This window comes from Massilia sp. DD77, from assembly GCF_036961685.1.
Taxonomy (GTDB): domain Bacteria; phylum Pseudomonadota; class Gammaproteobacteria; order Burkholderiales; family Burkholderiaceae_D; genus Telluria.
The window spans coordinates 1-57671 of sequence record NZ_JBAMDH010000003.1; the positions used below are offsets into that span (position 1 = coordinate 1).

Annotated in this window: 33 protein-coding genes (1 of these 33 running past the window's edge); 14 read left to right on the top strand and 19 right to left on the bottom strand. The window is 61.3% G+C overall.

Annotated elements, in window-relative coordinates:
* Positions 1–20 precede the first annotated feature (20 nt).
* Positions 21–5060 carry a hypothetical protein gene (locus V7778_RS02005; protein ID WP_335551679.1) on the top strand — a complete coding sequence of 1680 codons (5040 nt, stop codon included), beginning with the start codon at positions 21–23 and terminating at the stop codon, positions 5058–5060.
* Between the two features lie 51 nt (positions 5061–5111).
* Complete coding sequence (locus V7778_RS02010; protein ID WP_335551680.1) at positions 5112–5567, top strand: hypothetical protein; 456 nt, start codon at positions 5112–5114, stop codon at positions 5565–5567.
* Between the two features lie 12 nt (positions 5568–5579).
* Here the strand turns inward: V7778_RS02010 and V7778_RS02015 are convergent, their stop codons facing one another.
* The 3 genes from V7778_RS02015 to V7778_RS02025 form a co-directional block, all read right to left on the bottom strand.
* Positions 5580–5921, bottom strand: coding sequence for a DUF2784 domain-containing protein (locus tag V7778_RS02015; protein ID WP_335551681.1), 342 nt, complete (start codon positions 5919–5921; stop codon positions 5580–5582).
* 707 nt (positions 5922–6628) lie between these two features.
* Positions 6629–7615, bottom strand: a complete 987-nt coding sequence (locus tag V7778_RS02020; protein ID WP_335551682.1) for a hypothetical protein — start codon at positions 7613–7615, stop codon at positions 6629–6631.
* Between the two features lie 6 nt (positions 7616–7621).
* On the bottom strand, positions 7622–8626 hold the full coding sequence (locus tag V7778_RS02025) for a hypothetical protein (RefSeq protein ID WP_335551683.1): 1005 nt from the start codon (positions 8624–8626) through the stop codon (positions 7622–7624).
* Positions 8627–8917: 291 nt separating this feature from the next.
* Here V7778_RS02025 and V7778_RS02030 point away from each other — a divergent pair, with 291 nt between their 5' ends.
* Positions 8918–11635, top strand: a complete 2718-nt coding sequence (locus V7778_RS02030) for a hypothetical protein (RefSeq protein ID WP_335551684.1) — start codon at positions 8918–8920, stop codon at positions 11633–11635.
* A gap of 456 nt (positions 11636–12091) precedes the next feature.
* Here the strand turns inward: V7778_RS02030 and V7778_RS02035 are convergent, their stop codons facing one another.
* The 6 genes from V7778_RS02035 to V7778_RS02060 all read right to left on the bottom strand — a co-directional run bounded on the left by V7778_RS02035 (position 12092) and on the right by V7778_RS02060 (position 22042).
* The gene (locus V7778_RS02035; RefSeq protein WP_335551685.1) at positions 12092–12724 is read right to left on the bottom strand and encodes a DUF2026 family protein; all 633 of its coding nucleotides are present in this window, start codon (positions 12722–12724) and stop codon (positions 12092–12094) included.
* Positions 12721–13521 carry a TIGR02391 family protein gene (locus tag V7778_RS02040; RefSeq protein WP_335551686.1) on the bottom strand — a complete coding sequence of 267 codons (801 nt, stop codon included), beginning with the start codon at positions 13519–13521 and terminating at the stop codon, positions 12721–12723. Before V7778_RS02040 ends, V7778_RS02035 begins: the two co-directional genes overlap by 4 nt.
* Before the next feature lie 155 nt (positions 13522–13676).
* Positions 13677–14372 carry a hypothetical protein gene (locus tag V7778_RS02045; RefSeq protein WP_335551687.1) on the bottom strand — a complete coding sequence of 232 codons (696 nt, stop codon included), beginning with the start codon at positions 14370–14372 and terminating at the stop codon, positions 13677–13679.
* A 168-nt stretch (positions 14373–14540) separates the two neighbouring features.
* Complete coding sequence (locus tag V7778_RS02050; RefSeq protein WP_335551688.1) at positions 14541–18863, bottom strand: DEAD/DEAH box helicase; 4323 nt, start codon at positions 18861–18863, stop codon at positions 14541–14543.
* Positions 18853–20844, bottom strand: coding sequence for a hypothetical protein (locus V7778_RS02055; RefSeq protein WP_335551689.1), 1992 nt, complete (start codon positions 20842–20844; stop codon positions 18853–18855). The genes V7778_RS02050 and V7778_RS02055 overlap by 11 nt, the downstream gene beginning before the upstream one ends.
* Before the next feature lie 10 nt (positions 20845–20854).
* Complete coding sequence (locus V7778_RS02060) at positions 20855–22042, bottom strand: hypothetical protein (RefSeq protein WP_335551690.1); 1188 nt, start codon at positions 22040–22042, stop codon at positions 20855–20857.
* A gap of 470 nt (positions 22043–22512) precedes the next feature.
* Between V7778_RS02060 and V7778_RS02065 the strand changes: the two genes are divergently transcribed.
* From V7778_RS02065 to V7778_RS02090, 6 genes are all read left to right on the top strand, one after another.
* The gene (locus tag V7778_RS02065; protein ID WP_335551691.1) at positions 22513–23394 is read left to right on the top strand and encodes an ATP-binding protein; all 882 of its coding nucleotides are present in this window, start codon (positions 22513–22515) and stop codon (positions 23392–23394) included.
* Positions 23395–23432: 38 nt separating this feature from the next.
* A complete protein-coding gene (locus V7778_RS02070) occupies positions 23433–24680 on the top strand; it encodes a hypothetical protein (RefSeq protein WP_335551692.1) in 1248 nt (415 codons plus the stop codon).
* Positions 24673–26403, top strand: a complete 1731-nt coding sequence (locus V7778_RS02075; RefSeq protein WP_335551693.1) for a hypothetical protein — start codon at positions 24673–24675, stop codon at positions 26401–26403. Before V7778_RS02070 ends, V7778_RS02075 begins: the two co-directional genes overlap by 8 nt.
* Positions 26400–27068, top strand: coding sequence for an OmpA/MotB family protein (locus V7778_RS02080; RefSeq protein WP_335551694.1), 669 nt, complete (start codon positions 26400–26402; stop codon positions 27066–27068). Before V7778_RS02075 ends, V7778_RS02080 begins: the two co-directional genes overlap by 4 nt.
* Positions 27069–27935 (top strand): hypothetical protein, encoded by an 867-nt coding sequence (locus V7778_RS02085; protein WP_335551695.1) that lies wholly within the window; start codon positions 27069–27071, stop codon positions 27933–27935. It abuts the gene before it with no gap.
* 215 nt (positions 27936–28150) lie between these two features.
* Positions 28151–29344: a hypothetical protein gene (locus tag V7778_RS02090; RefSeq protein ID WP_335551696.1), complete on the top strand. Its 1194-nt coding sequence runs from the start codon at positions 28151–28153 to the stop codon at positions 29342–29344.
* A gap of 173 nt (positions 29345–29517) precedes the next feature.
* Here V7778_RS02090 and V7778_RS02095 read toward each other — a convergent pair whose 3' ends face one another.
* The 9 genes from V7778_RS02095 to V7778_RS02135 all read right to left on the bottom strand — a co-directional run bounded on the left by V7778_RS02095 (position 29518) and on the right by V7778_RS02135 (position 51310).
* Entirely contained in the window at positions 29518–30252 is a 735-nt protein-coding gene (locus tag V7778_RS02095) for a hypothetical protein (protein ID WP_335551697.1), read from the bottom strand.
* Between the two features lie 138 nt (positions 30253–30390).
* Positions 30391–33081: a DEAD/DEAH box helicase gene (locus V7778_RS02100; RefSeq protein ID WP_335551698.1), complete on the bottom strand. Its 2691-nt coding sequence runs from the start codon at positions 33079–33081 to the stop codon at positions 30391–30393.
* Positions 33078–40604, bottom strand: coding sequence for a sacsin N-terminal ATP-binding-like domain-containing protein (locus tag V7778_RS02105; protein ID WP_335551699.1), 7527 nt, complete (start codon positions 40602–40604; stop codon positions 33078–33080). Before V7778_RS02105 ends, V7778_RS02100 begins: the two co-directional genes overlap by 4 nt.
* Positions 40605–40672: 68 nt before the next feature.
* Complete coding sequence (locus V7778_RS02110; RefSeq protein ID WP_335551700.1) at positions 40673–41002, bottom strand: hypothetical protein; 330 nt, start codon at positions 41000–41002, stop codon at positions 40673–40675.
* 263 nt (positions 41003–41265) lie between these two features.
* On the bottom strand, positions 41266–43101 hold the full coding sequence (locus tag V7778_RS02115; protein ID WP_335551701.1) for a hypothetical protein: 1836 nt from the start codon (positions 43099–43101) through the stop codon (positions 41266–41268).
* Positions 43101–44732, bottom strand: a complete 1632-nt coding sequence (locus V7778_RS02120; RefSeq protein ID WP_335551702.1) for a hypothetical protein — start codon at positions 44730–44732, stop codon at positions 43101–43103. The genes V7778_RS02115 and V7778_RS02120 overlap by 1 nt, the downstream gene beginning before the upstream one ends.
* Complete coding sequence (locus V7778_RS02125) at positions 44729–46525, bottom strand: DUF1998 domain-containing protein (RefSeq protein ID WP_335551703.1); 1797 nt, start codon at positions 46523–46525, stop codon at positions 44729–44731. The genes V7778_RS02120 and V7778_RS02125 overlap by 4 nt, the downstream gene beginning before the upstream one ends.
* A 1-nt stretch (position 46526) precedes the next feature.
* Positions 46527–49736 (bottom strand): helicase-related protein, encoded by a 3210-nt coding sequence (locus tag V7778_RS02130; RefSeq protein ID WP_335551704.1) that lies wholly within the window; start codon positions 49734–49736, stop codon positions 46527–46529.
* An 11-nt stretch (positions 49737–49747) separates the two neighbouring features.
* Positions 49748–51310, bottom strand: a complete 1563-nt coding sequence (locus tag V7778_RS02135) for a nuclease-related domain-containing DEAD/DEAH box helicase (protein ID WP_335551705.1) — start codon at positions 51308–51310, stop codon at positions 49748–49750.
* A 460-nt stretch (positions 51311–51770) separates the two neighbouring features.
* On the opposite strand from V7778_RS02135, the gene V7778_RS02140 reads away from it, so the two are divergent.
* Genes V7778_RS02140 through V7778_RS02160 form a run of 5 tightly spaced genes read left to right on the top strand, consistent with a single transcriptional unit; the run spans position 51771 to position 57328 of the window.
* A complete protein-coding gene (locus tag V7778_RS02140; RefSeq protein ID WP_335551706.1) occupies positions 51771–52022 on the top strand; it encodes a CopG family transcriptional regulator in 252 nt (83 codons plus the stop codon).
* Entirely contained in the window at positions 52023–53525 is a 1503-nt protein-coding gene (locus V7778_RS02145; RefSeq protein WP_335551707.1) for a DNA cytosine methyltransferase, read from the top strand.
* Positions 53491–55182, top strand: a complete 1692-nt coding sequence (locus V7778_RS02150; protein ID WP_335551708.1) for an McrB family protein — start codon at positions 53491–53493, stop codon at positions 55180–55182. The genes V7778_RS02145 and V7778_RS02150 overlap by 35 nt, the downstream gene beginning before the upstream one ends.
* 9 nt (positions 55183–55191) lie before the next feature.
* Positions 55192–56853: a DUF2357 domain-containing protein gene (locus V7778_RS02155; protein ID WP_335551709.1), complete on the top strand. Its 1662-nt coding sequence runs from the start codon at positions 55192–55194 to the stop codon at positions 56851–56853.
* Positions 56846–57328: a very short patch repair endonuclease gene (locus V7778_RS02160; RefSeq protein ID WP_442920682.1), complete on the top strand. Its 483-nt coding sequence runs from the start codon at positions 56846–56848 to the stop codon at positions 57326–57328. The genes V7778_RS02155 and V7778_RS02160 overlap by 8 nt, the downstream gene beginning before the upstream one ends.
* A 166-nt stretch (positions 57329–57494) precedes the next feature.
* On the opposite strand, the gene V7778_RS02165 is transcribed toward V7778_RS02160, so the two are convergent.
* A protein-coding gene (locus V7778_RS02165) for a DNA sulfur modification protein DndB (protein WP_335551710.1) crosses the window boundary here: on the bottom strand, positions 57495–57671 show its 3' end. Its footprint extends 1209 nt past the window's final position; the window shows 177 of its 1386 coding nt (coding positions 1210–1386); its start codon lies off the right edge, out of view; its stop codon occupies positions 57495–57497.

Here is a 57671-nt window from a genome sequence, read left to right on the forward strand (position 1 = left end):
GCGCGACCCTGCGCGCGCCTGTGCCCGTACGGACCGGCGCGGCGCAACTGGCGGGCGCATCGCGCCGCCTTTCCCTCTGGTTCTGCGATCTTCCGCTGGTCGAACCGGCCGCCCCGCTGCAGGATTTCGACGCCGCATTCAAGCAGGTACTGGCGTTCCGGCCCGCAGCCGAAGGCGCGCCATGCCGCCAGGAGCTGGCCGGCGGGCCGCTGCAGCAAGCCTTCGATGCCGACGTGCTCCCGGCCTCGACCTATGAGTGGCGCTTCGCGAACGATCCGGCGGCCGGCGGCGCGGGCCCGCTGTACGACATCGACCTGGGGGCCGTGCGCTTCCGGCCCCTGCGCCTGCTCGACCTCACGCTCGCCCGCGCCGACTTGCAGCAACCCCTGCGCATCGTGCGCGCGGTCGTGCTGGGAACACTGTCGCGCGACCTCGACGCCGGCAACGCACGCCCGGGCTTCGGTCCCGAGCGTGCCTATGACGGCGCCAACCCGGTCGCCGTGCAGCTGTTGCCCCATACACCCGGCAGTGAAGAGCTCAGTTTCGAGACCGCGACCTGGCATGCGGTCCACACCATCGCGGACACGCCCTACCCCTGGCGCTACCACGCAGCGCCCGGCAAGGTCCCGCTGCGTTTCCACCTGCCGGAACTGACGGTCGCGCTGGGCGGCTGCGTCGGCGCGCCCACGCCGGGCTTCAGCTCGAACACGACATCGGCCTGGCTCGAACTCGAGCTGTCGGGCAGGTCCGAGGCCGGCGGGCCCGCCCTGGCCGGCGCCAGCCTCTCGCTGATGCTGTTCGGCCAGCCCAGCCGCTTCACCGGCGGCGCGGCCACGGCCACCGCCACGGGCGACCTGCTGGTGCGCTTCTCCTTCCCCGGTGAGCTGCCCGGGTCGGGACTCGCGCTGCGCGAAGCGTTGCTGAGCCAGCTGGCGCTCACGACCCAGGGCGGCCTGGCCGCGCCCGTTCCGCTGCTGACGCTCAGTGGCGCCCTGCAGGCGATCTGGACCGGAGACGACAAGAAGGAGGCCGCGCCCGCTGAAACCCTGCGGCTGGCCCTGGTGGCGCTGGAATTCGGCGCGGCGAGCCTACTGCGCTGGCTGAACCACCGGCTGCCGGCGTTCACGGTCGACATCGACCACATGCAGGGGCTGGTGGCGATCGACCTGCCCGCGCCGCAGGGCGCGCCGGGACGGGTCGAGCCCATCGCCGGCCTGCAGATGACGGCGACTGCGCTCCAGGCGCGGCTGCGCATGGTCGTTGCGGACATCGCGCCCACCGACGTCAAGCGTGGAACCTTCGCCGCCGGGTCGGGACTGGGCGAGCTGCTCGCCACCGGAGACTTGGGCAAGGCCAAGTCGGATCCGCTCTCGGTGACCGCGTTTCGCCACCGGATCCAGATCGTGTCCGGCTCGGACCAAGCGAGGGTCGAATCCGCGATCACGCTGAGCCTGGCCGGCGAGGCGAGCAGCAGCATCAGCTGGCCAGTCGCTTCGCTGCCCAATGATCCCGCGACACTCGCGGGCCAGGTCGGGGGACGCGCCGTGACGGCCTTCATCGAGCCGGAAGGCGAGCATGCGCTGACCCATACCCAGCGCATCGTGCTGGTCGATGCGCCCCTGCCCACCTCCTGCCTGGCTCCGCTGGGCGGGCCGCGCGCGGGCGGTATGGCGCTCGAGCGGCCATGGGTCCTGCACGCCCTCGTGCGGCACCGCGTGGGTTCTGCCGCCACGCCTGGCGAATATCTGCAGTGGACCTGCCTCGACCATGTCGTCGTGGCCGGCGCGCGCGCGTTGGCGGAAGCGTGCCGGCGCGATCTGCAGACGCCGACCAGCGGCAAGGACCGCCGGCCCCACGCCTTCGCCGGCCGTTACCGCGACGAGCGCAAACAGCCGGGATCGCCGGAATTCGCGTCGCCGGTCTTCGTCAAGGCGGGCATCGGCCTGCGCGCCCATGCCCTTGCCGGTTTTCCGGTCGCCGCCATAGCCGAGCGCCTGATCGCGGGCCTCCAATTCGGTCCCGACCAGCGGATAGAGGGCGCCTGGAACGACAGCTGGATCGTTAATGGCGCCGGGCCGGCTGTCTTCCTGTCCAAAGACGCGCAGCATACGGGCGTGCAGTTGTCGCTGCCCTGGATCTGTGACCTCAGTCCGGTGGACGCCAACGGCAAGCGAAACGCCAGCATGCCCACGCCCGGCCCATTCCGCCAGGCCGGCGCCGTCAAGCGCGCCTGGACGGCTCCGGACATCGATTGGGTCGCGGGCCTGCCGATGAAGCTGTCCACCGAGCCGCCGCGGACCTTGAGCGTGAAAACCCATGACGCCGTCGAGTTGCGGCGCGCCCTCGATAACGCCCTCGGTGCGAGCCTGGCGCCGCCCGGACCTGACACCGACCTGCGCGCCTTGACGCCGGTCGAGCAGGTCTTCCTGCGCGGGCCGCAAGGCGGCGTGCCAATGGAAGAGACGCCGTTCTGGCTACGTTCGCTCCTGGCCCTGTCCACGCTGTGGCGCGACTACAAGCCCGCGGCGCCGCTCGACCTGCAGTCCCGCATGCGGGCGCTGCTCGTCTCTAGCCGGCCGGATGGCCGACATGCCACGGTGCGACTACAGCCCCCGGCGCAAGATGCGGCCGACGGCGCGCCGCCATCGCGCCTTGCAGCGCCGGGCGCGGCGCCCATGCTGTATGCGCTGGCTCGCACGGGTCAAAAGGATGAGGCGCTGCGGCCGGGCGACCTGCCCGATCTGGCGGCCGGCGCCAAGGGCGCCGGCGCGGCGCGCCTGCGCGGCATCGCCGACAGCATGCTGCTGGACCCGGTGACCGCAATTGCCGTGGTCCGCGGCCCGCGCTCGCTGGACTGGACCGACGTCTTCTTCCCGGCCGACCTCGACGACCCGGCGCTGCGCGTGCGCCCGCCTCGCGCCGCGGTGCAGGCAGGCCTGTTCGCGTCGCCTTCGCTGGGCTGGCCCACCGCCGCTGGCGCCGAGGAAGCGGCCGCCGCATCGCTCGGCATGGGCGAGGACCGGCCGTTCCAGGACCCGGTCCGCGTGCCACCCCAGGCGGGGGTACACTACCCGGGAGACAATGGCACGGGCTTTTCCGGCCGCGTCGCCAGCCTCTCGCTGCCGCACCAGGCCTGGGCCGCATCTGACGGTGAACACGCCGTCTTCTACGCATTGGGACGCAAGACCATCTTCGAGCGCCCTGGAGGCCTTCCGCTGAACTGCCCTCCCGCGCGCCACCTGAGCGCCTCGCACGCCCGCGCCCTGGCCCCGCGCGCGGATGAGCTGGCCTCGGCGCTACGCCGGGCCACCAGCGGCAGCGTCGCGCCGATCGTCCCCCCCTACCTCGAACGGAGCAGTTTGGGCTTGCGCCCGGGCGCGATGCAGGCGGAATTCGACGCGCTGATAATCACAGGCCCCGAGACCGTGGACGGATTCGATCCGCTCAGTCCCTGGCTGGGACGGGCCGCGCACGGCGGCCCGGCGCTGGTCCGGCAGCTGCGCCCCCCGCGCTCGGTGGCCCTGCCGCGCGTCGTGCTGTCCGCCGCCACGCCGGCGGAACTGGCTATCGCACCGCTGCCGCAGCGCTTCGAAACCCATGGCAGGCGCACCTTCGTCGCGCTCGACGACAACGATGGCCTGGGCCAGGAGCCGGTGCCGTTCCGCTGGTTCTCCGGGATCGCGACCGTGCTGCGGGTGCAGGCGAGCGCCGGGCTCGCGAGCATCCACCTGCGGCTGGGCTTCGAGGTGCTGCAGTCCGACCTGCGGCACAAGGGCGGATGGGCGAACTGGTCGATCCGCCTGCTTGCCAGCAGTCCGGGCCTGGACGGCCCGCAGCTGCTCAGGCACCTTACCGAGATGGGCCTGATCGTGGAATGCCCGGGCGGGCGCGACCTTCCCACCGCCAGCCTGGTGGCCGATCGTTTTCCGTACCGCTTCCAGGCTGCCAAGTGGAAGCTGCAAGGCGAGCGCGTGCAGCTGCGCCTGTACGGCATGTCCGACGACACTGCGCGGCAACTGCGCGAGCGCCTGCTGGCTGCGGATGGCGATACCCGGCTCAGCCTGAGCATCGTCTGCGCCCGCCATGCCGCCCCGCTGAACGTCCCGGCCTCGCACAGTTTCAACCTGGAGCCGGAAAGCTGGGGGGCGCTAGCGGGCATGCGCCCCGAAACGCGGCGCTCGATCGTGCTGCCGATTCCGCTGCGCCAGGCCGACGCGCCCAGCGTGCCGCTGCAGGCGGCCACCCTGGCGTTCGCCGATCCCTCGTACGACCGCGCGCTGTCGGGTCCCGGCGGCCAGGACGTTCAGCGCGACAAGGACGGACTCGCCTGGAAGCTGTCCACCGACCGTGTGGAATATGGCGTCGATACGCCGATCTACCTCGCGTTCGGGGCCCTGCTTGGCGGCGCGCCGGCGCCGGGCGCCAGGGCGGGCCGCTTCCGCGCCGGCACCACTGGCCAGGGCACGCTGAGGCTGACACACGCGTCGCGCGAGCCCGACGGCCAGACCGAGCCCGAACCGGTTGCCATCGCGGACTGCGCGCCGTCCGCAGCCGGGCCGGCGACCTACCTCATCGACTCCAGCCAGGCCTATTCCATTACCCTGGATCGCTTGCGCAAGGCGCCGCCGGGCGGGGACGAGGCGCCCCTGCGCTACAAGGATGGCGACGAGCTGGCGATCACGGTCTCCTTTGTCCCGGCGCCCGGCCACGACCCGCGTGACCTGTCGGTGCGGGTAAGGCTGGTGAACCGCCCGATCACCCCGCCGCCACCGGGCGTCTACTCGCTCGTGTGCACGGACGACACCCAGGGCGCGCCGGCCGCCGCCCACGTGCTCCTGCATGCATCGACCCCGCTGCCGCAGCAAATCGAGTTCGTCGATCTGCTCGACGACCTGGCGCTGGGCCACATCCGCCGCCGCGCGCTGTTCCTCTGGCACGTGGCGGCCACGCCGGACCGCTCGCTGCACCGGGCGACGCTGGTCAAACTCGACCGTTCCGGAGGCGGCCAGTTCCCCAATACTCCCGCGGATTTCCGGTCACTCGACCCGCTGCGGCCATGACACGGGCCTGTCCACCTGCAGCTCGTCCCCTACCAACCGAAAGGAATGCACATGAAACGACTGCTTGCCCTCTCCCTGGCCCTGGCAATGCCGGGCCTTGCGTTCGCGAACCCCACCTGCAACTGCGGTCCCGATTATTGCCTGGACACACCGGGCTACAAGAATGCGCTCGCCAACAAGAAGGCGGCGGCGCAAAAGGGCGGCGCCCCCGCCCGGCTCGTCGCCCTTTATGACAAGCTCGACCATTGCGAAGCCGCGATCCGCATGAGTCCTGACTCCTTCAATATCCTGCGGCAAAGTAAGGAAGGCGACATCACGATCGACGGCTGGACCAGTGAAAACGAGAAAAACGACGCGGCCGCCGTCAAGAATGGCGCGCTCAAGGCATGCTACGTCATCCTGGCGCGCACGGCCTTCGCCTGCTGCAACGCGCCCAAACCCGAGGACCGGCCCGACTATGACAGCACGCTCGAGATGAGCAAGTCCACGGCTCTCGCCTGTCAATAAGCGCGCCGCGCTTCAGCGCGTCGGCCCCATCGTCCGCCGGCGGTAGACCCGGAAGTACAAGGCCGCGTTGATGGCAAGCGCCCCTGCGGCCAGCACAAGCTGGACCGTGCGCGTCAGCGCGCCCGGATATATCAGCGGCAGCAAGTAGTGGTCGATGAAGCCGCCGCTGTAGCCCGCCCCGCCGGCCTGCATGCGCAGCCACACCTCCAGCGGGGTCAGGGGGCAGACCGCGCCCAGCAACTCGATCCCGGCGCCCCAGGCGACTGCAGCCAGGTGCACAAACAGCAGGCGCCGGTGACGCGCCACCAGCAACGCGCCGAACACCAGATATGCATTTTTACAACATGCGGTCATCAAGTTGATCGGCGCAAGCTTCTTCAGACCCAGTAATTTCTACGGGTCAGCGCCGCAAATGCGTGTGCTGCACTACTCGGAGGTCGATGCGCTCCCGTTTAGCAGCTTGCCCTTCTCGAGTTGTAGACGCCACCGCGCCGCTAGTTCCTAACGCGGCTTCCGCGAAGGCATCAGTCTGAAAGGCAGTTGCGTCAACGCCATGTGCATCTCAGGGCCTACGGGCGTTATGCTGCCTGCTGGGTGGAGTCCCACAAGGCGTTTTCGGGCTTTCAGTGCCACGTCTGAGAACGGCCATTTACTGGCCGCTTTTCGCTTTGAAATCAAAACCTTGGCACAAGCCGATACCATGATTAGTAGCGAGCGGCACGCTGGTATGCGCATACTCCAACGGCAGCGTCCCAGATTCTGTGCCATGTTTAATAATATTGAATCTTTTGCTTAGCACTGCTCGGACATGCACGTCCGACAAATAAAAGAGCTGTTGATCATTCACGCAGAATGATCAACAACACTTCAGTTTTCACTTCAAAATCAGTTACTTAGATACTCCCGTCACTCCCACTCGATGATCAACGGCTCAGCTAAACCAATGAATTCAAAAGAATCTCGCTATCAACTGCCTCATCAATACCATGGCTGATACCAGTTAACTAAACTAGCTCGCCTTTTGTTTTTTACGCTGGCCCTGTGGTCGCACCGGTCACTACTCATGGCGCGATGAAGATCGTTGCCGCACGTACCTGAGCATAGTCAGACGCCGCCGTGGGCAACGCTCCCGTTCCGACTAGCTGAATCATCATCGCCTCGCCTGTTTTAGACATCGTAAGGCAAGTTGCGGTCGCGGCAGCGCGTCGCATGCTCAAACTATCGTTGGCGATGCCGCCGCCGCGTTGGTCGGCCGACCCATGGATAAGTATTTGTCTAGCTCTGCGGCCAAACTCGGTGATTTTCAACCGAAGGCGCTTACAATCAGCGTGCACTACCTGATGGCTGCCGGTATCAAAATGAATTTGCATTACCGACGTCCATGATGCGTGGAGCGAGGAATCTTGCCTCGGGACCAGCGTCGCCACGTTTTTTGACATGGTTTCGACTTCGGCTCTCAGTCTTTTCACTTCATCGACAAGAATCTTGAATTCCGTGGGCGGTGGTGCTACGGGTGGCGCAGGAACCGAAGGAGGCGTCGCTAGGCAGGCGTCGGTGCCTTCGTCCGACACCTTGCTGCATTCTTTCTCGAGATCCCTCTCGACGAATTTTGTATCCTTCACCGCGTTGCCGTCGGCCCCCGCAGCCGTGATGGAGTCGTTCGTGCGCTCTGCCTGTTTTGTCAGGTTGACCGCCCTGAACAGCTCGTTTAGGACGCTGGCTTTCGTTGCCAACGTTTCTCTATACTCCGGAAATCCGATTGCACCACTCCAGAACTTTTCGCAGGCCCCGTAAGCCTCCCCGATCTTTTTCTTGACTAGAGGAGGAAAGTTTGCTGGCGTTACCGAGTAGCCCCCGACCAATGAGATACCAGATCTGAGGGGGACGCTCAGCAAGCGTTTGCAGCCATCGTGCAGGCCGGCGCGCAGGCCCTGGCAAACGTTCTCGGCAAGTGGGTACTTCGACGGCGTAATGGTGCAAGTATCATCCTGGTGCATGCCGTAGAGGGCAACCGCGACTGGGATGATTAGCTCGAGACTCAGGCTCATGAGGGGTCACCGCATTACCGTTTGAAGCGCAATCGCGAAAGGCACATTTGCTACTGTAGTCTTGTCAGCCTGTTTATCCTGTGTCTTCTTATCAGCGGGGGCGGTGACTTCGGGCTTCTTGTCGGCAGGCGGCTTGCCTTGATCATCTTTCGGCGCTGCGGGTCGCTTTGTCTCTTCCGCATGGTCGACGGTGCAGCTGACCGGAGCGATTTGCCGATCGCTGGCCTCCTTGGCGTCCAGCAGGCGAATCGTCCCAGCTTCGTAGACCGACATCACAATCATCTCGATACCCTCGGCCGCTGTCATTTTACCTCCGCCAATTGCGATCGCGGCCGTTCTGGTCTGGTCGAGGGCAGGCCGGATGGCAGTCGAGTATTCATTGCCTTTCAAGCAGATCTTTGCCGCAGACCCACCGATTTTCTGGCCCTTCAGCATGAATTTTTCGCCGGTTTTGACACTGACGTCGACCGTCACAATGTTGAGAAAATCCTGATAGGGCATGGCAGCATTTAACACTGAAAGCGGAATGGCTTCGCCCACTACGCTACCGCCATACTTCTTGCGAATCTCCGCAATATGCGCTTCCTTCGCCGATCGATAGGTGGTAATCAGTTGAGCGTAGTTCGCGGCATCGAACGTTGGCCAGTTCTCCGCCGCCTTGAACACCTCGTTTTTCGAGGCTTCCACTTCTTTAAACTGCGGATTGAGTCGCGCGAGCAAGCATGCTCGTTGGTACCACACGCCGGTGATAATATCCCTGTCGTTTAGGTCACCTTTGAATTTGATGGTTTTGTTAGTGTTAAATACTTCCCCGCCGTCGAGTACTGGCATGGCAGCCAACTGAAGTTCACCTCTGACAATCGCCAGCCGCGGGCATTGAGTTCGGGCATCGTAAATCGATTGCTTCTGACTCTCGGACAGGTTCCGCATATTGCGCCAGTCCTCAAGATGCGTGCAACCAGAAAGGAAGATCGTTAAACATAGAACTGTCCGTATCTTCAGCGATGCCATCTTTTCGGCCCCTTCTCACGATATAGCGGGATTATTTTGGAAACTCCTACGACTACATTAGCGAAAATTTTGCAAATTTGCAATGAAAGTGATGGGATCAGGATTCTCTCAACATCGACGTCGACGACCGCTTATTGATGGTCGTGTAGCTAACGCGCTCGTCTGATGCAGGCTTGCTTTTCCACTCCAATCGAATTGTTCAGTGGTGACACTGGGTGAATTTTTTCGTATGGCAAACTGATATGCTTTCAAGATCGGTCGAGTTCGACCATATTTGAAAGCGAGCAGCCATTGTCGTCGTCGCCAAGCATACTTCTAGATCAGATCCTGAGCGCCCGCACGTCGCCCTCGCGTGCCGCTCACGATTACTCGAATGAGCGTCGCTCGCAGGTCCGGCTCGCATTTCTCTACCAATGCGACTCCGCCGCTGAATACACGAATGGAAAAAGAAGAAAAAAGCACCAGGTTGCCTCCCCCGCGTCGCTGCTGGGCTTCGAACTGCTCAGCGCCTATTGGTTTCGCAAGGTTTGGCAAAACTACTTGAGTGTGTTGGGCCACGGCGCACTGCCGGGGCAGCTCGAACAGGCGTTGGGCAACCACAGCCGGATACAGGACGGGTTCGACGGCTTGTCCAGGGACCTGCGGCAGCGTCTCTACGATGCACACCTGCGCTACGGCATGCGTACGTTACTGGAAAGCGATCCCGCTCCGGTAGCGCTAGCGGAACTGATTGCCAGCCCGACTTTGCTTCGCGCCAAACACGTGCGGGAAGGCGACTGGTACCTCATCGAGTACCGTGACGGCGGTAGTCTACAGGCGCCACGCCAACCGACCAAACTGGACGAAATCGTGTACACGAGCATCGGACTGTCCAGCGACCAGGACGGTCGACCCCGACGTGGCACGCTGTTGCGCATCGTACCGCTCGCGGTCGAGGACCGCGCGCTTCATGCGTTGCTGCAGGCCCTGCACTTCCCGCAGGCAGAACCGCAGGCCGGCCCGCGAGCCGGCGAGGAGGGACGTCCGCCCAGGGGCGACATGCCACGTATCGTCATGGACGAGTCCCAGCATTTCGTCATGAAGGCTGCAGACGGCGACTTTCCGCTGTCCTTTGCCCGGCGGCGCGACCAGCCGACCTCAAAGTCATCCCGGCACGCTGCGCTGATGAACGCGATCGTCGCGGGCAGACAGCAGGCCATGGCACCGCCACCGCCTGCCGGCTCCCCTGGCCCCCATGTGGCACTCAGGCCCGGGCAGCCTCAGGCGCAGTCGCAGTGCAATCCCATGACGTGGAGCGGCAGCGGCCCGCAGCCCTTCGTCGGCGTCAACATGGTCGGGGCAGGCAACAACATGGCGCTTTACGGCCGGGACGGCATCGTCGCCTATGTCGACTTCGGCGCGCCACTACCGGCTAACGAGAACACGGCCCCCTCCTGCGCCAACCCGTGTGTGTGCGACGATCCACGCATGATCCTGTCGCACTGGGACTACGATCACTACGCAATGGTCCGCAAGGTCGGCGGAGCGTGGCAGCGGCGTTGGCTCGCGCCTCAGCAGGTGCTCGGCAGCGTATCGGCGCGCGAACTCTATATGCGGCTGCTGGCCGCTGCGCCCCGTGGCGGCGCGCTGGCCTTGTGGCCCATCAGCTCGGGACCGACACACCTGAATCTGCCGTTCGGCTATGTCGAACGCGGCACGGGCGCGCCGGTCAACGATGACTGCCTGGCCGTGCACGTACGCACACGCGACGACCCGGCTGGCCCGCCCGCCGCGGCGTGGCCTGCGATATTCGCGTCCCGGTCTGCACCGACTACTGCAGCCGGCCCTGCCCGTCCCCGCGCTGTCATCGTGAGCAATCACCTAGAAGCCGCATGGTTCGACACGGCGGCTCACACTCCCTGGAGATACTCCGTAGCGGTCCCTCTTACCACACGACCAATGTGGTTGTGGCACCCATCTCCCCCGCGAGGCGCCACTGTGTGGGGGAAGGTATTAGCGCCGACGATCGGGCGATCTATCAGGGCTTGCTGGATTCCTGCAGCCGGACTTCCCGTACCGGGCCACCCCGGTGGCAAAACCGATAAGCCAGCACTACCCAGTGGCAAACCATGGCCGGGGGGATGGGCGATGTCGGCGACCGATTTCGTCGATCTGGGCGGATGCATCGTGGATTTCCCGTCCGGCGCCTCGGGGGTCCCGGTCGACAATGTCATGTGCGTCTCGCCCACCCCAGGTACGATATGGGCCGCGCCCGCCAGACCGAGCGCGCTGGGCCCCGGCGGTGCGATCTGGTTCCCGGCAACCAGTGGCTGGAAACCCGCATGGCGCAGCGGGGGCTGGATGCTGCCGCTGCCTGTCTCTGGCGCCGCAGCGTTGGCCCCCCTGCCCGCAGGTCCGACCCCCATCGTCCCGGCGGTGGGCGCGGCTCCCGTCACGGCCAAGGAAGAATACATCCTGCTGCCTGGTGATGCCGGCTACCAGCACCTGCCCTCGCTCCAGACGCGCAAGAAGGCGATTGCAGGCAACCAAGCGGTGCCCACCTTCGTTGGCATGGTGGCTACGCACCACGGCTCGGACAGTTGGATCCCGAAGACTGCGGCCCTAGCCATCCAGGCCACGGCTCATATACCGACGGCTGGCACGCCAAAGATTGTTTATTCGTACGGTACCCGGATCCACGGCTCCAGTACGGGAGCGCACTGCTATGTCGTCAATGGGGACGGCCATCCTCGCCCCGATGCGATCAACGCCTATAGTGCGTTCGGGTGGGGATCGCCGGACGCCGCCGGCCCATACGCCTTCAACCGGCTGAACACAGCACCTCACGATTTCGAGAGCGCGCAACCGTTCAATCCACTTGGACTCGCCAGCGGTACGGGGCCTGCCGTGGCAAACAGCGATGGGCATTACAACGGCAATGTCGCGCTCACACCTCATATGTCGTCAGTCGTTGCATCACTGATTCATACCTGCCCGCATTGCAAACAACAGCGCAAGTATTATTTTTGAGGCCATTCAGACCTAATCTTCCTGGCACCTTCTCAAAGAACCCAACATCAGCAGAGTGCAAACAAGCGAACAAGGTCGAAAGAGTGGACGTTCGCTCGCCAAGCCCCGTCTTCGTTGGCGCCGACCTATTTGTCGATCGCACGCTGTAGATCAGCATGGTCTGGCCGAGCGTCAGTCGCATCGGGTAATCCCTTGAAGAATACGCCACGTGGTGCCTTGGGCTTCCAAGTTTGACAGCACGGCGCCCACGAACTGACGAAGCACGATCCAGTTATTAAACTCGGCCTTTCAATGGACTCGCCCCCGGCAGATCGGTTCCACGATATCGCGCAGGTTGTCGCTCATCCGGTGCCAAACGGCCATATCACCGCTGGGAAGCTCATGCGCCTCAACGGTGCCCTTACCATCGAAAGCAAAAACTGCCATATGCTTTTCCTGGAGACCCATCGCAAAGCGTTACCAAACGCCGTCTATCGACGGCGCGCATAACGTTAACTTCTTCGTCGGCCCTTGGCTGTCTGCCAATGCAATTTTCTTGAGTGCCTTCGGCGGCCTGCGATACCAAGCCATACAGGCATTCATAAGATCAAGGAACTGAACAGACTGGCCATCGAGGAGCGACTCAGTAATAGCATGATCGTGGCTGGCAAAAAACTCGCCGACGTGCTGAATCTCTCCGAGGCTGACTTTTCGATCAATCAGACGCTTTTGCAGCATCCTACGAGGAACACGCCACTCGACTCCGTCTTTGCGCAATGCGACACCCATAATAGGAGCCATGAAATCGATTAGCCAGCCATCGCACTCGACCCATGCATGAAACGCCCTTTCATCGTTCACGAAGACGTCGTTTTCATCTCGGCCATATATAACAACGTTCGCCCGCTGCTCATCAACCATGAGCGCCATACAGCCAGCACTGATCGTTGCAGGAAGGTCGTGATACTTCCGCAGGATGCTCGCTCCAACTGCTGCAAAAAAAATGCAGGCACGATGCGTAACTGCGATACCGGATGCCTCAAGAACGCTATAGATGACCTGATAGATACGTTGGTAATCAGCTAGCGGTAGCAGTGGTTGTTGATTCATCGCCGAGTAGCCACATCCAACTTTCGATGAACGTAGGACAGGATACCAAACACATCAATCGCGTCCAGCTCCGGCATGGGCCAAGTCGTCTTCGGCGCATGGGCAACAGGATTTCGTATTGCACCAAAAATGCCAGCTAACATGTTCGCGATTCCCTTCTGCTCACTTAGCTCGGTGTCTGTCCTGAACGAGTTAATTGCTAGGATTGGCGTCTTTACCGAAAACACAGCATTTATGAGTTCGGCACCGTCTGACCCAAGGCCTGAAATGAGTCGCAGCCGTTCGGCCATGCCCTTTACGGCTTCAAGCACCGCATGAAAATAGTTCTCTTCAAGTAGATCTGCCTTGCAATACTTGAGTACCTCAGTGTGGATACCGCGGCTCTCAAGCAGAGACCGCAGGCGGCCAGCGCGAGCACGAGCGCCATCTACCGTCGATTCCCGCGTCGTGTGCGCGACTTTGCCATCATTTCGTACTCTGTATCCAGCGAACGCAAGAGCAACATTGAGGCCATCCCGGCGCCAGTGAAAGAGCTCAGGTCCCGAAACATACTTAGCCGGGTCCATGGCCTTGTTGATGAACTGGATCAGAAAATTACCCGCTTGGACCTGGTTCTGCTTTTCGGCCAAAGCGTTGAACAGGCGCTTCCACTTGGTCAATGATGGGGCGGTGTCAGCCACTCCAATCTCGGATAACAAATGAGCGATCTCGGTGCCAGTCAGCCCGTTCGTAGTATTGCCGAGTACTTTGCACGCGGCTTCAAGTTCCGCCGAAGCGAAGCACGGAAGGTTTGCCATGGTTAGTTGTTTTGATCGTTCTTCTTTGGTGCACTTAGCGAAGATTCCATACGCCTCTCGGTACAAGTATGCGTTCGTTAGCATACATTCCCGCACGATTGAATCGTTGCTTGCTTCAATATTTCGAGATGAACCTGCTGCCACGAGTGCATGGACTAACGTGCCACAAGCAGCAAAAAAGGTACACGCCCCGTGACCATGTTTCCTTGGGTGCCAAAGACATGTGGGCCGCTGGGGACGACGAAATCCGCGGGCGTCGCCGGGCCGGCTGGCGTGACGTAATTCGACAGATGGCTCCAGTTGCGAAGGTCATCCCGTGCAAGCGGCTCGTACCTGCTTGGCGGGACGGGCCGTCTGACATATGACTTCACGAATGGAACGCTGGAGTAAGTCTTCGGAGCAGATCTGTCCAGATCCTCTACTGCCGTGTACAGCCCGATCTGAATGAGGACACTGCCGGCTGGACGTGGCTTTTCGTAGTCGGCGACCAGGTTGAAGTGACGCTTTTTCGACGGGCCAAGCAGCGTTGCGAGCTTCCTGGTCTGGTGGGGACTGTAGTGTTTCAGCTCGATGGCCACATCTTGGCCATCAGCGCCAGGAATCCAGAAATCGATGAATGTGTTCTGGTACCGCCATTCTCGCCGCGTCTGGGGATAGCATGCACAAAGATGCGGATACAGCGCCTGCTGTGCGCGGATTTCCGGTCGACCTCTTGTCATGTGTTCGAACAATGACCTGCCCGGCCCCAGGGCCGGAGCGGATTCTTCGGTGCGACAGGTGACAGGTGCATGGGTTAGCACACCATTCCGAAAAAAATCGTTGAGATAGTGATATAGCGTTGTCAGGATCATGTTGCCGAGTACTCCTTCTGGTTGAACTTGTTGGATTGCCTGACGTCGACTTGGTACCACCATTGCAGAGTGCATTCAGAACCGCGACAGGGTGGGCACTGTCCTTGCCGCTCGTGCATGAAGGTGCCACTGCCAGGGCGATGCAGCATCACACTCCATGCGTGGCCGCTACTGCTCCAGCGTCTCCGCGCCGCCGGGCACCAGCGCGTCGAACAGTACTTCCCGGCATCGAACGCGCTGGAAGTTGTTCAGCTCACGCATCTTCCCGAATGCTTCTACCCAGGCTTGCAGCATGCGTCCGCGAGCACGATCCCATGCTGCCGGCGAATGGCGCAATGCCAGATATCTGTAGTCGCGCTCGTCGACGCAGGTGCCTGCTGCGCAACCTTCACGCACGTCCGTCTCCCACACCGACAGCACATGTGGCAACTCTTCGATTTCCGACGAGCGAAGCCTCGGCTTGGGCCCCCTGACATTGGAACTCACTACAAGCTCCCACCACATTCCGGGACCGCCAGGCATCCCGTTGCCAGCCATGGTCCCATTGAGATCAAGGAAGGCCTGCAATGCGAAATGTTCGGGGCCCTGGGCGACGAGGTGAAGAACGCCGCCCGGAAGGAAAGTCAGCGGCTGCGTGGTCAAGCCGCGCGCGGCCGTCGGCACGTTCGGCCCGTACAGCTCACCAAGGACAGCTTCGAACGCCTCTTCGAACCACGCTTGCACTCCCGTCAGGATCTGGCCGCAGGCCAGCACGTCGCTTTGTCTCATACGATTCGTCCAGTGAAGATGTTGTGTCGTGCACGGAAATGCAGTCAATGAACGGCGGACGCCCGAACGCGGATCCACAGTCCTTCGGCGGTAGAACAGCGCCATGCGCGCAACTCGTGGAACCAGACGATCCAGCAGCGGCACTTCCGCGCCACCAGCCTTTCGGACAACGAGTGCGAACCAGACGTCGCCACCGTCTTCCATCAGGTACCCGAACGTCCTTGCCGCATTTCGCTCGGCCAGCCATGACTGCAGTCCGTTGCGCCTGGACTTCAAGTCGCAAGCTTCCACCGGCTGGACGAAGCACCGGAGCATCCAGAATGCTTCGCCGATCGACTCCAGCCTCACGAGTGCGTCCTGGTTACCAGCAGGCCCGACATCGTCTGCTGTAACCGCGGCAACACATGTATTGCTCCCGACGTCAAACGAAAAAGTCCGGGCCGGCGCTTGCCTCAACCCGTAAGGTCCGCCGTGTGCCGCCAGCTCGTCAGCAGGCGAGCCCTGTGTCGGGAAAGCGCGCGCAACCATGAACTCTTCGGTCCAGAGCAGCCCCGTGCCTTCGCCTTTCGTTGTCGAGCAGCGCAGCTCTCCATGCACCCGGTTAACGGCGCGCCGGACCAGAACCGCCTCGTAGGCAGGCAACGGAAGCAGGGTCTCGTCCGCTGTCTCATCCATCCTCGTCCGTACCAGCACGATGTCCGCACCATCCTTCAGCCGCATTCCGGCGTGAAGACGGAGGGCCTCACCCTCGCCGCTGATCCTGACGAAGACCTCCGGTGGAAAGAACACGCCGTCGCCCTTGCTCGTGACTTCGGGCGATACGACCGCAGACGATTCGTCGCCCGACAGATCGGCAAGATCGACCTCTCCCAGCTCGTCCTTGCGCTTGCCCAGGTCCATCCGCTGATCACTGACTATCTTCTCGCGGATGACACGGTTCACCTGGTACTTGTCCAGCGTACCGTCAAGATAGGGAAACGCCACGTTCAGCCGTGGCGTTGCGAGCGCGCTCTCCGCATGGTGGAACTGGAGCCGACGACTGATGAGGCTCCCGAAACGGTCGACGCGTCCGATCCGCTGCTCCAGGTCGCCCGACGTCCAGGCGACGCCGTAATGCATGACCCTGTCGCAGAACAGATGCATGTCCACGCCCTCCTTGAGCACATCGGTACAGATCAGGATGTTCGGATGGCTCGGGAACTTGAACTGCGATACTGCGTGAATATTGGCGATGCGCCCCGAGCGTCCGATGACAGGCGCCATCAGCCTGAACGCTGGGGAAACGCGATCCCGGAAGATCGTGGCCCAATCGGCCGCGCCCCCGGAACGGAAGCACTTGTCGACGATGAGATCGAAATGCTCGACCCAGTGGCGGAACCTGGCCTTCACATTCGTGACGTAGGGCGCCAGTTTCTGCGGCAGCGTGGCGATCTCGCATTCGAACAGCCAGACGAGTTTTCCGGGAAGCGTCGTGGCGCCGTTCGGTGCCTGGAGAAGATGGTTGTGCAGGATGTAAAGGTCGACCAGAAAGTCCGTCTGCCGCATTACTTGGAGCAGGCACAACTGCAATGCGGCGAGCTTGTACGACTCTTCAACATCGGTGGCGGTGCCGGCGAACAGCCATGCATGTCCCGGCGTCGCAGCCAGTTCATTGATCCGATTTGCTCCCAGCAGTGCAGCTAGCAGACGCCTCCAGTACGTCTCATTTCCCTCCTGATCACCGGCTCGGAAAACTGACGGCTCCCCCGGATGCGCGACAAGAAAACCGCGCAGCGGGCTGCGGGACTTTTCGCGGTCGGTCAGCAATCGCGTCCGGAACGACACCAGCTTTCCGTGGCGTTCCTTCGTTCCCGAACGCTTTTTCAGTGCCTCGAAGTACGCGAGGCTGGTTTGCTCGCGGAAGCCCTGGTTGTGCGTCGCCGCACCGGCGTGCGGTGCGTCGTCGTCCTGCTCGACCGCCCTGTCCAGTGCATCGTCCGGATCTTCATCCGGCCCATCCTCCGGCTCCTGGCGCTGGTCTGTCCAGAAGTCTCCCTGCCACAGGTCGCCCCTCCCGGGAAATTTTACGCTTCCCAGCAGCTCGCTCCACGCCTGGATGCGCGCGTCGACCTCCCGCTGGAATTTCACGTGCAGCAGATCCCGCATTTCTTCCACGGTATCGATACGACGGACGAACACCAGGGTCTTCTCGATGCTTCCGTCGAGCAGGCTGCGGTCGAAGAGTTCGTCAACCGTACGGTGAAGCTTCGCATGGGGCAGTCCCTGTCCTGCGGCTATCGGCATCGCTCGGAGGAAGCTCCGGTTCAGGCCGTCGATGACATTGCGATCCAGCGCCGCGCTCGGCTCGTCGTCCTGCTTGCCGTCGGCTACGGGCTCGTACTCCCTCGGAACGTCACTGTTGGCCTGTTTTGCAGCTGAAGGGCGCAGGACGCGTCCCAGGGACGAGGACAAGGACTCGAAGGATGCGCACTCGCCCTGCCGGAACCGGTTGTTGCGCCCGGCGAGCGCCCCCACCAGGCGCTTCTGGACGAGGGCCATCGTCAGCGCGAGGAAGGGATCGTCCGCCCCCGAGTGGCGGACCTTGTCGTAGCGGCGATATTCCACCTTGCCGTATCGCCTGGCGTCGCCATCGGCATAGGTGCGGGTACGGCGGATCATCATCTCGCCCAGGACGTCGACCACATTCGGCCGCGTGCCGGGCTGCTTCGAGAGCCTCCAGGTCAGCTGCGGGCACTGGTCGCATTCCTCACAGCCGCCGCAGCTGACGGGCGCCGGCACCGAGGACAACACGTCGACAGCGGCGTGTCGGGGCGCGCGACGGCACAGATACGCGTCCAGGCTGCGAATGTCGTGTGCACTCGAATGCAGCGGAGTCGCGCTCAGGAAGAGCCAGCGCTGTACATTCCGGCGGAAAATCGACGCGATGTGCCAGTTCTGAAAGTTGCCGATATGGCGCAGATACTGTGCCTCGTCGAATATGGCCAAGTCGACGGGAGCACGTGCCTTCTCGTGCCCATCGGCTCCGCGCTGCGTTCCATGCGTCAGCAGGTGGCTGATGCGCCGGCAATAGGCAGCCGCCAGCTTGCGCCGCATGGTATCGCCCCACCCTTCCGACCGTCTCGCGTGGCTTTCAGCGAGCGCCCTCTCGTGCGGGAGAAGATCGGCGGCGCTCCGCGCCCCGACAACTTCGGCGTACTCCTCCAGCATGCCGGACGGCTCCTCCGCGCCAAGCGACAGCGGCCGGCTGAACGACGAATAACGCAGCAGGTGAATCCTCGCCTCTCCAGCGCGCAGGGCGCGGGCGAAGTCCCTCAGATTGTGGTGCATGTGCAGCTCTTCCAGCTGAGCTGCATCGACGGTCGCGAGAAGCCGGTCATCGAGCAGACGATAGCAAGTGCGCAGGAACTGCGACCATTCACTCTGCCATTGACGCTGCAGCACCGCGCTCGAGCATACGATGACGATGCGCGAGTCGGGTTTGCTGAGGAACTGGGTTGCGATCACGCCCATGGCCTGCCGCGTCTTGCCCATACCCACTTCGTCCGCAAGGTAGGCGAAGTCCTGCTCCCGCAGCAGCTCCCAGAGCCCGGCGACACCCTCGCTCTGCAGTCGTGCCTGCACGCTGGGTCCGTGTGACGAACAGGCCTGATGCCCGTCGAAGTCGATGTACGAGCGTACGACGCTGGCGGTCAGCGGTGACGGTATCAGGGATTCATAAGGCATGGGCGCTGACTTCCTTCTTCATTTCCTCATTGAACCAACCCAGGAAGGCTTCGACCTGCCCCTTGCCGGCAGAACCGAAGGTCGAGAGGAACGAAGGCGATTGTTCCAGGAGCGTTCGGATGCGGTCGGTCAACGCGGCGATTTCCTCTTCGACGGCGGACGCGTTGCAGATACAGCCCTGTGGCGGATGTACACCGGAGCGGGCAAAGGACGCGAGCAGCTCGCGTACCTCGGCCAGCTGGACGTAGCGCCCGATCAATTCCTCCGCAGTCGATGCCGGCTGCAATGTGATGGCACGGTACAGCGTGCTCAGGCTGTGTCCCGCCAAGCTGTCGAACGGATCCCGCGCGATCCCGTCCTTGGCAACCCTGCCATAATGCTCGCGCAGCTTCCACGTGGCCTGAAACAGGCCGAAGAAGTCGAAACTTGGCTCGACACTGCCATCTTCTCCATCACCGCTAGATTCGCCGCGTCCGCGCGCAGCCTGCTTGCGCAGCTCGTCTTCGGTCAGCGCCGGATTCAGACTGCGCAGGAAATCGATCACCTTGTCGAGTTGCGGGCGAGGCTGGTACTGCAGCTGTTCGTCCTGAGCGTTCACCTGTAGCACCAGGCCGCGATAGCTGCACACCGTCCCGTCCGCCTCGCGCCAGCTCAGCCGGAAGGACCTGAGCGGCACCGTGCAAGGTGACTTGAAGGACACGAGTTCCTGGCGCACGCCTGGCGTCGGGGAAAAATGCACTGTTCTTCCGGCGACCTCCAGTTCCGGATAGGCCAGATCCGCGCCGGGATCGATCGCCAGGTATCCGCCGAACATGCCTGTCTGCCAGTCGTGGAAGACGCTTGCCTCGAAAGGCGGCAGCGCAGGCGCACCTTCCTCATCCTCGTCGGCGGAAGCCTCGACCAGATCCGCCTCGTCGAGTGGGCGCAGTTCACGCCAGGCTCCGGGAACTGCGGCAAGCTCATGCCGCAGCATCGCTTCGATGTTGGAAAGCCCGGACCCGTCGGGCTTGCCCAGCGCCGCGGCAGTGAAATTTGCGGAGCCCAAACACAGAACCACAACGCCCGCGGCATCCTCCAGCAGCAATGCTTTGGCGTGCGTGTAGCGCTCGTCGGCGAACCTCACAAACGACCAGGCAGCGCGTTCCTTGCCCCTCCCTGCACCAACCGGAAAGCGATACCCGGCGTGAGAGAGCGATGGCACGAACCTGCACTCGGCGGCGCCGATCTCCGCGGCGAGTCCGCCCACGTCGCTCCAGTACGGGGACACCACGGTCGCCCGACGCCACTTCCGCCCCTGCGTCAGGCTGTCGAGCAGACTCGCTCGGCCAATCTGCGGCTGTGCGACGTGCAGCGTCGGCATGCCGGCAGAATGGGAGGCGAGCGCGGCACCATCCTGCAGCAGCTCGACCAGGCGCTGAAGAATCCGCCTCCCCTGCCCTTCCTCTTCCACGTCGGCCGGCGCAGTCTGCAGTTGCCGCTGCGCCTGTTCGACCAGCCAGCGCAGCAGAGGCAGAAGCTCGGCCGCGTGTTGCGTCGTGACCGGGGTCGCGGACACCACCTCGCGGTTCAGCGCCCATCCGGACAGAGAGATGTTTGCGCTGCCGACCGACAGCCAGACGCCCGGCAGGCCAGTGTCCTTCAGCGTGCCGGCCATCAGGATCAGCTTCGAGTGAAATCGGCCACGCGGCAGGCCGACCGGCAGAAGCCCGTACCGGAGGTCTCCCTTGGGCTCTGGCGCGGTGGAGCGATCGCACGCTACCAGGCAGTGAATTCGCGACAGCTCATCATTGAGAGCGTAACGCGTTTCCTGACTCGCTCCAGGCTCGTCGAGCGTGTCGCCCGCCAGTATGGGCAGCACATTCGTTTCGAAGAACTGCGGTGCGAAATTGAAGGTCGTGAACAGGACCCAGCGCTCGGCCTCAGCGGAAAACTGGTCGCGCATGAACTCGATCGTGTCGCGCATGACGGAATGTTTCTTCATCTGGTCTGATTCATGCGCAGGTTCCCTGCAACTGCCGGTAAAGGAACGATGCAGTGTTCAAGTAATAATCGTTCATCCACGGATAACCATCGACAAGGCGCTGTCGCGCGTCGGCCGGGTTCCGGTCTGCCTCGACCGGTGCAATGATCATGTCGTGCTCCACGATGACCATGGGATCACGACCGCGCTCGCGCATCGACACCGCATGATGCTCTGCGAGACCGTTGATGAAGCGCTCAAGCGTCGAATGCGGTTGGTCTCCGTGGGCCGCCAGTATCTGTGCGAGCTCGCGGAGCGGCCGCATCCGGCGAGTTTTGACGTGGTCGCCAAGCGGGAGGAAGGCCTGCGAACGCTCCCGCATCGGCTGCAGGCAAGGAGTCAGCTCCAGTGCCAGGTCCCGCACCGGTCTGGTCGAGCTCGCGCGCATTAGGTCGAACACGTCCTGCAGCACCAGCAGGAAGGGCTCGCACTTTCGGACACGGTCCAGCTCCTCGCAAAGATGGTCGGAAGCGAGCAGCGCAATGCGTTCGTCGCGGCGCAGACCCTCCCGCGAACGCAGGCTCAGATACTCACGCGCGAGCGCACGATGGACTTCTCCACCGAACAGCTGGTTCAGATGCTGATGTAGCAACTGCTCACCGAATACCCTGGCGAACGCCTTTTCCAGTACCGGATTGGCGAGCAGGCGCGCAGGCAGAAGCCACGAGCGCGGGGAGAAGCAGGACTTGAGCCCTGCGTACAGTGCAGTTGTGGCCGCTCCGCTCCAGGCTGCGCCCAGAATCGCGCCGATCTCGGGGGCGACCCGCCACTCATCGTCAAGCAGTCCCGCACGTTGGCACGTACCGCGATAGTACTGATGCAGGCCGTTGGCGACGGTCTTGCCGGTACCGATCGCGACCCGGAAGTCCTTACCTCCGGCATGCAGTGCCTGGCTGCCGAAACATACCGGAAGACGATGCTTGTGAAGCCAGTACTCGACCAACCCCTCCATCAGCCGGAAGAATCCACGTGACCTTCCCTTTTTGCCCAACAGGGGCTGCAGGGCAGGCACGTCGCTCAAGAAGTGGATGAGCAAGACTGCCTTCACACCATTGATCTGCAAGACAGGCGAAGCGATGAAGGGCACGAGGCCGCGGCCGATCTCGCTCCAGACCGGGAGCAGGCCGAGCGGATCACGTCCCGTCGACTGTCGGGCCAACGTGGGGTCGTGATCAGTGAAATACGGGAGGATGCCAACTGGCGACTCTGGGGAAACGAGCTTATGCGCTGACAACGGTGTTTATTCCTAATTCGATTGCACGAAAACCCGTCGGATCGCCACCGCTGCATCCGGCCGCCGGATGCAAAGGGAACTCCAAGATACCGGGGCAATTTATTGCCAAAATAAAGCAAAAGAACACTTCTGGACGAAGTTTTCTGTCCTCGCCACACGCACCCGCTTGTCCGTTCGCAACTACGGAAGGGTCAGCACGCACATGTCTGAACAAGAAATGCGTCGTTCCTGCTGCTTGCCAAGCACTACCTGCCTTCCTTGAATTACGGCAAGCAGGAAAAAATCACAGCACGTTCAATAATATTTCGCAAAGGAAATTATAAATTGGTACAATTCTTGGAGCAATACGTTTCGTAGTAGTAGCGGAGCTCATTATTTCATGTCCAAGGACGATCATGGCAGCATTGCCGATCCAAACACCGCGTTATCGGCTGGACGAGGACGTCGTCCTGTCCGAACCAACTGCCCTGCAGCTGAAAGAATGCCTTGCGAAGCTGCGCTTCCGTAGGACCATTTATGTCGACTGGAATTTTGCCTCAGTCGATCCTATGGGTCTGTGCACCGTCATCAACTTTTACGGCCCGCCCGGTACAGGTAAAACTTTTGCAGCAGAAGCCGTTGCGGGTCAACTCGGCCTGAAGTTCCTCCCAGTGGGGATCGCGGAAATGGAGAGCAAATTTTTGGGGGAAACCGCCAAAAATATTCAGTCCGCATTCGAGACCGCGCGTGACGAGCAGGCAGTCCTGTTCTTCGACGAAGCTGACACGCTGCTCGGCAAGCGTTTGTCTTCGGTGACGCAAGGCGTGGATAACGAAGTCAACGCGATGCGCTCTACCCTGCTCATCGAGCTGGAAAAATTTGACGGCATTGTCATCTTCGCCACCAATTTCGAACGCAACTACGACACTGCCTTCCGCAGCAGGATCGGTTACCACATCCGTTTCGACCTGCCTGACTTCGCTGCGCGGCGTCGTCTCTGGGAGCGCCTGATGGTGGCCTCCATTCCCTTGGCCGGCCCGCGAGACCCCATGTTGACCCACTGCGCAGAAATGACAGACGGACTGTCCGGACGCGAGCTGCGCACCTGCATGCGCTTGGCACTGCCGAAAGCATTGCTTGCATCGGAGGCAGACGGCAGTGTCCCAGCCCTGGCGCGCGAACACTTGGACGAGGCAATCGCCGAGGTCCGTCGTGCCATGGAAGAAGTCAGCTCAGCGCCTGCCATCAGGCTCGCGAACGACAACTCGGCGGCACGCCGCCTGTTGGGCGTGAACTAGACCAATACATCAAACTGGAACAACGAAAAGGAATCGACATGGGATGGTTCGGAAGTATCGTGTCTGCCGTCGGCAGCGCTTTCGGCAGCGTGGTCACCGGTGCAGTCAAGGTAGTACGCAAGGTCGTTGAAGTCCTTGCCACAAAGGGTGAGGCATTCATTGGCACGGTCAAGGAAACCTATGCCAAGGTAAAGCCGTTCCTGCAGAAGCTGAGTCCGTATCTCAAATCAGCCGCCGCAGCGGTCGCCCCCGTATTTCCATGGCTGAGCAGTGCCATCCTTGCTGTGGACAAGACGATCACGGCCCTGCTCGCCCTCGAAAACAGTCCTGTCTTGAAGAAGCTGGAGCAGGCAATTCGTTGGGTGATCAAGGTGTCCAAGCGCCTTCATGAGAAATTCAATGCCGCCGAAGAAGTGGAGGCCCGACAGCACCAGGAGGCTTTCACCGCTGCCCGCGCACATGTTCAGACTGCAGAGCAGAAAATGGCATTCGACGTCGCCGCGATGATCAACGAACTGGCCATCGTGAAGACCGGAATTGCCAATCTGCTCGACGACGGCAATTTCAATGGCTTCGAACATTATCTCCGTTTGCGCGCGACGCAAAAGCTGCTCCGCCCGATCGACGACACGCTCGCGACCGCGCAGTCGGCCGATGAAATTTCCGCCGACGACATCTTCCTTGTCCAGCTCGGTGCAACGCTGCTGTCGGACAAGCCCGAGATGAGCGAAGACGAAACCGCACGCCTCGACAGCATCGTGATCTCGCGCTATGGCAAGAAGCTGATGCCCTTCGTGTTCGAGGAAATGAGCAAGATGTGGCAGCTGGCACTGACCGACGACCAGCGCCAGTGGAAGCGCACCTCGGCAAAGCTGTCCGAGGCCAAGGCCAAGCTGTCCCGCCTCAAGCTGGAAGCTCTGGTTTCGCCGCTCAGCTCGGAAGAGCAGGAGGTACTGGACAAGCTGACGGCAAGCCTGCCGGAGGCCATCGCCGCCAACGACGATCTGCTCGCCCGCAATGTCGAGCGCGAGCACTATATTTCTGCAACCGAGGGTTTCCTGCAGCTACTTGAGAAAGACGAGGCGCAACTGAGGGCAGACAACCAGGAATATCTTATCGACCTCGGCGACGAGGTCGGCACCATGCTCATGGAATGCGCTCAAAAAAGCGTACGCTGGCACGAGCTGTCACCCGAGCAGCAGTCGCTGATTGCCGATTTCGCCAACATCTTCCGCGAGGACAGCATCAAGCGCAGCGAAGCACTGGAGGTCGAGTGCAATGGATAACCTGTTCCTGAATTTCTTTCTTCCTGCAGTAGACGGAAGCATCCACTCCGCTCTGCAGATCGGCTTTGCGCTCTCCTTTGGCGCCGCGTTGTTCCTGGTGCCGCGCGCAGTTACGCGCAACGCGAACAGCGGGCAGTGGGAACAGCGTTTCGCCGCCCTAGATCAGAAAGGAGCCGGCCCGACCGGCACCACTTCTGCCAATGAGCTGGCAGATGCCGTCGCGACACCAGCAGAGCGCTGGGCTGACATCCTGCCCAGCCTGCTGCTGGTGTTCGGTCTGCTGGGCACCTTCATCGGACTCGGCCTTGCCTTGACCGAAGCCGCCGGCGCTCTCGGCCCCGGCGCCGACGCGCTCGCCAATCTCACTCCGATCATGGATTCGCTGGGCTCGAAGTTTAAGACCTCGACCTGGGGCATCTTTGCCTTCCTCGGCCTGAAAATCTGGTTCACGCTGAAACCGTACGACGAACACCGTCATGACTGGGCCGCCGGAAAGCTGCGCGCCATTGCCGCACAAGCGGCCGAAGAAGCACGTCAGCAGCATGACGGGGAGCGCCTCGAACTGATCGACGCCATTGCCCGACACCGCCATAGCATGCAGGAGAGCCAGCAACTCGCCTTGCAACAGGCCAGCCAACGGCACGCGGAGCAGATCGCAGTACTGCAGCAGCAAACCGACCGTCAGCGGCGGCTCGGCGAGCAGCAGCTCGAGCAGGCCGGCCTCCAGTTGCAGGCGCTGAGGGAGCTTGCTGCACATCTCAAGGAGGCAGCAACACGCGACGACCTCGTGCTCGCACGCCTGGAGGCAATTGCCGCGCATGGCGCAGTGACGGTGGACCGGCTGGTCGCCGTAGCCGACCACGTGGCGGCGAGCCGGATTGCCATGGAAGCATTTTCCCACAGCGTGCACGACAATATCCAGAACATGGCCAAGGCAGCGGGCGACATGGCCGACGCTGCGCAGGCAGCAGGCCACGCCAGTACTCAACTGGGCGGTGCGGTGGGCGAATTCCGCGACGCGATGACGAACGTGCTGGGCGAGGTCAAAACCGAACTCGGTAGCACGATCAGCACGATGGGCATCACGTTTGCGCACAACATGGAGCGGATGTCTGCCGACCTCAAGGCTGCGACCGAGGGCATCCAGGGTGCGATCAAGACCCTGTCCGGCGGCGTGACAGAAACCGTTACCCAGCTCCAGAAGGCCAGCGATGACGCCTCGCTGCGCCAGGACAAGGCCAGGGCGGCATTTGCCGCATCCAGCGACGCGCTGACGGCGAACATGTCGAGGATGGGTGACTTCATGGACGAGATGCAGAAGCAGGTCAAGCTCGGACTGACGTCGATCGCCACGGCGAGTGCCCGGATGGCGAGCCTGGATAAACAGTTCGAGCAACGTACGGAGCAGGACAGGGCGACCCTCGATGCGGTGAAAGGTCTTGCCGGATCCATGGAAGCGCTTGTGGCGCAGCTGGGTGCCGCAGAGCGCGCACTGGCGCCCGGCGTGCGGATGGCGGACGACATCCGTGCCTTGACCGAGGCAGTGAAGCTGCAACATGCCGCACAGGCCGTTACCGACGAACGCCAGACAAAGCAGTCCGATGAAAATGCGCGCATGCTCGCTTCCATCGGTTCCCTTGCCACGGCAATTGCCGAGCTGTCCCTCGTCAAGCAACAGGATTCCCGAATCACGACCGCAACCAGCGGGCAGGAAGCGCAATGAAGGACAAGCCAAGCGAATGGATCGTCATTGCCGACCTGATGTCAGGCGTCGTCGCCGTGGTGATGCTGATGCTGGTGGTGTCTGTGGTCCAGAAACAGGCCGCCGAGCGCAGCCATCGCTCCGCCATGGCACAGGGTGCGGAGGCTCAGCGCCAGCAGATCGCCGGCGTGCTCGATCAGATGAAAAGGGCGTTTGACCGCGAGGGCGCCTCGAGTTTCGTCGCCATCGATGCCGCCGCCGGGAAGGTAACCTTGCGCGAAGGTGTGTTCAAGAGCGGCAGCGCATGCATCGAACCGAAAGCGAGGGCTGCTTTCTCACAGGTCGAGGACCGCATCGCCGCCTACCTGCTGAAGGTGCATGGCGGCCAGATCTTCGTGGAGGGTCACACCGACAACCATCCGGTCAAGGCCCCTGTCACTGACATCCGTGGATTCTGTACGGTCTATGACGACAATTTCACGCTGTCGGCCGCCCGTGCCCGCGAAGCCAGGCGCCTGCTGATAGGAAAAAGCGGCGCGGAGGCGGCCAGACGCGTTGTTGTCGCAGGTTATGGCGACTCGCGCCCGCTCGCCGGCCTTGCTCCCGGCGACGACCGCAACCGCCGCGTCGAGCTTCGCTTCGCCAGTGCAGATGCAATCGAACAGCAGCAATCCGGAATCAAGTGAATGGATTCAGCAACTAGCGCGGGCGCTGCCTCGCCCATCAATCAGTTTGCTCGATTCCTTGCCGACCGCTGGATAGCCGGTCTGGAGCATCGCTACGACATCACCAGGCATCGTGCCTGGAACACGTGGCGCGCATTGAATGGCGGACGCAGCATCCCATGGACGTGTACGTCCCTCTCGCAAGCTGCGCAACACTGGTCGTGGCGTGAGCCGCCGCGAAAGCCATTTTCGGATCTCGCGCATGCACTGCAGATGGCAATGGCAGCAGACGACGATGCTGCCGCGGCCGCCTGCTGTCACGACATCTTCGAATGGGGCGATGTCGCGCGCGATGCCGATGCTCCAAGCCGGCAGTGGGTGGCAGACAGAGCGCGTGCCGGCAGGCTGTGTAACGATCTCCATGCGGCGGTGCATCTCCTGGCGCCGGGATCGACCGCTCCGCTCGACCGGTTCACAGCCGGCAACCTGTGGATGAATTCGGCAACAACCAAGCTGTATGCTGCGGCCGATCCAGTCGCACAAACCGCGATCTACGATGGGAGGGTCGGTGCTGCTCTCGGCATGCTAGCTCGGCAATTCCTCGAGGAGCAGAAAGTGAACAGTGTCCCCGCCGAGCTGGCGTTCATGTGGGGCGCACCGCAGAGTGCCTCGCAAGCGGCCCTTCGTACCCGTGATCCATCCACCGAACGCCACGTATTCAGAAAACTGCCGAACGGCGTTCGCTCGCACCGTCCCCGCGCCGAGCTCGGCCGCAATGTCAATACTCTGTTCGGGCGCGTCATCGAGATTCTCGCCGAGCGCGGCCTGAAGGCAAGCATGCTGGAGCTGGAGCGCGCGTGCTTAATGATCGGTTATCGCTTGCGCTAGTGTGCTTGCGCACCTGGTCTGTTCACCTGATTCCGGGCCCGGGAGGCCCCTACCAGGAGCGCTCGGCACCATGACTGAACGGGTATTCGCAGTCACCATTCCAGGGTCGTTGGAACAGAGGGGAAGAGTGGCAACGGCAGCTGAGCAATAGGTATGGTTGAGCTGCACCGCCGATGTTAATATCGAAACGTCATGTTCGATTATTTGAATTAACCATGCCATTGCTGTCTTTCTGGGAGTCCAGCCCGAACGCTGTACTGGAGATGAGTATCGAGCAGATCGTCACTTCAGCAGGAGACGGCGTGCTGAAAGATGAATCACTCTGCTCCAAAGAATTGCGCACGTTCTTTGCTCAAGTTCCAACTGCCAAGCTGGGGGAGTATGCCGCTCACTGCTTGAACACATCGTTTTCAAAAAGCGGATTGGTTCTGCAGGATCTGGCGAACGAACTGGGCGGCCGGTTGGGGTTCAAGGTAACGCACGGCCTTTATCAGGGCACGACGAACGGCATCGGCAACGACGGGCTATGGCATCTTCCCGGCAAGCATGACGTGCTTGTCGAGGTAAAAACGACGGACGCCTACCGTATCCGGCTCGACAAGATAGCAGCTTATCGAGACAAATTGCTCAACACTGGAGCCATATCCAAAGCTAATTCCATGCTCATCGTTGTCGGTCGAGACGATACCGGTGAACTGGAAGCACAGGTGCGCGGGTCACGGCACGCTTGGGACATGCGACTCATAAGCGTTGATGCATTATTCCGACTCGTCGACCTCAAGGAACAGACTGAAAGCGAGGAAACCGCCAACAAGATCAGGGAGTTGCTGGTACCGTTTGAGTACACTCGCCTCGATCGTTTGATCGACGTGATGTTTACGACAGCTAAAGACGCCGTAGAAACTGTTGATGAAGTCCCCAGTGAAATCCCCGATGCCCACCAGCTGACGAACTCCGCGTCAGACGACAAAGCAAGTGTCGATGCAAAGCGAGAGCAGGTGCTGGCGTTCTTCGCCAAGGCTCATCAGGTCAAACTGATACGAAATAGTCGCGCGCTGTACTGGAATGACAGCCATACGTTCCGAGTCGCCTGTGGTGTTTCCAAACGCTACACGGACTCGAATGTCCCGTATTGGTATGCGTTCCATCTGTTCTGGCATGACTTTCTGATAGAGGCAGAAGATGCCTTCTATGTACTAGGTTGCCTCGACCTCGACATTGCGTTCGCAGTTCCCTTCGTCGCGCTCAAGGAGCACTTGAGCGACCTGGACACTTCGACTCGACCGAACGGAACTTATTACTGGCACATCCGCATCATGGAGCCTCAGCCCGGGACCTTTGTTCTTCAACTATCGAAGACCGGCAAACACCTCGCATTGAATCGTTATCTGGTGAGCATGAAGTCTTGAACTCTGGTCGGCAGCGCTCCCGCTGTTAGTCTGGGACATCAAGCAATTCGAATGTTGACTGGCGGGATCTGCCCCGCAATACCAAACAACTTCATTAAGGCGTTCTGGTCCTTTTTTCTGGGGAGCGTAAAAATCAGGAAGCGGCACCAAGTCCAGTGAGTGGGACACTGCTGCTATCGTCCCAAAGTACTGGACAGCCAGGCCCGCGCCGACTCGATTGATACCGAGGGAGGCGATCGCGGAATGATCTGAGCGCCGGAGTTGAGCGCGTCGGCCGATCGCGCGTAAACACTCCTCCAGTTGCGTCGGGCTTCTGCCAGAAGCTCCTCCGCGGTAGGAACCGCCATGCCGCATACTTCATTTCGATTCGGGCTGGGCAAGCCAGCACTTCTGTTGAGCTCATCCAGTTCTCTCACGCTTTCGCACGCATCCTGGATGTCGAGAGCAGCACCTCCGACGGCCACGGTGGCGCTAAGCACCGGCAGCGCGTATCCCGGCAAAGCGACGAGGTGCCTGCTGACACTTCTGCTCGCCCTGACCAGCACTCTTTTTCCAAGTCGAGAAATCTGACTCTTGTACCCTGCGATTACTGCCTGACTATCGTGAAGCTGCTTTTGCAGCATCTTTCGTTCTGCCATGAAGTTAGCGCGCTCGCCCCTGAGCTCCCCGATCTCTCTGACAAGCAGCGTGCTGCGTTCCACAAGTCGCATGGTCGCCAGCTCCACTGCCTTTCTCTCGATTACCGCAGGGTTGCGCTCTTCGATCGTCTTGGCCACTGTGGACAATCCAATTGGCCCAGGTACTGGGCCAGTTGCAATGCGCGCAACCAGGTCGTACGCCCGGTTCCTGAAATCCTGATCAAGCACCGTCAGGACGTTTGCCGTGCACAGCAAAAGGATGAACGTCATCCATAGCACCCTTTCGATCCAGCACAGTGTTGTTCTGACCTGCCTGTGGGGCCTGGTAAAGATGGGGGTAACAGGAACGGTTGTCATAATCAGGGGAATATCAGCCTTGCTTGAAATGTGAGTATCGGGACATGGCTGTCACGTTCCTGTAGTGTCGAGGGCACGACGAGGGCCTGCCTCCTGCCGATACCCCTCGCTCCATAACATTCCTATCCGCGCAATGTGAATGGACTCGAACGGCAGCGTTTCAGCGGCGAGGAGTACCGATGCTGCTTCATCAGCGTGCTCCAGCCAAGCACGCGCCTGCTCTGCTCGCCCATCGTGATCAGCAACGGGCTCATCCTTCAATGCACACTGATTCAGTGTGCGCAGGACCTGCCAGTCCTTGAGCAGAACCAGCTTTTCTGGTTCGCCGGTAATTCCGAAAACGATTCGGCGGGATGCCCCGCCCGTACCAGTCACGCGATTCGAGACAGCAATCACCTGCAGTGGGGCGGAGAGCCCGTCCACCACGCAAAACACACCATGCTGCCGCGAGGCCTGTTGCAGTGCCTTCTCCATCAGCGGATGCCCCACCCCCATCAGGTCGCCGACACCCCGCGGCTGATTGCGGTCAAAGAGGAGGTTTTCGTAACTGCGGCGGATTGCATGGCTCGTGAGCCATTCTTCCGGCGTCCTGAATGACAACGCCCGGCCTTCGATCCTGGGCCGTCGATGGTTGAGTACGAGCAGATTCTGGAAGAAAGGGAGCAGATCCGGCAAGTCGACCGGTGGGACGTCCTTCAGCGCCGAAAGATCGAAGCTGGCCGCATGGCCCACCAGATCGCGGACGGTCTGAATGGCCGAAGTCCCCCCCAGCGTCCCTGTGACCTCGTCAAACCAGCTATCGAGCCGTTCACGCGGCACACCAGCAGCTCCCGCAAACAACTGATCGAAGACCCGCTCCCCGCTCATGCCAAGCACGAGCTGGAGCAGATCCTCGGGCTCGTCCATTGCAGCTCCGACCGCCCGCATGATGCTCGCGAGTTTGGTCTCCAGTTTGTCCCAGATCATCGACTCGACTGTGTCCGGATTGCGCAGCGAGACCACCGAGACTGGCCGCCGCTGGCCGTAGCGATTGAGGCGACCTGTGCGCTGATGCAGACGCATCGGGTTCCAGGGGAGGTCCACGTGAATCAAGGCACTGCAGCGTTGTTGCAGGTCGATCCCCTCGCCCCCTGCCTCCGTCGAAACCAGAAACCGGATCCGTCCCTCGTTGAATGCGTCGCAGGTATCCTCACGCCGATTGTTCAACTGAATGACACGGCCGTCAGGCAAGTTCACGTTCTCGAGGCGATCGTCCCCGTTCATGAAGCCCACACTGCCCTGCCCGAAGTCCGCCATCAAGGCGGCAATCATCAGCGCCTGAGTGCGCTTGTATTCAGTAAACAGAAGCACGGGTTCGTCTGCAAAGCGGTTCTTGATGACTTCAATGACCTTGTGCACACGTGTTTCGTCCGTGACCAGCTCGCCGGCCCGAACCAGGTCGTCGAGGTGCCTCTCCTCGTGTTCCATCAGCTGCAGTCGGGCGCGCTTTGCGTCCCGCGCCCACGCCTCCAGGGCACGTTGTGTCTCATCGTCGTTTGCGATGAATGGCAATTCCAGTTCCGCGCGCGAGCGGATCGCTTCCTGGGTCAGACGATTCTGCCGGGTCTTCAACGCCGCCAGCACCGCTGCAATCGAACTGGAAGCCAGCTTCTGCAGGGCAATCAGAACCAGCATGACCTGTCCGCTCTCGGTCCGGGTGAGCGACGAAGCATACGCCTTGCCAGCCAATATGAACTCGGACATCAGGCGATAGAATGCTTCCTCGGGCGGTGTGTAAGTGAACGTTTCAGGGTACTGGCGGAGCGGCTGGAACAGGCGCTTTCCGTGCATATCGGTCGCCTTCTGCTTCGCGTTCCGTATCAGGTAGCGTGGCAACGCACGCAGCATTTCGGTCTCGTTCTTCCTCGGTCCGAACACATCCCGATTCACCAGGCTCATCAACGACCAGAAGCCATGGCTCTTGCCTCTGTGCGGCGTACCACTGAACAGCACGCACGACTCCACCTTGCCGGCCAGTTGAAGCTTGTCGAGCAGGTCGAAGCCGAGGGTCCGGTTCGCCCCCTCATCCACGTTCAGGTGATGCGCCTCGTCGACAATGACCATGTCCCACGCCGGCGCGTCGAGCAATCGCTCGTGGCGTCCCTTGTTGTCGGACCGAAGCGTCGGAAGCGACGCCACCACGATCTGGTGGATCCCCCAGAAATCGGTCCGTGTCGTGTCCAGATCGGGATGATAGATCGCAGCTCGGATATCGAACATGCTCTTGAGGCGTTGCTGCCATTGTTCGACAAGCCCGGCGGGCGCCAGGATCAGCACCCGCTGCACTCTGCGGTTGGCAAGCAGCGGCCACAGTACCAGCCCGGCTTCGATGGTCTTGCCCATGCCTACATCGTCGGCGATCAGCAGACGAATCGGCCAGCTCTGCAAGGCGCGATGGCATACCCATAACTGATGCGGCAGGAGCGAGATGCGCGACCGGGTGAACACGCCCCAGGCATCGTTTACCGAAGCAATCGCTTCGGCCTGTACCTTGAGCGCGACCTCGAGTGAAGATGAGACGACGGCCTGCCCGGCTGCCTCGGCAACCGATGCCACGCTCACCAGTTCCGAGCTGAATACCTGTTCGATACCGTGCGCGAAGCGCACCACCGCTGTGTCGCGATCCGTCATCAGCACTGCGCCCTGGCCGTGCTGCGCATGCATGACCGATCCGCCGGCCTTCAGTTCATCCGATGTCGTCATGCTGCTTCCTCGTCGTCCCAGATCGTGTCACCGTCATCCTCTTCGGCCCATTCCAGCACGGCGTGCTGAAGTGCGGGATTCTGCGCCAGAAGCACCAGCGGTATGTCGTAGTCCCCGCCAAAACTTGCCCGCTCTGGACTGCCAAGCTCTTCCAGCAGCACTTGGTGAATGTCTTCACTCGTGCAGAGGTCGGGATGTCCGAGCTCTGCCAGGAATTCCAGCACGGAGCTTCCCGGCATGAAGGCTTTGCTCTGCGCGACTTCGGAATGCAGTACTCCCGCACGCAGCAGCTCCCTGATCACCAGGTTGTGGCCGATACGCAGAGTACGATGCAAAGTGGGAGCATCGAATCCGGAGCCGCTCAGGGAAGCATCCGCCGCCGGTGTGAGCAGATGGCGAGCATCCTGTTGACTGCGACGTTCCAGCCCCAGGAACAGCTCGACATACTCATCGCACCACCGCGCCACACGATAAAGGCGCGGGAAGCTGTCCATCCATTGTTCGAACTCCCCGCTCACCTGATTGGTTTCGGCATACTCGCGCAGAATCCCCATCCATTGCTCAGCGCCCAGGTCCGGATGTACCTGACTGATCGTGTGCCACCAACCGCGGCTGTGCAGGAAGTCGAGGAATGCTCGATTCTGTTCATCGCGGACACGCCCGAAACCCTTGAAGATGCCCAGGCTGAACAGGGTCATCCACGCGTCGCGATTGGTGACCTCGTCTGCAAGACCATTTTTCTGGACGCGCTGCGGCCACAACGCCTTGTCAACACCCGGCAAGTACTGGTGCCGATGCGCCATCCACCAGTCGTGGATGGTCTCCAGATCCAGTGCTCCAATATCCACTGAGGCGGAATCGGCCTCCTCGACTTCGCCAGCAGTACCCAGACCCAGGCGGACCAGCACCACTGCTCTGTCCTCCTCGGACAGGTCGGCGAGAAGCGGGTGCTCTGCGCGCAACTCGAAAATCCAGTTATGTTCGCGCACTCGTGCCCGGATCTGTCCCCAGACGAAGAATGCATCCAGGTTCTTCGAGAGCCAGTCGATGACGGCGGCCTGGCTTGCAGGCGAATCCGCGCCCAGACACCAGCGAGCCAGTTCGTCCGCCGTGAAGCTCCTTGGTGTCAGATATGAACGGATGAAAGCCCACGCTCTCGAATAGTTGTCATAAGCGGAATCGAGCTGGACGTCATCGGGCACGAAGCACGGAACCGGATCGTTCGAGCCAGCACTCGGGACATGAAGGCTGTGAACCGGCTTCCAGGTACCGGTCCGCGACCGGAGCTGCACTGAGCGGAATTCGTTGGTCCAGCCCTGAACCTCGGTTGGCCCCTGTGGCCAAGCCTGGATGAGCGAGGCGATCGTCTCCAGGTCCTCCGGCCGGAGGCGTCGCTCGGTCCCCAATGCCCTCAGTACGACACCGCGGTCCAGTTCCTCGATGACTGCCTCCTCGTCAGGATCGGCCCCTGGTGGCAGCCAGGTCCGAACGTCGAGACTGCACCAGGCCCGCGTCGGATACATCTCCAGAAAAGCGGGCCACTGGAGCAGGATGGGCAGCACTTGCTGGAGACGATCGCAGCGAATGGCAAGCCGCAGATCGGCCAGTTCCGCAAATTCGCAGAGATCCCCAGGCAATCCGTTTGGCACCGAACCGGTACGCTGCGTTACCTGGTCGAATAGGCGCGCAGCATGAACGGCCGCGATCCGGACATCCTGCGATGCGTCACCGTCGGGCTCTGCGACGAGCGTGGTAGCCCAGAACGCGTGCCAGTACGCTGCTGCCTGTATCTCCGGGGCAGCGACCAGCCGGTCGGACCAGGTCGTCCAGTCGCTGCGGGACTGCATGATCAGTTCCGCGAGCATGGGTGCCAGTCGGTCGGCCAGGCGCCGCGCAAGCATCAGGTTGCGCTGCGCTGCCGCACCGTGCGGAAGGCTGCCGCGGCCGGTGTCGACATTGAAGTCGGCGTTGAGAATCAGGCCGGTTGCCGCTGTTCCTCGGGTGGGAGCGTGTATCCAGATCGCTGGTGCCGCATGCGTTGCATCATGGTGGAAGGGTACTGCACTCCCCTCCAGGCGCACGACAGCCGCACCCTGTTCGCAACGAAGCGCCAGCAGGCGTGTCGGGATGGTCGCGTCCTTGAACGGGACCTGTGCCCTTCCCAATTCGCACCATGCACCTGGAGCCTCGAGCAGGCGCACCGGATGCCACACATGCTCCTGTGTGTCGGTGGTGATGCGTCGCATCTGGCGAGCAAACACCGTGCACAGGCCTGCCAGAGCATTGAATCGGTTCAGCAGCAGGCTCGCGTCATCCGCGAGGGGCAACTCGACGATCGTCGGCCGCAGAGTGCAACGTTGATGGCGTGAGGCGATGGACCTCGCCTCGTGGCTGATCTGCGCGCGTCGCGGTAGACAGCCGGCCACGATGTCGAAGCGCAGGTCGCCACTCTCCACTACAGGACTGTCCGTCACCAGGAGAACGCTCTTGAATCCGAGCCCAAACCTTCCGGTCACCCCTTCGCCGAGTTCCTTCGCCGATGCGCCGAGCATGAGCATGCGCTCGAGATCCTGCGCGAAATCGGCCCGAAGGCCGTCGTTCTTTCCGGTGTAATTGATGGGGCGCCCCCAGTGGATCAGCACAATGCGATCCGGAGTGCTTGCGGCCACGAACCGTCCGATGTCCGAATCGGGGAAAGGCTCGCGTCCCTCGGCACGCCGCATCGCCTGGTACTCGACCACGGCGTCGTCGGCGTTCTGGAGCAATTCGAACGGAACACTCGACGGCTCATACTGATAGTGCTCTACCTTGCAACGTATCGCGTCCAGTATGGTTTGCTGAACCGAATCATCGGTTTCCACCAGTCGCTCCAGCTCACGTAGAGCCTCATGCAGGCGCTCGCGAGCTGCCTCCTGATTAGTGTTTGCTCGTCGTGCGCTGGCCGCATCGCGCCGGCTCTTGTCGACGGCCGTCAGTGCCGCGCCGACGAGATCATGACGCTTCACGCCGGGTAGCTGCCTCATCATCTGAGGCAGCCCATCGAGGATTAGCGTGCGTGCCACATCGAGCTCGACCTGGTCGGCATCGTCGAACAGGCTCCACAGCTCGGTCAGATTCGCATGCTGCTGGTTGTACAGGCTGACCAGCAGTCCCTCAGCGGTCTCCTGCAGAATGGACATCTGGCGCGCATGATCGAATGCACCGATGCAGTCGATCGGCCGCATGCGAATTTCCACATTGTAGCCGCCCAGCCACCGTACTGGTCCCGCCAGCAGCGTCGAAAGGGATGTGCCATCGGCGAGCGACAGATGCAGCGCTTCTCCCGTCAGGGACTGTCCCCGTACTGCCGAGCCCTGCACTTCGATGAACACAGGCTTCAGAAGGCTGAATGGTTGAACTGCGGACTTGTAGCCGCCCATCCAGGCCTTGCGATGGGCCTCGTACCCCGGGTCTTTCCAGTTCAGTTTGAGCAGATAGTCGTCGAATGAAATCGGGGCTACCCAGCGTTCGGCAAGCTCCCGTGCGCGGTCACCGAACAATCCGATCAGGGCGCCAATGGCGGGCTTGACACTGCTCTGCGTAAGCAGCTCGCCCCAGCGTTCCAGCAACCCAGCAAGGTCCGTTGCCCCCCCTTGGTCACCCTGCACCATTTCGTCCTGCATCGGCTCCAGTGTCTGCATGTTCGACACGATGATGCCGCCAAGGACTTTGCCCACGTCCGGATCGACCAGATCGGAAGCAATCACGCCGAAGGCACCGTGTGCCAGCCTGGAAGCTGGTCGCCAGCTACCGTCGGCAGCAGGCAAGCGCAGAGATGGCAGGTGCCGCCGCAGTTCTTCGGCGTCTGCACTGGATGTCCATTCCTTCAGGTACGAGAGGAACGAGGCGCGCGCGTGCGGCCCGGCCGGATGGTCTGCCAGTTCAGCGAGCACATGTCCAGCCAGTTCCAGCGTCAATGGCGCTGCAACGGTGCCGAGGACATGCACCTCGACGTCATGCACGCTGGTCGCGCAGGCAGCCCTGGCCATCAGGGTCCACGCCGGAAGGCATTGCAGGCTGGAGAGCGGCATCAGGTGTCGCTCGATGTCGGCGGCAAGATCGCCGGCACAGCGTCCCACCGACAAGCCGGCATTGGCCATCAGCTGCGAGAGCATGGGTAATGCTTGCACGCCCGTGGGCACCCGCTCCTGCAGCAGCTCGAACGCAGGGTGGGCCCTTACGTCGTCGGACAATTCCGCCAAGCCGGCAAAGGCGTAGTCGCATTTCACGGCAAGGCTGCTGATGTCGGCGGCGAGCGCGTCCAGGCGCAGCAGACTGGAGGGAGAGATCGCACCACCTTTTTTTAGTGGCAGCCATGCGACTTCATGCCAGGAACTCGGGAGATCACCGTGCGAGACAAGCACCGGCAGCAGATCCATCAGGTAACGCCAGTGATGTCGAGCCTCGCCGGCCTTCAGCACCTCTGTCGCGGCTGCACCGGCGGTCCAGCGGTTGATGAAGCGCCATTGGCGACGTCGATGCGCCTCTTCGCCCGATTCCGGAATGAAGCGCAGCATGGTGCCGACACCGGGAGGCAGTTGCGGCTCGGTGCCAAGCCAGCATACTTCATTCACCGGTCCATATCTGCCTTCCGTATCCCGATGCAGGGGCAGCCTTCGCCAGGTCATCTCGTCGTCCAGCTGACCCAAAATCGTGTCTCTCTCCGTCTGCGTGAACAAGCTCGGATCGACCCCGTCGAAATTCGTCTCGAGCCTGAGCCGGCCTGCCACCGTGGCCTGGTCAACGTTCCTGATGTCCAGCGCCTTGGAAGACTTGTCCGAAATCGGATCGCTGAGTTCGTTCGGCAGCACGTTCCAGGTGTCGTCCACGACCATTCGCCACAGCCTTACCCAGGCGGAGTTCTGTCCGGACGGATCTTTCCACAGCGGGGCGCGTGACTCGAACTGGGACGCAGTGCCGTGCAGCAGATAACGTACTCCCCTGCGAACGCTGTCGTTCGTCAGGTCTTCAACACTCGCTACATGATTCAGCAGATGTTGCCTGAACTCCGGCGCGGACAGTTCAGGCGGAACAGCCTGCCTACTGATGCACTGGAACATCGCTTCCGCTCTGTTTGACGGAGGCAATTCCTCACTGCCGGAAAGCAGGGCCGACTGGACATAGGCCGCCGCACGAGCACCGACCACGAGAAGCCGCAGCCCTGGTGCGGCTCGTGCAAGCTCCCGGGTGAGCCCGAGTTGATTCCTGGCCTCGGTCACGCGGAACAGCTGATGCGCTGCGTGAGCGTCAAGCAGCTCCTCCAGCGAACATGCGAGCTCGTCACCGCTACGCACCTCGATCGTCCTCAGCACCGGCAGGCGCGGCTGACGGCGCAGCAGGGCTGACTGCGATTCCCGGTCACTGCCGGCCATGGCAATCAGATCCTCCGCTACCTCGAGACAGCGGGCCACGTCGATTCTTCTTGCCGCCAGCTTGCCGATGCAGCTCAACCAGGCCTCGATGTCGGTGACCGATGGCCTTCCTGAATCACCTTCTGGGGCAAGATCGGCAGGCACCATGAGCGCCCGGGTTTCGACCGTACTCAGTTGCTTGTAAACGTGCTCGGGCAAGGCCCCCTTCGCGTCAGTCGTTCGCGTGCCGATGCCCTGCCACAGATCGTTTGGCAGGAGCACGATCAGTTGCCGGAAGAGCTGGCGCTGGGCGCGCAGATCAGCCAGCGGACACTCACACAGTGCCTGCCGTATCCTGACGATCAGATGCGAGCGCACGCGCTCGGTGTTCAACGCCACCGCCTGATGCAGTCCCAGGAACTCGAGCAGATATTTCAAGGCTGTCTCGTTGCACAGCGAAGCGGCTGGCAGTCCTTCCAGCGCAAGACATACCGACTCTTCATCCCAAGGCGCGATTGGCTGAGAAATCCGCGGGGCCGACGCGTCAACGAATATCGCGTTCTCAATAAGCCCGAGCCCGGGTATCACGCGCCAGGGACGTTCGCGTTCGCTGTCCACGGGACGAGGAAGGAGCAACAGTCGCGCTGACCTTGCCGGCTGAAGTTCCCAGGCCGCCCCGGTCCGGCGCAATACACGTACCCATACGTATTCGCGGTGCAAATAAGAGGAAAAGGTCGAGGCGAACGATATTCTGGCACCGGAGTCCCCGGTTGCGGTGCAATTTTTCAACGCATCCGTCAGCGCAGCGATCTGCTCGTCATTGAACCCCGCAGCCTGCACATATCGAGCAACCGTTGGCAGAACCATCGGGAGCACGACATCCTGCGCGAGCGCCTGGTTCCACGCCGTCTGCACGGCAGACTCGGAACTGTTGATCGCGGTGTCGAGGATGGTTTCCGTGAGACGATCCATGCCTTCGATTCCTCTTCGCCCGGAGTCGACGAAGAACTGGCCATGCAGCGTAATGGAGATGTCGCGCGAGCTCTCGGGGATCCGAGCCTCGTAACGGAAACGCACTTCTTCCGTCGGAAGAAATACCGCCCACTGAATCGACAGATGGCCACGACGGCCGTCGGCATGGGCAACCATCACCGCTCCCTCGGGTTGCCCCTTGTCCGGGACTGGGCCGCGTATTCCCGGCGCGATGATGGCATTCGATTTCGGCCATCCCGCCGAGGCCTGCAAGGCTGCGAACGGCTGCTGGCCGGTGCAAACCGCCTGCACCGCCATGAAATGGAGACGCCCGCTTCTGGATCCGCCATCCAGTATGCTTCCGCTGGCAACGAGCTTGTCGCTGACGTGGTCCAGGCGCCGTCCACCTTCCGCCAGTTCAAGCTCCAGATCGAATGCTGGAAGCAGGGCCGTGCCCGTGAACTGGATGCGCTGCAGATGTCGCAGCAACGGAAGCACATTGCCGATCCGCTTGTCGATGCCCGGCTCGGTGAAGAAGTCCAGGTCACGTCCGGCGTCGTCGCCCGGATAGCGGTCGATGATTGGCGCGGTCAGGCTGCCGTCCATGCTCGGCACATGGCTTCTGCGACGCAAGGGAATCCATAACATGAACCAGCTGTGGCCCGGCTGGACCATTGGCTGGGCCTGGGCGACGGCATCGAGTGCCTGTGTGTCGCGGGCACTCACCTTCTCCCAGGATTCGTGCTTTTCGTGGCTGCCGCCGTCCCGGAACCAGGGGCTCAATATCTCGTGGAAGGATTGGCTGCCGTCGTTCGCGACATAGAAGAATGCCTCGCACAGGTGAAAGACACTCTTCATGCCAAGACCGAACTTCCCGATTGCAGCGGACTCCGCTGCCTTGCTGTTCAGGCCGAAGGATTGAATGGCCTCCTGGTCTTTGGCCTTGAACCGTCCATCATTCAGAACCCAGAGTGCAGGTCCTTGCAGAAGTTCGTGCTCGGCCCGATCGGCCAGCCCTTCGTGGTAGCCGAAGTCCAGGGACGTCGCTCCGGCATCGTCAGCGTTCTGAACGAGCTCCTTCAGGATCGGGAACCCGCTCTTGTAGCGATCACGCAGATTGGTCGCGATCAGGTTGACATAGTCAGTTTTGAATTTCGCCACGCTTTTTCCAGGTCTCGTTATAGTTGTGATTTCCCGCCTGCGGGGCAGAATCAGGCGGTTGAATGTTCTCAGTCAGGAGCGCCGCTCGCGGAAGCAGGCGCCGCCGATTCAGCGGCTGAATCGATGCAAGCCGGCTCATCCACTTCAGGCTTGCCACGCATTGAGGAGGTTGCTCTCGTTCGGAAGCGAACCTGATCAGGGTCGGCCGCCTCGAGAGTGTGTCCTCCCTGCTCGAGATGCCGCTTCAGATTCAGAAAGTTCGACTCGGGATAGAACCGGAACTCTTCACCATAGTCGGTCCATGCAACCAGAGCTCCTTCCTCAGAAAAGCAATCGCCATAAGAGGAAAAAAACTCTTCCGCGCATTGCACGAACGGGAATTCCTCCGTAAATAGCACCCTCACATCATCCTTTAACGAATCGATGCTGTCGCTCGCTCGGCGACCCGCTTGTCACACTGCGTGAACGTCAGCATGAACTCGGTGGCATTCGGCCCGAGCGTTCGTGCAGCTCTCCCCAAGTCCTCGCCGAGCTGCGGGCATGCTCGAACCTCACCAGTAACTTATAGTACGAGCGTTCAGCAGGACGCCATATCCATCGGACGTCGGATAAAAGAAGAACTGCAGCGAGTCCGCGATCAGAGGCTTGTGAGACGGGGCCATCAATCTGCCTCCCTCTGCTCGGCTCCAGGCGCCATCCCCGGCTCCGCTTCTGACTTCTTGGGCGCGGCTTTGCCACGTCGAGTGGAGGCGGAAGCTGCACGCGCCTTCTTCTTCACCAGATACGCATCAAGCGCCAGTGCGAGCGTTCCGCTCAGCTCCTCGAGCAAGGAGTCGCCGGGCCACTCCAGCAGGTCCGCATACAACGCCTCCGTGCCTTCAGCGCTTATCCCGGCTCGCCACAACAGTCCTCCCGTACCGGCGATCTCAAGTATCTCCTTCGGCTTGCGCAGACGGTCACCCTCGGACAGGACACACCTCAGCGTCACACCGCGTTTCCGCGGCGGCGCCGGCCAGAGAAGATCGATCGACCTCCCATCGAGACTACGAATGCAGTCGGGGGCACCGCTTTCGGGCAAAACGCTGTCAGAACTGACCGATGCCACGGCGCTGCCCGCCTCATCGGGCCGCAGTGCCGGCTGCAGCTCAGTCGCTGGATCTGCTTCGCGTTCAGGGTCTTCCTGCCGTACGGACACCTCGCCTCCAGAAGGAGGCCAGCATGCCACCTCATGGTCACGCCAAAACAGACGCAGGACCACGCCTGCCAGTGTCTCGTCCGGCTCGACCTGGAATCCGCCCCCGACGCTCTCCCTTGTCTCCAGAGCGGCTACCCGAAGCGCCACGATCAGTGGCGACAGGATGCTCAGACGCGTACGTTTCATCGTCCAGGGCATGTCGATGACACCCGTGCGGAGACCGATCAGGAATGCTGCCGCAACGATCACCTTCCGCCCGGCGGGCCTGGGAGCGTGCAAGAAGGGGATGAGCGCGCGGACGTCGCCCACTACCGAAGCGAGGAGAGACGCGCGCAACGCAACAGAACCTTCGTCCGACAGCAGCTCCCCGTCGAGCCGCGCCCGATTCTGCAGTACTGCATTCGCCATGGAGAACCAGCGCTCCACTTTCCTGATCTGGCTTTCGTCGTCGGTTCCGTCGGTCAAATTCGCGTGGATCCGTGCGACGAGCGTGCTGGCTGAGTCGTCAGTGCCATGGGCAATGAACGCTCGCAGAACGATGTTCGCCTGCCCTCCCTCCGAGGCTGGCATGCATCCTGATGCAAGCGCTCCGGCCAGAGTCACTTCATGAGACGGGGTCGCTGCAAGGGGACGGCAAAGCAGCTCGGCGATGTCATGCCAGCACACGGGCTGGGTCGCGCCAAGTTCGAGGACGCTGCAGACACCCCCTGCAATGCGGTCCGAAAAACGCCCGCGGTCCCGCAGTTCCAGCGATTCCTCCGAGCCTTGTCGGAAACGGGGGGAGCCAGGCAGATCGAAAAGCTGCGGATCGACGCGGCAAGTCAATTCCTCGGTATTCAGTTCGTCGACCGGTCGGAATCGGAAGTCATCCGCGTCCTCCTGACTTCGGAACCAGAGCGCCGCCACTTCGCTCATGCCGAATGAGAAACGCTCCCCGCCCACCGATTCACGGAGCTCGACCAGGACAGGAAACCTCCCGGCCTGCCCTCCTTGCAGCAACGATATCTCGTCGGTCCGCAGTCCATCCGGCAGAAGAGCGAGCGCGTCATCCTGAACTGGAACGACTGTCTGGCCGGCCGGTAAACCCCTGGAGATGGCGAGCGAACTCAGCTGAAGCAGAATGTCCTCGCGGTTGGTAGGGAAGAACAGACGACTCGCCGTACAGGCGGGACTTGTCTGCGTACCGTCTCCATCGATCGACACGCCCTTTTCCTGCCCGCCTGACAAAGGTTCAAATGTGAACTGCTGCTGGGGCTTCTCCGCCCTTGGCGCGACTGGATCATTCATGAAGCTTTTCGTCATCAAGTCCTCCACCATCCCTGCCGACGCGCGGAATACTGGAAGCCACGCTTTGTCAGTTCAGCCGAATCCGCGGCCGGTGCATACAACCAGAAGCAGCCCTTCGGACGCAGGTCTTCATTCGCACATCCCCTCTTCTTCGCAAAAGCGCGTGCCCAGGTCTCCCAATCCTCGAGCGCGGCCTTCCTTTCCTGGACAGGAACTGCAGGAATCTGCCGAACTGTGCGTGCCGGCGGCAACGCCTTCTTCCATGTCTCGCGTGGCAGGATGTCCGACGAGGGCAGCTCCGCGTAAAACGCGGCAGTGGACTGATCCTTCTGCGTTTCGAGCAATTGGACCCATTCGCGAGCCCGGGACACCGCGACGAACATCTGCATTCGAAACCGGGAAGCACCGTAAAGACCGATCTGCGCATCATGAAGATCGACAATGAATACCGCGTCGAACTCGAGGCCCTTGCAGCTCCGCATATTGAGGACACTGATGACATCCGGGACATCGAACACCAGGTTCTCCACGCGGTTGACCTTCCGGGTCTCCCACGAATACGACTGCACGCTGACCATTCTTCCCTCTATGCCGCCGACTGCCTTGCTCAGCGCCTTCTGCAGTGCGTCACGCTTCTGCTCCTTGAACACGAGGACGCCGACATTCTTTCCCGGGTGATTGACAATCCACGTAAGGATCTGCTGTACACAGTCGCTAGACGGAATACCTTCCGTGTAGAGCGGCCGCTCCCCTCTTCGAGTCGGGAGTCGAGGGAGCGCGCCCACGTCATCGAAGAATGCGCGTGCCACCTCTGCGATTTCATACGTGTTGCGGAAATTGTCGAGCAGCGGCGGGAAGCGGTTCTTCGGACCGATCTTCAGCCCGGTCTGGATCTCGTTCAAAGTCGAGTTGTATTCTGTCAGCTGCTGATTTTCGTCGGCCAGAACAAAGCACTTCAAGGGATACGTTACCGTGGGTCTGCTGGCTCCGACCACAGCCAGCAGACCAAGCAGTTTGTAGAACCATGGCGCAAAGTCCTGCCCCTCGTCAATCAACAGGGTACCGACCGACAGGCTCGCATCGCTCAAGTCCTCCTCATGCTCCATGACATGATCGTAGACGGCCTCCCAGTCAATCTGATCCTCGGCCTCAGGAACGCATGGGGCCGACTGCCAGAGACGCCAACCCGAAAAGCTTTCCGGAGCTTTTGCCCACACGTCGTAATCCACTACCCACGTACCAGTCCTCTGCTGCCAGGGGCGCCATTGGTGCTCGTGCCATTTTGCCCCCGCCGCCTTCACGGCATCCTTGTCCTTGAAAGGGAGCTCAACACATATAGGGCCACCGGCGGGATGCGGCGGCAGTTCAGCTGCGTTCCACCATTCCCGGAACCATTCGAACACTGTGCGGACCAGCGCTTCGGAATCGTCGCCGGGGGCACCCGCGGCGTACTTGACGAGCACACGGCTGTACATGCCAAGCGCTACAGGTACACCACGCTTCTTCAGCTCGGCTGCTCGAAGTGCCGCAATCACGGTCTTGCCCGTACCAGGCGGGCCGCTCACAAGGACGTGAGCATCGTTGGGTGCGTAAAGATAGACGGCTTTCTGCTCGGCCGTCATCTCACGCAACTTCGGCATCCTCATCCGTTCTTCTCCAGGAACGTGAGGAGGCCCCATTTCTCGTCCAGCAGCATGCGCCGATCGAGCACCGTGTTCGCACACGTACAGCTCGTCTCGGCAACCAGCAGACAGGCATGGCACGCGGCACGATTGAATCCGCCGAGCCCCTGCCCCGCCGTTTCTGAACAGACCGGGTCCGCAGAACACCAGCGCCCCTGTTCGGCTGCCTCATACAGGGTCTGGGCGAGCCGGTCCTTCTGCCCTTGACGCACCAGTCCGCCCAGCGAGCCTTCCGAATCCGCGTCCGCCGTGTAGATCATGATGCCGGCGCTGCTCTGATCGGGATCGAAGTACAGTCGCTCGCGCAGCGAGGAGGACGAATATCCGCACTCGAACGTGATTCTGCGCAGCAGCAGGTGCGACAGGGCATGAAGTGCCATGAATACCGGATCGACCTTCGGCAGGAACCAGAAGTTCTCGTCCAGCCGCTTCTGTTCCAGCTGCCCGAGGACATTCAACTCCTTTTCGGGAATGGCGGCGCTCCACGCCTTCAGGCTGTCGAGATCGAAGGACAGTGCGATCCCTTCACCGAACACTTCGGTGCAGGGCAACCAGTTCTCCGAGGCCGAAACATCGGGGGGCACCGTACGTTCCGGACCGCCCGGCTTGACGCGCTGGAAGCCGCGGTAGGCACGCACTTCGCGTAACCTCTCGACTAGGACCACCCCCTCGAGCAAACGCCTGGCCCACCGCGGAGCGTTCTCGTCGAGGGGTTCTGGCCTGGCCCTGAAGTTCTGTCCTGCGATTCCCCCGCCATGGAGTGCATGCTGGATCGTTTTCCACTCTTCATTAAAGAGCAGATTCTGGTCGATTTCCATCGGGGCTTTCTTGTTTCCCGAGATCGGCTTTCCATCGATGTCAGCCTTCACCACGTCCAGTACTGTGGCCTCCTTGCAGCTAAGCTGTCCGGCAATCGTCTCGACAAGCAGGTCGACGAAGTCTGTGTTGGCCCCCTCGGTACCCGAAACGAAATGCTTCAGCTTCGCATATTTTGGGTGAGCCATTATCTGTTCGGAGAACTCCTCGGTCGCCTCCACCACCAGGTCATCCGGAATGTCGAGCGCAGAGATAGTCACCGGGTAATGCAGGTTCGTGGCGCCCCGCTGCAGTACCTCGGCCTGGGCGTCGCAACTGCCCTGTGACCCGAACAGCCATGGATGGCGGCAGCTGCACTTGCCGAGAAGGTGTTGATTGGCATCCTTGGACGTGATCTGTTCCAGCGAGCGGCTGCTCTTGCAAGTCTCGCATCCAACGATCAGTGAAGCGAGCCCGCCTGTAGCGGCCTTCTCGTCGACCTTGAAAGTCAGCTTGTCCCTGCTCCGGCACCCTGGCGATGCATCAGGACCGCTGTGGGCCCATCTGCCCCAATCGAAATCGTCCAGATGACCGTTCTCGCAGGCGACGACGAAACGCATCGGGACAAGCGCTCCGTCACACCCGCGATGGGGGCAGGAGGGTTCCTGTCCCTGCTTTTCGAACTCGACCTTCCAGAAGGTTATCTTCCTGCATTTTTCGCAGAACATCGCCCTCGGGAAACGGCTGACTTTGAGCGATGGCTTCGTTTCGGTTGTCGTCTTCAGATTCTTCTTCAGCCGGCTCGAGAGACGCGGCAGGGTCACCAGACGCAGGCTCGACTGCCTCCAGTAATCGATGCCTGGGACCACGAAGGACTCGACACCGACATCGATAACTGCACCAACACCCGCGGCATTGGCAACAGTGCTTGCTCGAATTTCTCTTTTTACTTGCTTGCTCATGTCATGCCCCTGCAGACTCGATTATGGGAACATCCAGTTTCAATGGCACGTCAACGTTGCGCAGCGACTGGAGTGTCTCGATCCCCGTTCCTGGCTTCCTGAAAGCCTTAATCAGGCCAGGGTGCTCCTTGCCGCCGGACTGGAACCTCAATTTGCTGCCGTGCTCATTCGCCTGACTCATCCAGTCATCGATGAAGTCGTCCAGCCGTCTGCGTGTTTCAGCCATTTTGCCGTCCCTGGCGTCCTCGATGCGCGCGCAGAAGACATCAGCAAGGCGTCGCACCTCCGGAGCGTTCGTTCTGATCGCTGCGGCGTGGTTGTTGGCACTGATCTGCGACACCATGCGCACCAGCGCCAGAAACGCGCCGTGCAAGCCTCGCTGCTGCGCGGGCATCGCAAACGGTGTGACACTCGTGGGTTCCACATACCGGTAGAACCCCTTGTGGAAATGCCGGAAGAACTCGTAATGCGATCGGTCCCTCGGCTTGGTCGGGGAAAAGAGCGTGAACACGATGCCGGGAGGACGGTTCCTGCTGCGGCCCACCCGGCTGGAAGCCTGGATGTACTCAGATACCGTCTTCGGCTGTCCGTTCACCAGCATAAGACCCAGCCTTGAAACGTCGACGCCCACGGAGAGCATGTTCGTGCAGGCGACATAGTCAAGGGCATGCGAATCGGGCAGTTCGACCGACAGACGATGCAGCGCTTCGGGAATCTCGCTGTCCTTCAGGTTTGCGGACAGCTCGCTCACCCGGGAGGCTGTGACCTTCCGTTGCTCACCGAGGGCATCGAGGCGCCCGGGAATGTCGTCGCGGGCGAGCGACAGCGTCTTGCCAAGCTCGCGCTTGCTGTTGTGATAGGCCACGACCGTCCACCAAGTGTCGACCTGGTCGCCGGCCTGCGCCCGCATCACCCCGCCGGCCGACAGCAGGGCCGACGATGCGATGACGTTCGAGAAGGTCGGCGTGTGCCCCTGTCCCATGGCGCCGAGGTATAGACGGCCGCGCTGCTTCGGGTCGGTGGATGTCCTGGAGAAGAAGGAGTTCCCGGCCGAGATCCCAGCCGGTGGGAAGAGTGCGCCGCGCCTGCCATACAACTTCTCGATCTGGTCGTCCGACCGCCGGATCGTGGCCGTCGCACAGATGTATTTCGCTGGCGCCCCCAGTTCGCTGATGATCCGGTCGATCGCCGCTTCGTAGATGCCCGCAAGCGTTCCGAGCGGGCCCGAGATCAGATGCAGCTCGTCCTGGATGATCAGGGACGGTGGGGCCATGCCGGAATCGGTACCGAAGAAGGCGCGCGCCTCGTGCCGCCATGCGAGCATGGCGAACTTGTCGACAGTGCCGAGCAACAGCGTCGGCGGCGAAGCATACAGGTCGTCGTCCACATAGCTGATCGGGAGCCCACCGTGGAATGGGCATGCCCGGTCGGAGCAGAACAGCTCGACGCTGTTGCCCTTTGCGCGCAGCCCGACGTCGGCAGTGCCGACAGCCTTGTTTTCAGGGATAATCGGTTTGCTGCAGACGGGGCACTGCTTCAGGGGCACCTTCACGCCGTCCACCCGCCCTGCGCTCGAATGGATCTTGTCCAGATCTTCCAGCGCCGCGGCCCCGGTGTTCGGGGCCGAGTCACCTCCCACCCACAGTCCCAGACTGAACGGATGCGAGGTTTCGATATCACCGGCCTGGCGCATGGTCTCGAGCGCGCAGATGAGCCCCCCTGCCCGCTCGAACTGCTGAATGGTCAGCAAGCGCAAGGTGTAACGCTTGATCACGGCCGTGCCCCCGCCACGCTCCGGGTCCATAAGGCGTCGCCTGATCATCTCGAAGGCTGCAACGCCAAGATACGCCTCCGTTTTGCCGCCGCCGGTCGGGAACCAGATGAGGTCGACGATATCCCTGCTGTCATGTTCCGGCTCCCACAGGCCGCGGAGCGAAATCAGGAAGAACGCGATTTGGAAAGGCCTCCACACGACTGCCTTGTCGGCGAGTGAAGCCAGGTTCACGTCCTGGAACCGCCCTGTTCGTTTGCGATCCTGGTTGCGAGCTGCACGAGCAAGACTGATCAGCATCGAACGGTTTGCCAGCCTGAACACCTCCAGGGCACCCGGTTCATCCTCAAGCAGATCGACGCCATCCGTCATTCGCTCGATGACAGCGTCGATGCGTTCGACGATGCGCTCCCTGGCCGGCTCGAAGCGGTCGTCGAGCTTCAGCGTTGCAATACCATCGCGCCAGTTGGTGTATTCCTGGATCAGGTCGCGGAATGGCGTGATCGGGTCGAACGATGGGTCCTGCAGCCTCTTCATCGACAGAGCCGCTGCAACGTTGTCAGGAAGCGAACGGATCTCCGTCGTGACCGGAGGGACCTCTACCGAAGGGAGGAAGTCGACAGCAACAGAGCTGACCACATCGCCTTCCGGCTGCGACCAGTAGACCCCGCAACCATGGCCGACTGCAAACGCTGGGGTATCCCTGTACTGCAGGGCGAGCTCTTCGGCTTCAGGGTCCGGGCTGATGCGCGGCGGGTCCGGGTAGGCCGGAACGCCCAGAGAAGGGGCGCACGTCATCTCGACCTGGAACAGGATGTGCTCGGCATTCACCGCTGTGTCTTCGGGGGTGTGGTTACGATTGACCAGCGCAACCGTGGCAATCCTGGCGTCCCCACTGAGTCGTACATACACGCGCAGCTCGGCCATTCCCTCGAGCACCGGGATCGGCTCGCGTGTCCTGGCGCCATCGCGCGGCAACTCCACAACCACGGTCTCGACGTCGGAACCGGATGGCAGTGGCTTCCGCGTCCACACCACCGGCGGCCCCTTGCGTTTCCTCCGGTCGGCACTGACGGCCACCACTTCCGCCGTCCCTTTGCTGTACGCGGCCCCACGCAGCTGTACAGTCAGTTTCGATTCGTTCGTCGCGAGCGCGAAGGTCATCCCGACCGAAGCAGGAAGCTTCTGGAACAGCATGTCCGTGGGCGATTCAGGCGCGTCCTCGTCCTCATCCTCGTCCATCGACGGGTCTTCGCCATCCTGGCGTTCGTCCGCGATGTTCTTTCCCGCTGTTGCGCCCTGCGGGAAAACCATCCCGCTCAGATAACGCTTGTGCGGCTTTTCATGCAGCACTTCCTTTGCTCCCCCCGGCCCGATCAACCGCGATCTGATTTCGGCAACGAACGCGTCCCGCAGTTCCGTATCATCCATTCCGCTCATCTCTTGCTCCTTCAGTTCTGCGCCAGCAGCGCTACCATCCTTCTCTTGACCGTTTCCGGTACGAAGATGTGAAGCACTGCTGATGCTCTTGTCATCCCTACATACAAATTTCGTTCGAAGTCGGTATCCTCCGATGCCTCACCCAGATCAACCAGGAGAACCGCCCTCGACTCCAGCCCTCGAAAATCGACAACCGTACCGATAATGCCGTGCGCGGTTGATGCGAATCTGCCGTCGGGCCGAAGGGGGCGCAGCACATCTGCCAGCCTGCGCTCGACTGTCCGTGCGGTAGCGCCCTCGGGTCCGTTCGGCCCCAGGACCGCGATCTCCGTCGGTCGCACCCCCGCCTCCAGCATACTCTGGACGAGTGCAACCACCGAGTTGGCCTCGCCCACTGCCGAATCGACCTCGTGAAATCCGACCCGGACGCCATAGCCGTCGATGGACGACAGTCCGATGTCTGCGCCGAGGAATGCCTGGATGCTTCTAACGATTTCGAGTGTGGACCTGACATTTCTCGTCAGCGAGACCGAGACCGAGGCGGTCCGGATCTGCTCCAGGGAATGCTGGTCGGGAGGCGACCGAAGATACTGCAGATTGGGATCCATGAACCAGCGCCAGCGGCCGTTCGCCATCCCGCCCGGCAGTTGCTCGAACACGGTGGCCAGGGCCGCGGGCTGCATGTAATCCTGCCCCTCGTCCACGATCAGCACGTCAGTCCCGTCAGGAATGCGGCCATCGGTCACCGGGATACCGGTGTCGGCCAGTCGGTCACGCAGGCTGCCCAGAAGAGCAGTTCCCTGAACAAGGACCGCCGGGCGTCTGCCGGCATCGGCCTCGGCACGCGCGCACAGGACGGCGAGCTCGGTCTTGCCCGTTCCCGCACCTCCTGTGACGGTGATGCGTGGATTCGCTGCGAGACTCTCCAGGATCCCATACTGCTGGCGCGTCAGCTTGATCACCCCGCGCTCCACGCCGGTAACGGAAAGTCCAAGGGATGAGGCCGCCGACATTTCCGGAAGCAGGATTTCCTTGATTTCGCGGATGTCGGTATCGGAAAGGGCGAAATCGCTCGGGGAATGCTGGTCGAAAGGGATGCTGTCGAGCCAGGCCTGAAAAACCAGCGGATTCGCGCACGCGGCCTGATCCGCAAGGCGCTCCGGAGGGAGCTCATCCAGCGCCCGAACAAACCTGCAGTGGGGGAAGGCGACACCCCACCGGCAGCGGATCTTCCTTCCGAGCCGCTTCTGCAGCATGTGCTCCAAAGCGACCGCGGCACTGATGGCCTGACGCGCCGGCCCCTCGCTGGAAGTGATTGCCTGCCCCCTGGCATTCTCGTATCGCCATACCCTGCCCGCCAGCGAGACGTTACCGCCCTTGACCTCGAGCAGCACTACGCCGGCCCGCGATACGATCACGAAATCGGCCTCGCCCCAGCGTTTATACTCGTGCTCGGGCAAGTTCACGGAATGAACTGCAAACCCGTCCCTGTCGTCCAGAGCCAGAAGCAGATCGTAGACTGCGGCCTCCCCGAACAGTCGCGGCCTGAATTTGAATGTTGGGTGAAGCTCCATGTCCTCTCACAGCGAGAGCCTTCATTCACCTGAATGGGGGCCTCGTTCATTAACTGATTATCACGCTGCAATTACACTTATGCAATAACCAGAGTATCCGGCAGGTATAATTCTGCTTCCCGTGTGCATTTTTGATACAGATTTTGGAGCGATATCGATGTGCACGCAGTAGTTCGGCTTCAAGCCCTGCAGCTCCAGCGTTGCCGACCAGATCGAACTCAGCCACCGGGCGGCTGCCTCTCGCTGCGCTTCCGGACCCGTCATGACCTACCGCTGAACCCGCTCCCCGCTCAAACGTAAGATCCCGCCCTGAGTCTTGCGGAGGTGCTCGTTATCAGACATTTCTGAAGCGTTCTGGTCTAGATCGAACCACATGTTCGTATTTGCATATGCCATCCGCTGCACAGCAATGGCGTAGCCAACACTCTGCCGTCATTGTGATGTAAAAAGATGAAGATTGGTGCATAATGGCACCACTAACTATTTCCCGGTGGAAGATTTCATGGCGCGTACTCCAATCGCTCCTGACGGCAGGCGCATCAGAACTTCGGTTGTGCTCCCGGAGGACACGCATCTGCAGATTCAGGCAATGGCTGATGCCAATCAGGTGTCCGCTGCCTGGGTTATCCGCATGGCCGTGCAGCGCTTTCTGGAAGATAACCAGGGGCAGTTGAATCTGCCCTTGCGTCCGCCGTACGGCAAGGAATTTTGAATGAATAATGACATCATCCTCCGAAAGCTTGCACGCCTGCAGGCTGGAGGTAAGCCCCGTGTTCTCGACCTGTTTGCGGGATGCGGTGGTATCTCTCTCGGCTTCGAGGTTGCAGGTTTTGAAATGCGCGGAGCCGTAGAATTCGACCCAGACGCGGCGCGATCGCATGGTCTGAATTTTCATGCTGGCGCTGCCGAGCACAGTGAGCCGATCGATATCACTAAAACGAGCCCGGCAGAGCTGTGCATGAAGCTGGGTCTCGGTGCCGTTGCCGAGGCATTCGACGTGGTCGTAGGCGGTCCCCCGTGTCAAGCGTTCGCACGCGTTGGCCGGTCGAAACTGCGCGAGATTGAAGAGCATCCGGAAGCATTTATTCATGACCCGCGAGCACAGCTGTACTTGAAGTACCTCGAGTACGTTGAGGCGTTCCAGCCTGTTGCTGTTCTGATGGAGAACGTACCCGACATTCTGAACCACGGCGGCCAGAATATTGCCGAAGAAACCTGTGATGTGCTCAAAAGCAAAGGTTACGTATGCGGCTACACGCTGCTGAATGCCGCGTTTTATGGCGTGCCTCAAATGCGCGAACGAATGTTTCTAATGGCCTACAGGCGTGAGCTATCGGTACAGGTTTCGTTCCCCGCACCGACTCATTACCTCGTGCTGCCGCCAGGCTATGAGGGCTCGCGGTCGGTTGCACTGAAAACACTGCGTAATCTTGTGGCCGATGCACACTCGTACATTGCCCCACCACCGGCGACTGAAGATCTTCCGCCCGCAGTGACGGCCGAGGATGCGCTGGGCGATCTGCCCCCGATCAACGCGCGCGAGCTGCTAGCTGAAGGGAAAATTGCCCGCGGAGCCCGGCGTTTCGATATCCCGGTCAGCTACAGCCGGAAAAAGCCCTCTGCTTACGCACACGTAATGCGCGCTTGGCCAGGGCATGAGGCCCCATCTCAGGGCCTCACCGATCATGTGATCCGTTTCCTTCCACGGGACTACGAATTGTTCGCACGCATGAATCCGGGCGATCAGTATCCGGAGGCTTATAAACATGCCGTGACAATGTTTGAGGAGCGGCTGGCTGCGGCCCGGCTAGAGAGAGAAGTAAAGGAAGGATCGCCCGAATACAAAGCAATGTGGGATTCGATCGTGCCGCCTTATGACGCGAGCAAGTTCCCCAACAAGTGGCGCAAGATGTGGAAGGATCAGCCTGCCCGTACCCTGATGGCTCACCTGGGCAAGGACAGCTACAGTCACATCCATTACGACAGTAAGCAGGCGCGAACGATCTCTGTACGTGAGGCAGCACGACTCCAGTCATTCCCTGACGGGTTCCGCTTCAGTGGCACCATGAATCCAGCCTTCAAGCAGATCGGAAACGCCGTTCCCCCGCTGCTCGCGAAAGCGCTTGCTACCCGGATGATGCAGACTATCAAACAGGCCGTTAATGAACAGAAGGTAAATAATGAACCTCGACGATCGGCAGCGGCTGTTTCTTGAGGCTGCGCAGAAGCACTTCGGCACCTCAGCGGCGGTCCGCCCGCGGGCGCTGTTTGGCGTGTCCAACAGTGCCAAGATCGTCGAGGGTGGCATCCAGCTGGGGGTCGTCAATCTGGACAGCGTCAAAGATGATGTCGAGGCACTGATCTTTGGCTGTGTTCTGCGCTTCCCCCCGGAAGACGAGGTGTATTTTGCGGTCCTGGTACGTAAGGATCGGCAAAGTCTCGTCTCGCGCCTTGCTGAAATGAAGCGGCTGGGGACTGCGTCGAAGTCTAAAGCTGTCGCAACAGAGACAGCAGCTAACTTTGCTTTGGAGCCCCACGGGGATTTGCCTGGTGCGGGCGAGCAGCCGGGTGGAATGATTAAGTATAGCGACCGAAACAATCTGGTGCCCGTCTATCTGGCTCGGGACGGCCGGCTGTGGTTGCGCAATGCCCAGTTCTGGGACAGCCTGAACATTGAGCTGTTACCGTTCGGTCCGTCAACCGAACCCGACGAGATCGTTGTGGCACTCTATCCGCCAACAGCGTCAGCACGGCGGAGTCTGCTCGCACGTGAGTTCATCGGATGGCTCGGCGCGCTCGTCGGCCGCGAAAAGATCCACGAGTTGCCAGTGTGGAGTGACGTCGCTTCACTGGGGCCGGCCATGCGCCGAATGCCTTCCAGCATCCCCGTGGCAGAGATCGAAGCTGCAGTGACTGCACTTGGCGGTCACTACCCGCAAGGCGAGGTGCGACGCTTCCACGCGGCATTGAATTTTCTGGAACACAAGCATTTTGTGATTCTTTCCGGGATATCCGGGACCGGCAAAACCCAGCTGGCACTGAAATACGCGCGGAGTGTTCATGGCGTCACCACCCCCACCGGGACGGACCCTCTGCTGTTTGAATGCCCGGTACGCCCGGAGTGGACCGACCCGACAGGGCTAACCGGCTATTTTGACGTGCTGACCAATCGGTACGTCGTGCCGCCGTTCCTGGAAGCAGTCCTTGTCGCTACCGCCCATCGCGACTCTCCGGTCTTCATCATATTGGACGAGATGAACCTCGCCCGGGTGGAGTACTACCTTTCCGACGTCCTGTCTGCAATGGAAAGCGGCGGCAGCCTGCAACTGCATTCGCACGACGTTCCGCTCGAGGGCACTACCGGCGCCAGCGTACGTGCAGAAATCCCGCTGCCACCCAATCTTTTTATCATCGGAACGATTAACGTCGATGAGACGACCAACCCGGTCAGCGACAAAGTCCTTGACCGGGCCTCGGTCATCGATATGTCTTCGGTGGATGTGCCGGGCTTCCTTAAGTCCCTCGCGGGCAGGTTTCCGGATCTGGCATCAGCTCGGGCGGTGGCGGAGCCACGACTGACCCGCATTCATGGTCTGATGCAAGATTACGGTCTGGGATTCGGATACCGCCTCATTGAGGAGTTCATCCGCTACCATGCATTCGATGCGCAGCACCTTCAGAATGACGGCGACACTGTGACCGAGCAGCTGCTTGTCCAGAAGGTCTTCGTCAAGCTCCGCGGTGGTGAGCGGCAACGGCCGCTTCTTGACGGCCTGCTGAAAGCCTGCGACGGACTGCCACGGGCACAGGCATACCTGCGCCGGCTGCAGGCCGACCTGGACGAGTACGGGTCTTTCCAGGCCATGCGGTGAACCGTGTCAGTGCTGAGTATCCGCCGGGAAAGTGACGGGGCAGCGTGGCAGGTCTGGCCGGAACCGCAGCCCCTCCCGCCCGGCGCCGTCCGTGAAGGCGCATCCTATCTGTTCGTCCTTGAGGCATGTGACCAAGCCCCGGATACAGATCTTCTGATCGACGACGTGCCCGTTGAGGCCCTGCGATCGCGCGCGGCATGCACTGCACTCTGGCGCTGGACTCCAGGGTTCCACGCCGGTGTGATTGAGGTTCAGCTGCGCATTCCCGGCACTGGTCTGCGCAGGTTCGAGATCATTACCGATCCTGACATCCGCAAGTTAACACGCGAAGATTTCGATGTCATGGTCCGGGAAGTTCTTGAGGACACGCTGGCTCTCTTCTCGCTTAGTGCATTCCGCAAGGGAGTAGCCCGGCAGCGCGGCAATCGCCCTCCGCCTCTTGCGCGGCTCGAGTATCTGCGCTCGCGGGCGGACATGATCGTTCATACACTTGAACTCATCGCGCGTTCGCCGAGACATTATCTGCAGTCTGAGGAAGTCACGTTACCGGTGCATCAGGCGCGACACGCGACTGGGCCGGAAATCATCCGGTCGTTCCGATCGGGAGCCGTGCGGACCGAGACCGGCACACCCTCGCGCCTGCCGCACGCTCTGCGCGGCCGGCTTCCGGCTCAGATCAGAGTACGGCAGCGTCGCAACAGTGTTGATCTGCCGGAGCACCGCCAGATCAAAGCCTGCCTGATCGCCTGGGCCGCTTGGCTCAACAGCGTCGCGGACACACTGGCGAAGCTGAAACCGAATGACGACATGGAGATACGTGGCACCGCAGCGCACTGGGCCATACGTACCCGTCATATCGCCCGGCGCCTGCAGAAAGTTGCACGGGACGGATTCATGAATGAGGTCGGCGAAGGCACTGCGGCACTGCAGATGACCTCGCTTTTTCGCAATGAACCGCTCTACCTGCGCTTCTACCGGCTGTGGCAGGAGATGAATCTTGGTCTGGCGGCCCTCTTCGGCGACTTCCTGCAAATGCCGCTGGCCAGGACATATGAGCTGTATGAACTCTGGTGTTTCCTCCGGCTGCTCCGGGCCGCCGTTCAGGAATACGGGTCTGCCGGGGTTGATCTGTCTCCGCTGTTTCTGAACGATGCAATGGGCGGGGTCACGCTGGCGGCAGGTGCAGTTTCTGTTACGGTTGGAGCGGAGAGGACGCTGTGTTTCCAGCGTCAGTACCGTGAGTACTGGACGGAGACAGACGGTCAGGGCAGTTTCAGCCGGACGATGATACCTGATCTGGTCCTCACCGGAAGCGGTGCCCCGGAGAGCCCGAAGGAAGTAATCGTTATGGATGCAAAATACCGTATCGACAGTGGCCTCAATGATGCGCTGGGTTCGATCCACACTTACAGAGATGCCCTTGTCCAGGAGGCTTCCAATGGTGAAATCGAAGGCATCGTCACAGCAGCTTACCTGCTGACCCCTTATGTTCCAGAGCTAAAAAATGATTTCCGTAAAACCGCCATACCAGGAAGGCTCTTCCACCCGCACTATCGCGAGAAATTCCGCTTTGGCGCCGTTACACTCCGGCCCGGAATGAATAACGATGACATACGTGCGGCTCTGAGAAACATTGTGGCCGATGCCGCCGGTGAGGCTCCCGGTGACTGACGTGCTGACGACAGAACAGCGCCGGCTTAATATGAGCCGTATCCGAGGCCGGGACACCAAACCGGAAATGCTGATCCGCCGCGGACTGCATGCCCGCGGATTACGTTACCGGCTGCAGGACCGCAATCTGCCTGGCCGCCCTGACCTTGTCTTTCCTAAATATCGCGTCGTCATCCTGGTACACGGATGTTTCTGGCATGGTCATCACTGCCCGTTGTTTCGCCTCCCTGCAACACGGCCGGAGTTCTGGGCCGCGAAGATTTCATCCAATCAGAGACGTGATGAGCGGTCCCATGAAGCCCTCCGGGCGAAGGGCTGGAGGATTCTTACGATCTGGGAGTGCAGTCTAAAGGGCCCCGCCCGCTGGCCCGTCGGGCGTTTACTTGATACCTGTACAGAATTTATCCAGGGTGAAGAAAATACCCGTCAAATATGGGGGCTTTGGGAAACCAATGGTATTGACAATCCCGTTTAACCTGTGTTCGTCAGAGCGTCTTTGACCTCGCGCATAACTGAAAATTCACCACAACCGGACCGGCCCATATCGCGGCAATCCGCGGAGCATCTGGACGAAAGTCTGCCAAGATTCCCCCGGCCGGTGCAGTCGAAGGGCGCGCAGTGGCGCCCTGCCTGGTTCGAGATCAGGAATGGCGGCACGGAAGGCCAAGCTTCCAGCGAATCATGTCACCCACGAGCGGAAAGATGTCGTTGTGCTTCGCCCCAAACCTCATGAATCCCCCCTGATAGGAACCCATGTCACGGTTCGCATTGTCGCCCGAAGCAGGTAGGTACGAAGCAAGCGATTCGAGGCCAGAATC

Coding starts and splice junctions, on each gene's coding strand:
- V7778_RS02055 (WP_335551689.1), bottom strand. CDS start 20,844: ATGAAGAAACATTCCGTCATGCGCGACACGATCGAGTTCATGCGCGAC.
- V7778_RS02020 (WP_335551682.1), bottom strand. CDS start 7,615: ATGAGCCTGAGTCTCGAGCTAATCATCCCAGTCGCGGTTGCCCTCTAC.
- V7778_RS02095 (WP_335551697.1), bottom strand. CDS start 30,252: ATGACGTTCATCCTTTTGCTGTGCACGGCAAACGTCCTGACGGTGCTT.
- V7778_RS02125 (WP_335551703.1), bottom strand. CDS start 46,525: ATGAGCAAGCAAGTAAAAAGAGAAATTCGAGCAAGCACTGTTGCCAAT.
- V7778_RS02045 (WP_335551687.1), bottom strand. CDS start 14,372: ATGATCCTGACAACGCTATATCACTATCTCAACGATTTTTTTCGGAAT.
- V7778_RS02150 (WP_335551708.1), top strand. CDS start 53,491: ATGAACCTCGACGATCGGCAGCGGCTGTTTCTTGAGGCTGCGCAGAAG.
- V7778_RS02120 (WP_335551702.1), bottom strand. CDS start 44,732: ATGAGGATGCCGAAGTTGCGTGAGATGACGGCCGAGCAGAAAGCCGTC.
- V7778_RS02115 (WP_335551701.1), bottom strand. CDS start 43,101: ATGACGAAAAGCTTCATGAATGATCCAGTCGCGCCAAGGGCGGAGAAG.
- V7778_RS02070 (WP_335551692.1), top strand. CDS start 23,433: ATGGGATGGTTCGGAAGTATCGTGTCTGCCGTCGGCAGCGCTTTCGGC.
- V7778_RS02080 (WP_335551694.1), top strand. CDS start 26,400: ATGAAGGACAAGCCAAGCGAATGGATCGTCATTGCCGACCTGATGTCA.
- V7778_RS02015 (WP_335551681.1), bottom strand. CDS start 5,921: ATGACCGCATGTTGTAAAAATGCATATCTGGTGTTCGGCGCGTTGCTG.
- V7778_RS02145 (WP_335551707.1), top strand. CDS start 52,023: ATGAATAATGACATCATCCTCCGAAAGCTTGCACGCCTGCAGGCTGGA.
- V7778_RS02065 (WP_335551691.1), top strand. CDS start 22,513: ATGGCAGCATTGCCGATCCAAACACCGCGTTATCGGCTGGACGAGGAC.
- V7778_RS02050 (WP_335551688.1), bottom strand. CDS start 18,863: ATGCCTTATGAATCCCTGATACCGTCACCGCTGACCGCCAGCGTCGTA.
- V7778_RS02035 (WP_335551685.1), bottom strand. CDS start 12,724: ATGAATCAACAACCACTGCTACCGCTAGCTGATTACCAACGTATCTAT.
- V7778_RS02010 (WP_335551680.1), top strand. CDS start 5,112: ATGAAACGACTGCTTGCCCTCTCCCTGGCCCTGGCAATGCCGGGCCTT.
- V7778_RS02135 (WP_335551705.1), bottom strand. CDS start 51,310: ATGGAGCTTCACCCAACATTCAAATTCAGGCCGCGACTGTTCGGGGAG.
- V7778_RS02025 (WP_335551683.1), bottom strand. CDS start 8,626: ATGGCATCGCTGAAGATACGGACAGTTCTATGTTTAACGATCTTCCTT.
- V7778_RS02075 (WP_335551693.1), top strand. CDS start 24,673: ATGGATAACCTGTTCCTGAATTTCTTTCTTCCTGCAGTAGACGGAAGC.
- V7778_RS02085 (WP_335551695.1), top strand. CDS start 27,069: ATGGATTCAGCAACTAGCGCGGGCGCTGCCTCGCCCATCAATCAGTTT.
- V7778_RS02100 (WP_335551698.1), bottom strand. CDS start 33,081: ATGACGACATCGGATGAACTGAAGGCCGGCGGATCGGTCATGCATGCG.
- V7778_RS02040 (WP_335551686.1), bottom strand. CDS start 13,521: ATGGCAAACCTTCCGTGCTTCGCTTCGGCGGAACTTGAAGCCGCGTGC.
- V7778_RS02130 (WP_335551704.1), bottom strand. CDS start 49,736: ATGAGCGGAATGGATGATACGGAACTGCGGGACGCGTTCGTTGCCGAA.
- V7778_RS02090 (WP_335551696.1), top strand. CDS start 28,151: ATGCCATTGCTGTCTTTCTGGGAGTCCAGCCCGAACGCTGTACTGGAG.